Annotated in this window: 42 protein-coding genes, 1 tRNA gene and 2 pseudogenes; 34 read left to right on the forward strand and 11 right to left on the reverse strand. The window is 70.5% G+C overall.

The window, feature by feature from the left end; translation table 11 throughout:
- Nucleotides 1-335 precede the first annotated feature (335 nt).
- Nucleotides 336-1,649 (forward strand): lytic transglycosylase domain-containing protein, encoded by a 1,314-nt coding sequence (locus RT91_RS13220; RefSeq protein WP_240314293.1) that lies wholly within the window; start codon nucleotides 336-338, stop codon nucleotides 1,647-1,649.
- Between the two features lie 174 nt (nucleotides 1,650-1,823).
- Here the strand turns inward: RT91_RS13220 and folD are convergent, their stop codons facing one another.
- Entirely contained in the window at nucleotides 1,824-2,663 is an 840-nt protein-coding gene (gene folD / locus RT91_RS13225) for a bifunctional methylenetetrahydrofolate dehydrogenase/methenyltetrahydrofolate cyclohydrolase FolD (protein WP_035187661.1), read from the reverse strand.
- Between the two features lie 8 nt (nucleotides 2,664-2,671).
- Nucleotides 2,672-2,977 (reverse strand): YggT family protein, encoded by a 306-nt coding sequence (locus RT91_RS13230; RefSeq protein WP_007423795.1) that lies wholly within the window; start codon nucleotides 2,975-2,977, stop codon nucleotides 2,672-2,674.
- Nucleotides 2,978-3,094: 117 nt separating this feature from the next.
- Between RT91_RS13230 and RT91_RS13235 the strand changes: the two genes are divergently transcribed.
- The 12 genes from RT91_RS13235 (at nucleotide 3,095) to RT91_RS13290 (ending at nucleotide 19,322) form a co-directional block, all read left to right on the forward strand.
- Nucleotides 3,095-3,170 (forward strand) — tRNA-Ala (locus RT91_RS13235).
- A 32-nt stretch (nucleotides 3,171-3,202) separates the two neighbouring features.
- The gene (locus RT91_RS13240; protein ID WP_035187676.1) at nucleotides 3,203-4,450 is read left to right on the forward strand and encodes a transcription antitermination factor NusB; all 1,248 of its coding nucleotides are present in this window, start codon (nucleotides 3,203-3,205) and stop codon (nucleotides 4,448-4,450) included.
- 279 nt (nucleotides 4,451-4,729) lie between these two features.
- Nucleotides 4,730-5,062: a helix-turn-helix domain-containing protein gene (locus RT91_RS13245; RefSeq protein ID WP_012040210.1), complete on the forward strand. Its 333-nt coding sequence runs from the start codon at nucleotides 4,730-4,732 to the stop codon at nucleotides 5,060-5,062.
- Between the two features lie 7 nt (nucleotides 5,063-5,069).
- On the forward strand, nucleotides 5,070-5,813 hold the full coding sequence (locus RT91_RS13250) for a TlyA family RNA methyltransferase (RefSeq protein WP_035187662.1): 744 nt from the start codon (nucleotides 5,070-5,072) through the stop codon (nucleotides 5,811-5,813).
- Between the two features lie 104 nt (nucleotides 5,814-5,917).
- A complete protein-coding gene (locus RT91_RS13255; protein WP_035187663.1) occupies nucleotides 5,918-7,108 on the forward strand; it encodes a phosphoserine transaminase in 1,191 nt (396 codons plus the stop codon).
- Between the two features lie 3 nt (nucleotides 7,109-7,111).
- Nucleotides 7,112-8,698: a phosphoglycerate dehydrogenase gene (gene serA, locus RT91_RS13260; protein WP_012040207.1), complete on the forward strand. Its 1,587-nt coding sequence runs from the start codon at nucleotides 7,112-7,114 to the stop codon at nucleotides 8,696-8,698.
- A 213-nt stretch (nucleotides 8,699-8,911) separates the two neighbouring features.
- The gene (locus tag RT91_RS13265; RefSeq protein WP_035187664.1) at nucleotides 8,912-10,075 is read left to right on the forward strand and encodes an efflux RND transporter periplasmic adaptor subunit; all 1,164 of its coding nucleotides are present in this window, start codon (nucleotides 8,912-8,914) and stop codon (nucleotides 10,073-10,075) included.
- 4 nt (nucleotides 10,076-10,079) lie between these two features.
- On the forward strand, nucleotides 10,080-13,229 hold the full coding sequence (locus tag RT91_RS13270; protein ID WP_035187665.1) for an efflux RND transporter permease subunit: 3,150 nt from the start codon (nucleotides 10,080-10,082) through the stop codon (nucleotides 13,227-13,229).
- Nucleotides 13,230-13,327: 98 nt separating this feature from the next.
- The gene (locus RT91_RS13275; protein ID WP_035187666.1) at nucleotides 13,328-14,764 is read left to right on the forward strand and encodes a pyridoxal-dependent decarboxylase; all 1,437 of its coding nucleotides are present in this window, start codon (nucleotides 13,328-13,330) and stop codon (nucleotides 14,762-14,764) included.
- A 75-nt stretch (nucleotides 14,765-14,839) separates the two neighbouring features.
- Nucleotides 14,840-17,647, forward strand: a complete 2,808-nt coding sequence (locus tag RT91_RS13280; RefSeq protein WP_035187667.1) for a molybdopterin oxidoreductase family protein — start codon at nucleotides 14,840-14,842, stop codon at nucleotides 17,645-17,647.
- Nucleotides 17,644-18,387, forward strand: coding sequence for a 4Fe-4S dicluster domain-containing protein (locus RT91_RS13285; RefSeq protein ID WP_007423415.1), 744 nt, complete (start codon nucleotides 17,644-17,646; stop codon nucleotides 18,385-18,387). Before RT91_RS13280 ends, RT91_RS13285 begins: the two co-directional genes overlap by 4 nt.
- On the forward strand, nucleotides 18,384-19,322 hold the full coding sequence (locus tag RT91_RS13290; protein WP_035187668.1) for a DmsC/YnfH family molybdoenzyme membrane anchor subunit: 939 nt from the start codon (nucleotides 18,384-18,386) through the stop codon (nucleotides 19,320-19,322). The genes RT91_RS13285 and RT91_RS13290 overlap by 4 nt, the downstream gene beginning before the upstream one ends.
- On the opposite strand, the gene RT91_RS13295 is transcribed toward RT91_RS13290, so the two are convergent.
- From RT91_RS13295 to RT91_RS13305, 3 genes are read right to left on the reverse strand one after another with little or no spacing between them, the layout of a single operon-like run.
- Nucleotides 19,304-20,080 (reverse strand): metal-sulfur cluster assembly factor, encoded by a 777-nt coding sequence (locus tag RT91_RS13295; protein ID WP_240314294.1) that lies wholly within the window; start codon nucleotides 20,078-20,080, stop codon nucleotides 19,304-19,306. The genes RT91_RS13290 and RT91_RS13295 overlap by 19 nt on opposite strands.
- Complete coding sequence (locus tag RT91_RS13300; protein WP_007422390.1) at nucleotides 20,080-21,096, reverse strand: amidohydrolase family protein; 1,017 nt, start codon at nucleotides 21,094-21,096, stop codon at nucleotides 20,080-20,082. Before RT91_RS13300 ends, RT91_RS13295 begins: the two co-directional genes overlap by 1 nt.
- A 60-nt stretch (nucleotides 21,097-21,156) precedes the next feature.
- Entirely contained in the window at nucleotides 21,157-22,200 is a 1,044-nt protein-coding gene (locus RT91_RS13305; RefSeq protein WP_012040201.1) for an NAD(P)-dependent alcohol dehydrogenase, read from the reverse strand.
- Nucleotides 22,201-22,694: 494 nt separating this feature from the next.
- Here RT91_RS13305 and RT91_RS22570 point away from each other — a divergent pair.
- The 3 genes and pseudogenes from RT91_RS22570 to RT91_RS22575 form a co-directional block, all read left to right on the forward strand.
- Nucleotides 22,695-23,714 (forward strand): annotated as a pseudogene (locus RT91_RS22570) (sigma-54-dependent Fis family transcriptional regulator); the annotation flags it as partial.
- A gap of 79 nt (nucleotides 23,715-23,793) precedes the next feature.
- Nucleotides 23,794-23,850 (forward strand): annotated as a pseudogene (locus RT91_RS22815) (hypothetical protein); the annotation flags it as partial.
- A 3-nt stretch (nucleotides 23,851-23,853) separates the two neighbouring features.
- Nucleotides 23,854-24,312: a helix-turn-helix domain-containing protein gene (locus tag RT91_RS22575; RefSeq protein ID WP_240314295.1), complete on the forward strand. Its 459-nt coding sequence runs from the start codon at nucleotides 23,854-23,856 to the stop codon at nucleotides 24,310-24,312.
- On the opposite strand, the gene RT91_RS13315 is transcribed toward RT91_RS22575, so the two are convergent.
- A complete protein-coding gene (locus RT91_RS13315) occupies nucleotides 24,256-25,668 on the reverse strand; it encodes a DEAD/DEAH box helicase (RefSeq protein WP_013640925.1) in 1,413 nt (470 codons plus the stop codon). The two genes, RT91_RS22575 and RT91_RS13315, sit on opposite strands and share 57 nt — an antisense overlap.
- 236 nt (nucleotides 25,669-25,904) lie before the next feature.
- Complete coding sequence (locus RT91_RS13320) at nucleotides 25,905-26,132, reverse strand: hypothetical protein (protein ID WP_012040198.1); 228 nt, start codon at nucleotides 26,130-26,132, stop codon at nucleotides 25,905-25,907.
- A 193-nt stretch (nucleotides 26,133-26,325) separates the two neighbouring features.
- Here RT91_RS13320 and RT91_RS22925 point away from each other — a divergent pair, with 193 nt between their 5' ends.
- The 4 genes from RT91_RS22925 to RT91_RS13335 are packed head-to-tail and all read left to right on the forward strand — an operon-like array spanning nucleotide 26,326 to nucleotide 29,563.
- Nucleotides 26,326-27,048: a hypothetical protein gene (locus tag RT91_RS22925; protein WP_343205819.1), complete on the forward strand. Its 723-nt coding sequence runs from the start codon at nucleotides 26,326-26,328 to the stop codon at nucleotides 27,046-27,048.
- Entirely contained in the window at nucleotides 27,005-28,291 is a 1,287-nt protein-coding gene (locus RT91_RS13325; RefSeq protein WP_343205820.1) for a DUF6600 domain-containing protein, read from the forward strand. Before RT91_RS22925 ends, RT91_RS13325 begins: the two co-directional genes overlap by 44 nt.
- Before the next feature lie 41 nt (nucleotides 28,292-28,332).
- Complete coding sequence (locus RT91_RS13330) at nucleotides 28,333-28,923, forward strand: hypothetical protein (protein WP_007423419.1); 591 nt, start codon at nucleotides 28,333-28,335, stop codon at nucleotides 28,921-28,923.
- Between the two features lie 10 nt (nucleotides 28,924-28,933).
- Nucleotides 28,934-29,563: a DNA-3-methyladenine glycosylase gene (locus tag RT91_RS13335; RefSeq protein ID WP_013640922.1), complete on the forward strand. Its 630-nt coding sequence runs from the start codon at nucleotides 28,934-28,936 to the stop codon at nucleotides 29,561-29,563.
- Here RT91_RS13335 and RT91_RS13340 read toward each other — a convergent pair.
- On the reverse strand, nucleotides 29,547-30,182 hold the full coding sequence (locus RT91_RS13340; protein WP_007422772.1) for a bifunctional 2-polyprenyl-6-hydroxyphenol methylase/3-demethylubiquinol 3-O-methyltransferase UbiG: 636 nt from the start codon (nucleotides 30,180-30,182) through the stop codon (nucleotides 29,547-29,549). The genes RT91_RS13335 and RT91_RS13340 overlap by 17 nt on opposite strands.
- 110 nt (nucleotides 30,183-30,292) lie before the next feature.
- Between RT91_RS13340 and rpmE the strand changes: the two genes are divergently transcribed.
- The 10 genes from rpmE to rsmA all read left to right on the forward strand — a co-directional run bounded on the left by rpmE (nucleotide 30,293) and on the right by rsmA (nucleotide 40,251).
- On the forward strand, nucleotides 30,293-30,520 hold the full coding sequence (gene rpmE, locus RT91_RS13345; protein WP_007422773.1) for a 50S ribosomal protein L31: 228 nt from the start codon (nucleotides 30,293-30,295) through the stop codon (nucleotides 30,518-30,520).
- Nucleotides 30,521-30,722: 202 nt separating this feature from the next.
- Nucleotides 30,723-31,184, forward strand: a complete 462-nt coding sequence (locus RT91_RS13350; protein ID WP_007422774.1) for an Hsp20 family protein — start codon at nucleotides 30,723-30,725, stop codon at nucleotides 31,182-31,184.
- Nucleotides 31,185-31,289: 105 nt separating this feature from the next.
- Nucleotides 31,290-31,919: a flavin reductase family protein gene (locus RT91_RS13355; protein ID WP_007422775.1), complete on the forward strand. Its 630-nt coding sequence runs from the start codon at nucleotides 31,290-31,292 to the stop codon at nucleotides 31,917-31,919.
- Between the two features lie 4 nt (nucleotides 31,920-31,923).
- Nucleotides 31,924-32,901 (forward strand): 4-hydroxythreonine-4-phosphate dehydrogenase PdxA, encoded by a 978-nt coding sequence (gene pdxA, locus RT91_RS13360; protein WP_035187669.1) that lies wholly within the window; start codon nucleotides 31,924-31,926, stop codon nucleotides 32,899-32,901.
- Complete coding sequence (locus RT91_RS13365; protein ID WP_013640919.1) at nucleotides 32,898-33,623, forward strand: pyridoxine 5'-phosphate synthase; 726 nt, start codon at nucleotides 32,898-32,900, stop codon at nucleotides 33,621-33,623. The genes pdxA and RT91_RS13365 overlap by 4 nt, the downstream gene beginning before the upstream one ends.
- A 37-nt stretch (nucleotides 33,624-33,660) precedes the next feature.
- Entirely contained in the window at nucleotides 33,661-34,785 is a 1,125-nt protein-coding gene (gene lptF / locus RT91_RS13370) for an LPS export ABC transporter permease LptF (protein WP_007422778.1), read from the forward strand.
- Nucleotides 34,782-35,912: an LPS export ABC transporter permease LptG gene (gene lptG, locus RT91_RS13375; protein WP_012040191.1), complete on the forward strand. Its 1,131-nt coding sequence runs from the start codon at nucleotides 34,782-34,784 to the stop codon at nucleotides 35,910-35,912. The genes lptF and lptG overlap by 4 nt, the downstream gene beginning before the upstream one ends.
- 3 nt (nucleotides 35,913-35,915) lie before the next feature.
- Nucleotides 35,916-38,156, forward strand: a complete 2,241-nt coding sequence (locus RT91_RS13380; RefSeq protein ID WP_035187670.1) for an LPS-assembly protein LptD — start codon at nucleotides 35,916-35,918, stop codon at nucleotides 38,154-38,156.
- Entirely contained in the window at nucleotides 38,153-39,436 is a 1,284-nt protein-coding gene (locus RT91_RS13385; protein ID WP_012040189.1) for a peptidylprolyl isomerase, read from the forward strand. The genes RT91_RS13380 and RT91_RS13385 overlap by 4 nt, the downstream gene beginning before the upstream one ends.
- Nucleotides 39,433-40,251: a 16S rRNA (adenine(1518)-N(6)/adenine(1519)-N(6))-dimethyltransferase RsmA gene (gene rsmA / locus RT91_RS13390; RefSeq protein ID WP_035187671.1), complete on the forward strand. Its 819-nt coding sequence runs from the start codon at nucleotides 39,433-39,435 to the stop codon at nucleotides 40,249-40,251. Before RT91_RS13385 ends, rsmA begins: the two co-directional genes overlap by 4 nt.
- Before the next feature lie 12 nt (nucleotides 40,252-40,263).
- Here the strand turns inward: rsmA and RT91_RS22580 are convergent, their stop codons facing one another.
- The gene (locus RT91_RS22580; RefSeq protein WP_231844433.1) at nucleotides 40,264-40,821 is read right to left on the reverse strand and encodes a CHAP domain-containing protein; all 558 of its coding nucleotides are present in this window, start codon (nucleotides 40,819-40,821) and stop codon (nucleotides 40,264-40,266) included.
- Here RT91_RS22580 and RT91_RS22585 point away from each other — a divergent pair.
- Complete coding sequence (locus RT91_RS22585; RefSeq protein WP_231844432.1) at nucleotides 40,795-41,118, forward strand: hypothetical protein; 324 nt, start codon at nucleotides 40,795-40,797, stop codon at nucleotides 41,116-41,118. The genes RT91_RS22580 and RT91_RS22585 overlap by 27 nt on opposite strands.
- Before the next feature lie 366 nt (nucleotides 41,119-41,484).
- On the opposite strand, the gene RT91_RS13400 is transcribed toward RT91_RS22585, so the two are convergent.
- Nucleotides 41,485-41,835, reverse strand: a complete 351-nt coding sequence (locus RT91_RS13400) for a RidA family protein (protein WP_007422784.1) — start codon at nucleotides 41,833-41,835, stop codon at nucleotides 41,485-41,487.
- A gap of 246 nt (nucleotides 41,836-42,081) precedes the next feature.
- Between RT91_RS13400 and radC the strand changes: the two genes are divergently transcribed.
- The 3 genes from radC to RT91_RS13415 all read left to right on the forward strand — a co-directional run bounded on the left by radC (nucleotide 42,082) and on the right by RT91_RS13415 (nucleotide 46,017).
- Nucleotides 42,082-42,822, forward strand: coding sequence for a DNA repair protein RadC (radC, locus tag RT91_RS13405; RefSeq protein ID WP_138919177.1), 741 nt, complete (start codon nucleotides 42,082-42,084; stop codon nucleotides 42,820-42,822).
- Nucleotides 42,819-44,351, forward strand: coding sequence for a YifB family Mg chelatase-like AAA ATPase (locus tag RT91_RS13410; protein WP_012040185.1), 1,533 nt, complete (start codon nucleotides 42,819-42,821; stop codon nucleotides 44,349-44,351). The genes radC and RT91_RS13410 overlap by 4 nt, the downstream gene beginning before the upstream one ends.
- Before the next feature lie 283 nt (nucleotides 44,352-44,634).
- On the forward strand, nucleotides 44,635-46,017 hold the full coding sequence (locus RT91_RS13415; RefSeq protein ID WP_035187673.1) for a Hint domain-containing protein: 1,383 nt from the start codon (nucleotides 44,635-44,637) through the stop codon (nucleotides 46,015-46,017).
- A gap of 75 nt (nucleotides 46,018-46,092) precedes the next feature.
- On the opposite strand, the gene RT91_RS13420 is transcribed toward RT91_RS13415, so the two are convergent.
- Nucleotides 46,093-47,660 (reverse strand): putative PEP-binding protein (locus tag RT91_RS13420; RefSeq protein WP_035187674.1); only part of this gene is annotated, 1,568 nt, incomplete at its 5' end.

Below are 47,660 nucleotides of genomic sequence, written 5' to 3' on the forward strand. Positions count from 1 at the left end.
GGCGGCGCGCGGCGGCGCGGGCGGCGGCGGCGCGGCGCAGCCGGCGAGCAGGAGAAAAAGGCCGATCGCACGGGCGGGTGGCGGGAGACGGGTCATCGCGGGATCTCCGATGCGCGGATGCGCGGTGATTTGCAGAATCATGTTGCCTTGAAATCGCCGATAAGTTAAGCGGTTATGAGACGAATTTCATGTGCCGGGCGAGGCTGCCGGCGCAACGGAGCGGCTGGCCGCCCCAACCCCCCCGGGCGGATGCCACGCGCCGCGCCGAACTGCGATGGGAGACACGTGTTGAACGCTGCGTTCCACCCCGCCCCGCTCCGCGCGAGCCGTCCGCGATGACCGCGAAGCTGCGACACGCCTGGCGATTCGCCGGACTCTCCGCCCTCGCCCTGCTGGCCGCCTGTTCGACCCGGCAGGCCAATCTGAGCCCGAGCCAGCTCGCGGCGCGCTACGCCGCCAACGCGCCGGCCGATTACCGCCCGCCGGGACCGCCCGGCGACCCGTGGGGGCCGTATATCGAGCAGGCCTCGGCGCGGTTCGACGTGCCGGCGAAATGGATCCGCGCGGTGATGCATGTCGAGTCGGGCGGGCACGAATACATGAACGGGCATCTCACCGTCTCCAGCGCCGGGGCGATGGGGCTGATGCAGCTGGAGCCCGAGACCTACCAGGAGATGGCGGCGCGCTACGGGCTGGGGCCGGACCCGTTCAACCCGCTCGACAACATCATGGCGGGGACGGCGTATATCCACCAGATGTACGAGATCTACGGCTCGCCGGGCTTCCTCGCCGCGTATAACGCGGGGCCGGGGCGGCTCGACGACTATCTCGACTACCGCCAGCCGCTGCCGGCGCAGACGCGGCACTATGTGGCGATGATCGCGCCGCAGATCGCCGGCGTGTATCCGGCCGGGCCGTCCGAGGCGGAGGCGGTGGCGATGAACCAGCTGCCGACGCGGATTCCGGCGGGCATCCGCCCGGCGGACGATGGCGGCGAGACCTCGCGGCTGAACCAGGCGCAGATCGCGATGCGGCAGACGGCGCCGACGCTGCCCGCGCCATCGCCCTCGCCGGCGCCGGCGCCGGTGCGCGTGGCCGCGCTCGCGCCGCCCGCCGCGGTGGAGCCGCAGGCCGTGCCGGTGGCGGTGGCCACGCGGTCCATGCCGCCGGTGCGCCGGCCGCACGGGTTCGGCGGGTTCTCGCTGATTCCCTCGGCCGAGGCGGCGACGCCGGTGATGGACGGGCCGCCGGTGACCCGGCAGGCGACGCCTTCCATCCGCACCGCGAGCGCGCTGGCGCCGCGCGCGGTGGCGGCGCCGCGCCCGGCGACGATGCGCCTCGCGGCGGCGCGGGCGCCGGTTGCCGCAGCACCGCAGCCGACGCGGCAGCTCGGCGGCGGGCGCTGGAGCATCCAGGTCGGCGCCTACGACACCCCGGCGCACGCCAAGGCGGCGCTCGGCATCGCCGAGCTGAGCGCGGTGGCCATGCTGATGAAGGGGCAGCCGGTGGTCGAGCCGATCTCGACCGCGCGGGGCCGGTTCTACCGGGCGCGGTTCGTCAACCTGCCGCACAGCGCCGCGGTGAGCGCCTGCCGGCAGTTGCAGGGCGGGCCGACCGGCTGCGCGGTGCTGTCGCCCGACGCGGGATAACCGCGTCCGACAGATCGAGGGTTAACCGCGTCCGACAGATCGAGGGATAACCGCGTCCGGCAAGACGCGGAATAACCGCGTCCGACAGATCGAGGGGTAACCGCGTCCGGCACGACGCGGGGTGAGGCGCCCTCACCCGTTCGCGGGTGGCCGCGCCGGCGCCGGAGCAAAAACTCAGCGGCGGGCGGCGGCGGCGATCAGGGTGTTTTCGAGCAGGCAGGCGATGGTCATCGGCCCGACGCCGCCGGGGACCGGGGTGATCGCGCCGGCGACGGCGGCGGCCTCCGCGTAGGCGACGTCGCCGACCAGCCCGCCCGCCGCCGTGCGGTTGATGCCGACATCGATGACCGTGGCGCCGGGGGAGACCCAGTCGCCCCTCACCATTTCGGCGCGGCCGACCGCGGCGATCAGGATTTCGGCGCGGCGGCATTCGGCGGCGAGGTCGCGCGTGCGGGAATGGGCGATGGTGACGGTGGCGTCGGCGGCGAGCAGCAGGGCGGCCATCGGGCGGCCGACGATGTTGGAGCGGCCGAGCACGAGGGCGCGGGCGCCGCGCGGGGCGATGCCGGCGGCGGCGAGCAGCTTCATCACGCCGCGCGGGGTGCAGGGCACGAGGAAGGGCGTGCCCAGCGCGAGGGCGGCGACATTGTCGGGGTGGAAGCCGTCGACATCCTTGGCCGGGTCGATCGCGCGGATCACCGCCTGCGGGTCGATGCCGGCCGGCAGGGGCAGCTGGACGAGGATGCCGTCGACCGCGGGATCGCGGTTGAGGCGGGCGATCAGGGCGAGCAGCTCGGCCTGGCTCGCGCTCGCGGGCAGGCGGATGGTCTCGCTGGCGAAGCCGGCCGCCTTCGCGGCGCGCTCCTTGTTGCGGACATAGACCTGGCTCGCCGGGTCCTCGCCGACGAGGACGACGGCGAGGCCGGGCGCGTAGGGCAAGGTGGCGGCGCGGGCGGCCACCTCGGCGCGCAGGGCGGCGGCGACCGCCTTGCCGTCGATGACGCGGGCCGCCATCGGGGCGCTCACTGGTAGCCCATCGCGGCGAGGTGGCCGTAGAGCCCGCCGAGGAAGATCTGCAGCGCGCGCAGCAGCAGGAAGCCGACGATGAAGGAAATGTCGATGCCGCCGATCGCGGGGATGAAGCGGCGAAACGGCGCGAGGAAGGGCTCGGTGGCGCGGAAGAGGAAATCCTCGATCCGGTAGACGATGTGGTTGCGGGTGTCGAGCACGCCGAACGCCATGAGCCAGCTGAAGATCGCCGCCGCGATCATGATGTAGATGTAGATCTGGATGGCCTCGTCGAGGAACCAGAAAACCGCTCCGAGCATCGTAACCCTCCTTGGCTGGTGCCCGGGTTAGCGAAGCACGGCGTTTCGCGCAACGTGACAAGGCGGACGAGGTGGCTTGACTTCCGGCTCAGGGTGCGCGATTGGCCGCGCAGGGATGGGGCTGTAGCTCAGTTGGGAGAGCGCCTCGTTCGCAATGAGGAGGTCAGGGGTTCGATTCCCCTCAGCTCCACCATCCCGCTTCTTTCCCCAGGTTGAATGGTGCGCATGACGAAGACAGGGGGCGATCCGACCCGCGATGCGGCGTTCGCGCTGCTGTCCGCCGTGCTGGACCGGCGCGCGCCGCTGGACGCGGCGCTGGCCGGGCTCGCGGACATCGCACCGCGCGACCGGGCGGCGGCGCACCGGATCGCGGCCGCGGTGCTGCGGCGGCTCGGCAGCCTCGACGCCATTCTCGAACCCCATCTGCGGCGCGCGCCGCCGGCGCCGGTGCGGCACATCCTGCGGATCGGCGCGGCACAGCTCGCGTTGCTCGGCGCGCCGGCGCACGCGGCGGTGAGCACGGCGGTGGGGCTCGCGCATGCGCGCGGGCTCGGCAAGTTCGCGGGGCTGGTGAACGCGGTGCTGCGCAAGGTGAGCGCCGAGGGGGCGGCGGCGCTGGAGGCGCTCGATTCGCCGCGGCTGGACACGCCGGCCTGGCTCTGGGCCTCGTGGGGGGCGGCGGCGCGGGCGATCGCCACCACGCACCAGGGCGAGGCGCCGCTCGATCTCACGCTGAAGGACGGGGCGGCGGTGCCGGAGGGCGGCGAGCGGCTGCCGACCGGATCGGTGCGGCTGCCGGCGGGCACCGACGTGACCCAGCTTTACGGCTATGCCGCCGGCACGCTCTGGGTGCAGGACGCGGCGGCCGCCCTGCCCGCGCGGCTGCTCGGCGACGTGGCCGGGCGGCGGGTGCTCGATCTCTGCGCGGCGCCGGGCGGCAAGACCGCGCAGCTCGCCGCCGCCGGCGCGGCGGTGACCGCGCTCGACCGCGACGCGCGCCGGCTGGTGCGGCTGCGGGAGAATCTCGACCGGCTCGGCCTCGCGGCGGAGACGGTGGCGGCGGACGCGCTGGACTGGCGGCCGGCGCAACGCTTCGACGCGATCCTGCTGGATGCGCCGTGCTCGGCGACCGGGACGATCCGCCGGCACCCGGAGATCCTGCATCTGCGGCGGCCGCGCGACATCGAGACCTGCGCCACATTGCAGGACCGGCTGCTCGACGCCGCGGCGGCGATGCTCGCGCCGGGCGGGACGCTGGTCTACGCCGTCTGCTCGCTGCAGCCGGAGGAAGGCGCCCGGCGCATCGAGGCGGCGTGCGGGCGGCTCGGGCTGCGGCGCGCGCCGCTCGGCGCGGCGGAATTGCCGGGGCTGGCCGAGGCGGTGACGCCGGCGGGCGACCTTGCCACCCATCCCGGAATGTGGGCGGAGCGCGGCGGCATGGACGGGTTTTTCGCGGCAAGGTTGCAAGGCTGAGTCTGTCAGCCTGACTACCAGCGCAGGTTGCTTTTTCGCCCGACGAAGTTTCTTCATTTGTTAACGCGGCGGCCAGACGCGCGTCATGATCCGGCATGTGTTGCGGAGCAACATGTCGTTGCCTCGGAAAATCTCAATTTTTGATTTTTGAGACAGATGAGACATGATAACGGACCCATCAGGAGGCCTGACAAAAAAAGTTATTATTCGTCACGTTTTTTTTGTCAAATCCCTTAACGGCGGCTGGCGCGACTCCCGGCACGTCTTTATGTTGACACCATGGCACCGAAGAAACAGACGCCCCCGGAATCGGTCGGGCAACGAATCCGCGCCTTGCGCCTTGCGAACAATCTCACCCAGGACGAGTTTGCCGCGCAGCTCGGCGTGTCGCGCTCGGCGATCGCGCAGTGGGAAACCGACCGGGCCGGGCAGGTCCGGGAAAATCTCGAACGGATTTCGAAGGTGCTCGGCACCTCGATCGCCTATCTGGTCTCGGGGGAGACCGGGTCGCTGCAGGGCGACGAGCTGGCGCTGATGCGGCTGTACCGCGCCTGCGCTGCGGAGGACCGGCAGATCCTGCTGCGCACCGCGAAGCGGCTCGCCCGCGGCTGAGACCGGCGTGGCGCGCGGCCGGGCCGATCTCGCCCTCGTCGCGCGCGGGCATTTCGCGAGCCGGGCGCGGGCGCAGGAGGCGATCCGGCGCGGCCTGGTGAGCGCGGGCGGACGGACGATCGGCAAGCCGGGCGAGATGGTGGGCGACGACGAGGCGCTGAGCGTGGCCGATGCCGGCGCCGCCTGGGTCTCGCGCGGGGCGCTGAAGCTGATCGCCGCCCTCGATCATTTCGGATTGTCACCGGAAAACCGGACCTGCCTCGATATCGGCGCCTCGACCGGCGGGTTCACCGAGGTGCTGCTCGCGCGCGGCGCGGCGCTGGTGCACGCGGTGGATGTGGGCCACGGGCAGATGGCCCCTGCCCTGCGCGACGATGCGCGGGTGCGTCTGCATGAGGGGGTGAACGCGCGCGACCTGTCGGCCACGGGGATACCGGGCGGACTCGGTGCGGTTGTGTGCGACGCGAGTTTCATCGGGCTGCGCAAGGTGCTGCCGGCGGGCCTCGCGCTGTGCGGGAAGGACGCCTTCGCGGTGGCGCTGATCAAGCCGCAATTCGAGGCGGGGCCGGAGGCGGTCGGCAAGGGCGGGATCGTGCGCGACCCTGCCGTGCATGAACGGGTGTGCGGCGAGATCGGCGACTGGTTCGCGCAGATTCCCGGCTGGCGGGGGCTCGGCATCATCCCCAGCCCGATCGAGGGCGGGGATGGCAACCGTGAATTCCTGATTGCAGCCATGAAGGACGCGCGCTGAAGCGGCGCACGGTTTTGCTTGCGGCGGCGCGAAAAGCCGGATACATGCCGCGGCGGGTCACGCCCCCCCACCGGGGCGCTTATCTTCTGCAAGGGAGACCATCGATGGCAGACGCCGCCGCGGCCGCGCACGCGAAGCCGCAACACCGCCCCCACAATCCGAATTTTTCCTCCGGCCCCTGCGCCAAGCGGCCCGGCTTCACGCTCGAGGCGCTTTCCGGCGCGATGCTCGGCCGCAGCCACCGCGCCAAGGAGCCGAAGGCGAAGCTCGCCGAGGTGATCACCCGCTCGCGCGACATTCTCGGCCTGCCGTCCGACTGGCGGCTCGGCATCGTTCCCGCCTCGGACACCGGCGCCGTCGAGATGGCGCTGTGGTCGATGCTCGGCGCCCGGCCGGTCGACGTGCTGGCGTTCGAGAGTTTTTCCGAAGCCTGGGCGACCGATGTGCTCAAGCAGCTCAAGCTCGCCGACGCGCGGGTGCTGAGCGCGCCCTATGGACAGATTCCCGATCTTGCCGCCGTCGATTTCAGCCATGACGTGGTGCTGGCCTGGAACGGCACGACCTCGGGCGCGCGGATGCCGAACGGCGACTGGATTCCGGCGGATCGTGAAGGGCTGGTGATCGCGGACGCGACCTCGGCCGCGTTCGCGATGGAACTGCCCTTTGAAAAACTCGATGTGGTGACCTGGTCCTGGCAGAAGGCGCTGGGCGGCGAGGCGGCGCACGGGATGCTGGCGCTTTCGCCGCGCGCGGTGGAGCGGCTGCTGACCTACAAGCCGGAGCGGCCGCTGCCGAAGATTTTCCGCCTGACCTCGGGCGGCAAGCTGATCGAGGGGATTTTCGCCGGCGAGACGATCAACACCCCGTCGATGCTGGCGGTGGAGGACGCGCTGGACGGGCTGCGCTGGGCCGAGGGCATCGGCGGGCTCAAGGCCATGATTGCGCGTTCGGAACGGAATCTCGCGGCGATCGCGCGCTGGGCCGAGGGCAATGCGCGGGTGGAGTTCCTCGCCGCCGATCCGGCGATCCGCTCCTGCACGTCGATCTGCCTCGTCATCGCAGCGCCGTGGTTCGCCGCCCTCGATGCCGAGGCGCAGGCGAAGGCGGCGAAGCGGGTCGCCGCGCTGCTGGAGGCCGAAGGTGTCGCCCATGACATCGGCGCCTATCGCGACGCGCCGCCGGGGCTGCGGATCTGGGGCGGTGCGACCGTCGAGACCGCCGACATCGAGGCGCTGCTGCCCTGGATCGACTGGGCGATCGACGCCGTTCATTCCGACATTTCCGCGAAGGCCTGAGACATGCCCAAGGTTCTGATCAGCGACAAGCTTTCTCCCGCCGCCATCGACATCTTCAAGCGGCGCGGCATCGACGTGACGGTGAAGACCGGGCTCGCCCCGGCGGAACTGCGCGAGATCATCGGCGAATTCGACGGGCTCGCCATCCGCTCGGCGACCAAGGTGACGCGCGAGTTGCTGGACGCGGCGACCAACCTGAAGGTGATCGGCCGCGCGGGCATCGGCGTCGACAACGTGGACGTGAAATCGGCCACCGCGCGCGGCGTGGTGGTGATGAACACGCCCTATGGCAACGCCATCACCACCGCCGAGCACGCGATCGGCCTGATGTTCGCGCTGGCGCGGGAACTGCCGGAGGCCTCGGCCTCGACCAAGGCGGGGAAGTGGGAGAAGAACCGGTTCATGGGCGTCGAGCTGACCGGCAAGACGCTCGGCCTGATCGGGGCGGGGAATATCGGCTCGATCGTCGCCGACCGCGCGCTCGGGCTGAAGATGCGCGTGCTGGCCTATGACCCCTACCTGACCGAGGCGCGGGCGACGACGCTCGGCGTCGAGAAGGCGGATCTGGACACGGTGCTGGCGCGGGCGGATTTCATCACCCTGCACACGCCGCTGACCGAGCAGACGCGCAACATCCTCTCGCGCGAAAGCATCGCCAGGACCAAGCCGGGTGTGCGCATCATCAACTGCGCGCGCGGCGGGCTGGTGGACGAGGCGGCGCTGTACGACGCGCTGAAATCGGGCCATGTGGCGGGCGCCGCACTCGACGTGTTCGAGGTCGAGCCGGCGAAGGAAAGCCCGCTCTTCGCGCTGCCGAACGTGGTCTGCACCCCGCATCTGGGGGCCGCGACGACCGAGGCGCAGGAGAACGTGGCGTTGCAGGTGGCCGAGCAGATCAGCGATTTCCTGCTGACCGGGGCGGTGACGAACGCGATCAACATGGCCTCGGTCTCGGCCGAGGACGCGCCGAGGCTGAAGCCCTACATGGAGCTTTGCCAGCTGCTCGGCAGTTTCGCGGGGCAGCTCACCGAGGCGCGGCAGGGCGTGATCCGCAAGGTCGGCATCGAATACGAGGGCGCGGCCGCGCATGTGAACCAGCGCCCGCTCTCGGCGGCGCTGTTCGCCGGGCTGCTCGCGCCGATGATGGAAGGTGTCAACATGGTCAACGCGCCGGTCTTCGCGCGGGACCACGGGATCGAGCTGGCGGAGACGGTGTTCGACCGCGACTGCGAATACCAGACGCTGATCCGCGTTTCGGTGACGACGGACGAGCAGACGCGCACCGTGTCGGGCACGCTGTTCGGCGGGGCGAAGCCGCGGCTGGTCGAGGTGAAGGGCATCAAGGTCGAGGCGGATTTCGGCCGGCACATGCTCTATGTGACCAACCGCGACAAGCCGGGATTCATCGCCCAGTGCAGCGCCATTCTCGCCGAGAAGGGCATCAACATCGCCACCTTCCATCTCGGCCGGACCGAGAAGGGCGGCGATGCGGTGTGCCTGATCTCGATCGACGAGACCCTGCCGGACGACGCGCTCGCCGCGATCCGCGCGCTGCCGCAGGTGATGCAGGCGACGCAGATTTCGTTCTGATACCGATATATTAACAACGCCGGAGGCTCCCGCAAAACCGGCTGGCGGAACGGGGTCGCGCAATTGACGGCGCGGCCCCGTCTCCATTATTGAGAGGCAGGACAGGAGTCTTGCCGTTCCTGCGCGAAGCGGGGTTGCGGCGGCGGCGTCCGCGCCGATCTCTCTCCTGTCGTCCGCGCCCGAATCCATCCGCGCCACACAAAGAGGAACCGCATGCGCCGATCGCTTCATGCCACGGCCTGCCGCGCCGCCGGCTTCGTGACCGTCCTTGCCCTCGGCATCGCCGGGGCGCGGGCCGCTGCGCCGCCGCCGCCGGTGGTCAGCGTCGTCGTCGTGAAGCCGCAGAAGGTCTACCAGCAGGACAGCTTCATCGGGCGGATCCAGGCGGCGCATATCGTCAATCTCGTGCCGCGGGTGACCGGGTATCTGGAGAAGCGCCTGTTCCGCCAGGGGGCGGAGGTGAAGAAGGGGCAGCTGCTCTACGTGATCGAGCCGCGGCCGTACCAGGCGGCGTTCGACCAGGCGAAGGCGAATGTCGCCGACGCGCAGGCGACGCTCGACAACGCGGAGCTGACGCTGGAGCGCGCGGCGCGGCTGCTGCACACGCCGGCCGGACAGCAATCGACCTACGACGACGACAAGGCGGCGGCGGAAAGTGCGGCGGCGAAGCTGCAGGCCGCCGAGGCGGCGCGCGAGACCGCGGCGATCAACCTCGCCTATACCCAGATCCGCGCGCCGCTCGACGGGCGGATCGGCGCGAGCGCGGTGAATATCGGCAATGTCGTCGGGCCGAATACGGGAACGCTCTCCACCGTGGTGAGCCAGAACCCGATGAACATCGTCTTCTCGATGCCGACGCGCGATGCGATCCGGCTGCGCCAGCGGCTGGCGACGCAGGGCGGGCTCGCCGGCGTGGTGCTGCGGGTGAAGCTGCCGGACGGGCGGATGGACCGGCAGGAGGGCACGCTGGACTTCACCAGCAACCAGATCAGCCAGTCGACCGACAGCCTCGCGATGCAGGGGACGATTCCGAACCCGGTGATCAAGGGGCTCGGCAATGCGCGCACCAGCGACCGCGAGCTGACCAGCGGCGAGTTCGTCACCGTGATCGTGCGCAGCCGCACGCCGGAGGACAAGATCGTGCTGCCGCGCGACGCGGTGCTGGCCGACCAGGTGGGCGACTATGTGCTGACCGTCGGCAAGGACGGCAAGGTGGCGCGCGCCGACGTCAAGCTCGCCTCGACCACGCCGGCGACCGCGACGATCGCGAGCGGGCTGGCCATCGGGACGAAGGTGATCGTCGATGGCGTGGAGAAGGTGCATCCCGGGGTGAAGGCGAATGCGAAGGTGATTGCCTCGCCGGTCGCACAGGGCTGAGGCCGTGATCCCCTCCTTCTTCATCGACCGGCCGCGCTTCGCGATGGTGATCGCGATCGTGATCACCATCGCCGGCATCATCGCGATGACGCGGATTCCGGTGGCGCAGTTCCCCTCGATCGTGCCGCCGGCGGTGCAGGTGACCGCGACCTATCCGGGCGCCTCGGCGCAGGTGGTGAACGACACCGTGGCCGAGCCGATCGAGCAGCAGATCAACGGGCTGAGCGACGAGATCTATTACGCCTCGACCACGGCGAATGACGGCTCCTACAACCTGACCGTCACCTTCAAGCTCGGCAGCAACCCGGACATCGACACCGTCAATGTCACCAACGCGGTGCAGCAGGCGCTGACCCAGCTGCCGGCCGAGGTGCAGAAGGAAGGGCTGACGGTGCGCAAGCGCTCCGCCTCGGTGCTGGAGTTCATGTTCTTCTACAGCCCGGACAACAAGCTCACGCCGCTGCAGATCTCGAACTACGTGAAGATCAACGTGCTCAACCCGCTCGGCCGCGTGCCGGGGGTGGGCCAGGCGTTCATGTTCGGCGAGCAGGACTATTCGATGCGGGTGATCTTCAGCACCGCCCGCCTCGCCCAGCTCGGGCTGACGCCGGCGGACCTGATCAGCGCGATCCAGGACCAGAACACCCAGGCGCCGGTCGGCACGATCGGGCTGATGCCGATCGCCGGCAAGCAGCAATACCAGCTCTCGGTGCAGACCGAGGGGCGGCTGACATCGGCCCGGCAGTTCGGCAACATCGTCATCCGCGGCAACAGGGACGGCTCGCTGCTGCGGCTGAAGGACGTGGCGAAGATCCGCCTCGGGCCGCAGAGCGAGAACCAGGTCGACCGGATCAACGGGCATCCCGGTGTCGCCATCGGCGTGTTCCTCTCGCCGGGGGCGAACGCGGTGGCGACCTCGGGGCGGGTGTCGGCGGAGATCGCCCGGCTCTCGAAGCGGTTTCCGGCGAGCCTCGCGAGCAAGACGGTCTACAATTCCAGCAGCTTCGTTTCGGACACGATCAGCGAGGTGATCAAGACGCTGGCCGAGGCGTTCGCGCTGGTCGTGCTCGTGGTGTTCTTCTTCCTCGGCTCGTGGCGGGCGGCGCTGGTGCCGACGATCGTCGTGCCGATCGCGCTGCTCGGCAGCTTCGCGTGCATGCTCGCCCTCGGCTATTCGGCGAACACGGTGACGCTGCTGGCGCTGGTGGTGGCGACCGGGCTGGTGGTGGATGACGCCATCGTCGTCGTCGAGAATATCGAGCGGGTGATGGCGGAGCGGCCGGAGCTGTCGCCGCGCGAGGCGGCGAAGGTGGCGATGGCGCAGATCCAGGCGCCGATCATCGCGATCATGCTGGTGCTGCTCTCGGTGTTCGTGCCGACGGCGTTCATCCCCGGCCTGTCGGGCCTGCTGTTCACCCAGTTCGCGGTGGCGATCAGCACGGCGATGCTGATCTCGGCGCTGAACGCGCTCACACTGTCGCCGGCACTCTGCGCCATCCTGCTGCGCCGGGGCGAGCACGGGCACGGCATCATGGCGCGCGTCCTCGATTTCATCGAACGGACGCGGGCGGGCTACAGCCGGCTGATCGGCCGGCTCATCGCGCGCTCGGTGCTGGGGCTGATGGTGATCGTCGCCTTCGGGGTGGCGGCGTTCCTGCTCGCGCGGATCACGCCGGGCGGGTTCCTGCCGGACGAGGACCAGGGCGCGCTGTTCATCCAGGCGACGCTGCCGCCCGGCGCCTCGCTGCAGCGGACCGACGCGATGGGGCAGAAGCTGGCGAAGATGATCCACACCCTGCCGCAGGTGCAGGACGTGATCGCCATCAACGGCTACTCGATCCTCGACTCGGCGACCGAGCCGAACGCGCTGTTCATGGTGGCGCACCTGAAGCCGTTCGCGCAGCGGCCGGGGCCGAAGAATTCGGTGCAGGCGGTGATCCGCAAGATCTTCGCGATGGGCTCGCAGGTGCAGGGAGCGAACATCGTCGCCTTCAACCTGCCGCCGATCATCGGGCTGTCGACCAATGGCGGCTTCACCTACGAGCTTGAGAACGTCGCCGGCGCGAGCCAGCAGAAATTCAATTCGGTGCTCAAGGGGCTGATCGTCGCGGCGAATTCGGACCCGAAGCTCGCGCATGTGTTCAGCACCTACGCGGCGAACAACCCCTCGGTCTATCTCGATATCGACCGCGCCAAGGCGCAGGCGCTCGGCGTGCCGATCTCCTCGATCTTCCAGGCGCTGCAGGCCTCGCTGGGCGGGTTCTACGTCAACCAGTTCAACATGTTCGGCCAGGTCTGGCAGGTGAACATCCAGGCCGCCTCGGCCGACCGCGACACGCGCGCCGCGATCTGGCGGATCTATGTGCGCAGCGATTCCGGCAAGATGGTTTCGCTCCGCTCGCTGGCGACGGCGCACACGCGGCTCGGCCCGCAGATCGTCAGCCGCTACAACGACTCGCTGGCCGCACCGGTGTTCGGCTCGCCGGCGCCGGGCGTGTCGTCCGGGGCGGCGCTGGCGGCGATGGACCGGATTTCCGCCCGCGTGCTGCCGGCCGGCTTCTCGTATGACTGGACCAGCACCGCCTATCTGCAGCAGCAGGCCAAGGGCCAGGCGGCCTATGTGTTCATCCTGTCGCTGATCTTCGCCTATCTGTTCCTGGTGGCGCTGTACGAGAGCTGGATCATTCCGGTGCCGGTGCTGCTCTCGGTCGTGGTCGGCGTGTTCGGGGCGATGCTCGGCATCGTGCTCGGCGGGCTGACGATCGACCTCTATGCCGAGATCGGGCTCGTCGTGCTGATCGCGCTGGCGGCGAAGAACGGCATCCTCATCGTCGAGTTCGCCAAGGAGCGGCGCGAGGAGGGCATGGGCATCCGCGAGGCGGCGGTGCTGGGTGCGAGGATGCGGTTCCGCGCGGTGATGATGACCTCGATCGCCTTCATCTTCGGGCTGCTGCCGCTGGTGGTGGCGACCGGGGCGGCGCAGATCACCAGGCGGTCGCTGGGCACGCCGGTCTTCGCCGGGATGATCTTCGCCAGCGGCATCGGCATTTTCGTGATCCCGCTGCTGTATGTGACGTTCGAGACGCTGCGGATGCGCGTCTCGCGCCGGGCGCGCGAGCGGCAGAAGGAAATCGCCGTCACCGGGGACGACTAGGCGGCGCGGGCGGGCTTTGCCGGGTCACATCTGGCGGGCTTTACCGGGTTATGTCTGGCGGGCTTTACCGCCCGCGCCGGCGCGCATAAGCAGCGTCCATGGCAACGCTTGATCCCGAGGACTGGTCCGAGCTCCGCGCGCTGGGGCACCGGATGATGGACGACATGTTCGACCGGCTGGAAGGGCTTGGCGCGGCGCCGGTCTGGCAACCGATGCCGGACGCGGTGCGCGCGGGGTTCCGCGCCCCGGTGCCGCGCGAGGGGATCGGGGCCGCCGCCGCCTATGACGCCTTCGCCACACGGATCGCGCCCTATGCCTCGGGCAACGCGAACCCGCGCTTCATGGGCTGGGTGCAGGGCGGCGGCAACGCGGTGGGGATGCTGGCGGAACTGCTGGCCGGCGGGCTCAACGAGAATTGCGGCGGGCGGGATCATGTCGGGCTCGAAGTCGAACGGCAGGTGGTGGCCTGGGCGGCGGAGCTGCTCGGCCTGCCGGCGGCGACCGGCGGGCTGATGGTGACCGGATCGTCGATCGCGAATTTCATCGCCCTGCTCTGCGCGCGGCGGGCGCATTGCGGCGCGGCGGTGCGGCAGGACGGGCTCGGCGGGCGGCGCCTTACCGGCTACGCGCAGGCGGGGGTGCATCGGTGCGTGCCGGGCGCGTTCGACATGGCCGGGCTCGGCGGCGCGGCGCTGCGGCGGGTGGCGCTCGGCGCCGACCGACGGATCGACCTCGCGGCGCTGGAGGCGGCGATCGCCGCCGATCGGGCGGCGGGGGCGGAGCCGTTCATGATCGTCGGCACCGCGGGATCGGTCGATGTGGGGGCGATCGATGATCTGGCCGCCCTCGCCGCGATCGCCCGGCGGGAGGGGATGTGGTTTCACGTCGACGCCGCGTTCGGGGCGCTGGCGGCGGCCTCGCCGGCGAGGCGGGAGCTGGTCGCGGGGATCGGCGAGGCGGATTCGGTGGCGTTCGACTTCCACAAATGGGCGCAGGTGCAATACGATTCCGGTTGCATCCTGGTGCGCGACCGGCAGCTGATGCTGGATGCCTTCGCGCAGGATGCCTCGTATCTGACGACGACGGCGCGGGGGCTTTCGGGCGGCGCGCCCTGGCCGTGCGACATGGGGCCGGATCTCTCGCGCGGGTTCCGGGCGCTGAAGGTGTGGATGACGATCGAGGCCTATGGCACCGCGGCGCTGGGCGGCATCGTCGATGATTGCTGCGCGCTGGCGGCGCGGCTCGCGGCCTCGGTGGATGCGGCGCCGCTTCTCGCGCGGCTCGCGCCGGTGCCGCTCAACATCGTGTGTTTCCGCTACGATGACGGCGGCGACGGGCTGGACGCGCTGAACGCCGCGATCGCCGCCGATATCCAGGAGAGCGGGCGCTACGTGATCTCGACCACGACGATCGACGGGGTGCGGGCGCTGCGGGCGGCGATCGTCAATCACCGGACGAGGGCGGCGGATATCGACGGGCTGGCGGCGGCGGTGAGTGCCGCGGGGGACGCCCGCAGGCGCGAACCGATCGGTTGAACCGATCAAACGGATCGGTCAGGGACGATGGCCTGAAGCGGTGCGGGGCGTCATAAATCCGGGCGGAGAACTGCCATGCCCGAAGACAGGATTGCCTATCACGCGCCGGTCGGCGACGAGGTCGCCCACACCACCTGTTACATGTGCGCCTGCCGCTGCGGCATCAAGGTGCATCTCAGGGACGGGAAGCTGCGCTACATCGAGGGCAACCGCGACCATCCGATCAATCGCGGCGTGCTGTGCGCGAAGGGATCGGCGGGGATCATGTCGGTCACCTCGCCGGCGCGGCTGCGCTCGCCGCTGAAGCGGGTCGGCCCGCGCGGGGCGGGCGAATTCGAGGCCATCGGCTGGGACGAGGCGATGGCGATCGTGACGGCGCGGCTCGCGGGCATCCGCGCCAGCGATCCGCACCGCCTCGCCTTCTTCACCGGGCGCGACCAGTCGCAATCGCTGACCGGGCATTTCGCGCGGATGTTCGGCACGATGAATTTCGCCGCCCATGGCGGGTTCTGCTCGGTCAACATGGCGGCCGCCGGACTCTATTCGGTGGGCGGCGCGTTCTGGGAATTCGGCGAGCCGGACTGGAACCATGCGAAGCTGTTCCTGCTGTTCGGCGTGGCGGAGGACCACGATTCCAACCCGATCAAGCTCGGCCTCGCCAAGCTGAAGGAGCGGGGGGCGAAGATCGTTTCGGTCAACCCGGTGCGGACCGGGTATTCGGCGATCGCCGACGAGTTCGTCGGCATCACGCCGGGGACCGACGGGCTGTTCATCATGGCGCTGATCCACTGCCTGCTGGCGGAGGGGGCGGTCGATACCGAATTCCTGGTCCGCTACACCAACGCGCATCACCTGGTGATCGACGCGCCGGGCGCGGCCGATCACGGGCTGTTCGCGCGCGGCGCGGATGGCGCGGCGCTGGCCTTCGACCGCAAGGCGGGCGCGCTGGCGCGGGCGGATGCGACCGGCACCGACCCCGCGCTGCTCGGGACGTTCACGCTGCCCGACGGGCGGCGGGCGCGGCCGTCGTTTGCGATTCTGGCGGAGCGTTATGCGGCGGCGGAGTACGCACCGGAGGCGGTGGAAGCGCGCTGCGGCATCGCCGCGGCGACGATCCGCCGGCTGGCCGCCGAGATCGCCGAGATCGCCTTCCGCCAGCCGGTCGTCATCGAGCAGGCCTGGACCGACACCGACGGGCGGCGGCACGAGACGATGACCGGGCGGCCGGTGGCGATGCACGCGATGCGCGGGATTTCGGCGCATTCCAACGGGTTTCACACCTGCCGGGCGCTGCATGTGCTGCAGATGCTGATCGGCGCCGTCGATACGCCGGGGTCGTGGCGCTACAAGTCGCCGCACCCGAAGCCGATTCCGCCCGGACCGGGCCCGGCGGGACGGGCGCATGACGGGCGCGGCGCGCTGACCGGCAACGTGCTCGGCTTTCCGACCTCGCCAGACGACCTGCTGGTGGATGACGCGGGCGAGCCGCTGCGGCTCGACCGGGCGTTCTCGTGGGAGGCGCCGCTCGGCATTCACGGCATGATGCACATGGCGATCGCCGAGGCGCATGCGGCCGGGCGGGCGCGGGTGGACACGCTGTTCCTCTACATGGCGAACATGGCGTGGAACTCGGCGATGAATCCCGGCGAGACGACGCGGATGCTGACCGACCGCGACGAGGACGGCGAGTATCGGATTCCGTTCGTGATCGTCGCGGATGCGTTCGAATCCGAAACGGTCGCCTATGCCGACCTGGTGCTGCCGGACACGACCTATCTCGAACGCTATGACTGCATTTCGCTGCTCGACCGGCCGATCGGCTCGGCGCACGGGCCGGCGGATGCGATCCGCGTGCCGGTGCTGAAGCCGGACCGCGACGTGCGGCCGTTCCAGGACGTGCTGATCGACCTTGCCGGACGGCTCGGCCTGCCGGATTTCGCCGAGGCGCCGGGCAAGCCGCTCTACGGTTCCTATGCCGATTACATGGTGCGCCACCAGCGCAAGCCGGGCGTGGGGCCGCTGGCCGGATTCCGCGGGGCGGACGGCAACGCCTTCGGCCGGGGCGAGCCGAACCCCGAGCAGATTTCCCGCTACATCGCCAACAAGGGGTTTGCGCGTTACGACCTGCCGCTGGAGCAGCTTTACTACAAGCACGCGAACCGGGCCTATCTGACGGGTGCCAAGGACATGGGGCTGATCGACGACGACAGCCAGATCGTTCTCAATCTCTATAGCGAGCATTTGCAGAAATTCCGCCTCGCCGCCGAGGGGCACGGGGCGGTGCAGCCGCCGGAGCGGCTGCGCGCGCGCATCGCCCGGTTCATGGACCCGCTGCCGATCTGGTACGAGCCGATCGAGCAGACCATGACGGATATGAAACAGTTTCCGATCCACGCGATCACGCAGCGGCCGATGTCGATGTATCATTCGTGGGGATCGCACAATGCGTGGCTGCGGCAGATCCATTCGGAAAACCGGCTCTACGTGCATCGCGACCTCGCCGCCGCACAAGGGCTGGAGGATGACGACTGGGTCGAGGTGGTTTCGCGCACCGGGCGGCTGAAATGCCAGATCCGCATCATGGACGGGGTGAACCCGCACACGGTGTGGACGTGGAACGCGATCGGCCGGCGGAGCGGGGCGGTGGCGCTGGCGCAGGACGCGCCGGAGGCGGTGCGCGGCTTCCTGCTCAACCACGTGATCTCGGAATATCTGCCGGCGGGGGATGACGGGGCGCGGCTGTCGAATTCCGACCCGGTGACCGGGCAGGCGGCGTGGTTCGACCTTACCGTGAGGCTTGAGAAATGCGAGCCGGAGACGATCGCGGAAACCCAGCCGCGGATGGCGCCGGTGGCGTTGACGACGAAGGGAGCCGCGCGATGACATCGCTGCCGCAGAGTCAGCCGGGCGCCAGGCGGCTCGGCCTCGTGATCGATCTCGACACCTGTGTCGGCTGCCACGCCTGCGCGGTGAACTGCAAGGAATGGAACACCGAGGGGCACCACGCGCCGCTGCCGGATTACGATCCGCATGGCGCGGACCCGGACGGGGTGTGGTTCAACCGCATCCATTCCTACGAGGCGAAGGGCAGCGGCGGGTGCGGCAAGACGGTGAATTTCCCGCGCTCGTGCCTGCATTGCGAAAATCCGCTCTGCGTCACCGTCTGCCCGACCGGCGCCTCGTACAAGCGGGCCGAGGACGGGATCGTGCTGGTGAACACGGATATCTGCATCGGCTGCAAGCTTTGTTCCTGGGCCTGCCCCTATGGCGCGCGGGAATTCGACGAGCATGACGGGGTGATGAAGAAATGCACGCTCTGCATCGACCGGATCTATAACGAGTCGCTGCCCGAGGCGGAGCGCGAGCCGGCCTGTGTGGCGACCTGCCCGTCGCGGGCGCGGCATTTCGGCGATCTCGCCGATCCCGGGAGCCGGGTGTCGAAACTGGTGGCGGAGCGCGGCGGCGTCGACCTGATGGCGGAGCTGGGCTACCGGCCGACCAACAAGTATCTGCCGCCGCGGCAGACGCGCATCGAGACGCGGCCGGTGGAGATGCCGGCATCGGCGCCGGGCGGGCTGGGCGGCGCGCTGCTCGCCCTCGTGGACAAGGTGCTTTCGCGATGACCCCGGCAAGTTCGGTCCTGCTGCTGACCACCCTCACCGGCTTCGGCTACGGGCTGCTGGCCTGGCTCGGGATTTTCTGCGCCGCCGGGGCGCTGCCGGAGAGCCCGTGGTTCGGGCCGGTGGCGGTGGTGATCGCGCTCGGCTTCGCCGGCGCGGGGCTGGTCGCCTCGACGCTGCATCTCGGGCGGAAGGAACGCGCCTGGCGGGCGTTCAGCCAGTGGCGGTCGTCCTGGCTGTCGCGCGAGGGGGTGGCGGCGGTGGCGACCAACGCGCCGGCGCTGGGCTTCGCGGCGTCATGGGCGGCGCTGGGCGCGGCCGCGCCGCTGACGATCGCCCTCGGGCTGGTGGCGGCGGCGATGGCGCTGGGGACGGTGTTCTGCACCGCGATGATCTATGCCTGCCTGAAGCCGATCCGCCAGTGGCACAACCGCTTCACCGCACCGCTCTACCTGCTGTTCGCCGCGTTCTCCGGCGCGCTGCTGCTGGCGGCCCTGCTCGGGGTGTGGACCGGGACGGCTACGGCCGCCGCGGCGCTGGCGGTGGTGTTCGCGATCGGCGCGGGCGTGGCGAAGGCGGCCTACTGGCGCTTCATCGACGCGCAGGGGCCGCTCACGACGCTCGCCTCGGCGACCGGGCTCGCCGAACTCGGCACGGTGCGCGCCCTCGACCGGCCGCATTTCACCGAGAACTACGTGCTGCGGGAGATGGGCTACCAGATCGCCCGGCGGCACGCCGCACGGCTGCGGCGGATCGTGCTGGTCCTCGCCTTCGCCGCACCCGCGCTGCTGGCCGCCCTCGCGCTGGCGGGCGCGATGCCGGCGGTGGCGGCGCCGCTGGCCGCCCTGCTCGCCGGCATCGGCCTGTTCGCCGAGCGCTGGCTGTTCTTCGCCGAGGCCACGCATGTCTCGGCCATCTATTACGGCCGCGCCGTCTGATCGCTGCTGGCGACGCCCTGGCGGATGAAGTCAGCGAGGCCCGGCTCTTCCGGCAGGGTTGACGGCGCCTCGCCATAGCGGGCGGCAAGCAGGCCGCGGCAGAGCGCGCCGTTGAACTCGGCGTTCAGCCCGACGCGGCGGATGTGGCGCAGATAGACGCTCAGCGTTTCATGCATGATCCGCTCGCCGGCGCTGGTGACGAAGGCGAGATCCTCGCCGCCGGCGAGCGGGCGGCGGGCGAGGTAGCGGGCGCGCAGGGCAGGCCCCTCCCCGTCCAGCGCCAGGCGTTCGAGACCCTCTACCGTGAGGTCGAGGAAGGCTTGCGCATCGTGGCCGGCGGCGAGCAGGTGGCGGAGCAGCGCCTCCTGCCGGCGCTCGAAGGATTTCAGGCCGAAATGCCGGCGGATGCCGGCGAGGTTCTCGCCCGCCTCCTGCGGGAAGGCATCGGCGAAATCCTTGCCCTCGGCGACGCCGTTGTTGATCTCGTCGATGAACATGTGCTCGTCGAGCCGGACATCGGCGCGCGTGACCCAGGGCAGGGCGGCGACGGCATCGCGCATGTCGGCGGCCATGAGATAGGAGAAATTGGCGGCGCACCAGTAGGTGGGCAGGCGGAAGCCGACGCTGACGGCGCCGTCCTCGGCGATGTCGATGCCGGTGACGAAGCCGAGCTCGACCACGCTCTCGTCAAGTTCCGGATCGGTCACCTGATCGAGAGCGGCGCGCACCTCGTCGGTGCGCGCCTTGAGCATGGACATCACGCGGCCACCGGCGCCATCCGGCCGAGCTTGGCCTTCTGGGCGGCGATGTCGACCCCGTAGAGCCGGGCGGCGTTTTCGCCGAGGATCTTCTTCTTGCCCTCGAGCGTGAGCTGCTTGCCGGTCTCCTTCACCAGCTCGTCGGGGATCTCGAAGCTCATGAAGCGCTCGACCAGCCAGCGCGGCGTCCAGATTCCGTAGTCGGAGCCGAAGAGGATCTTGTCCTCGCCGAGCCAGAACAGCAGTTCGGACATCACCTTGGCGAAATAGCCGGGGCGCGAGTGGATGAAGGGCAGCACCACGGCGAGGCCGCCATAGACGTTGCTCTCCTGCACCGCGATCCAGCAGAAATCGTCGAGGCGCGGCAGGCCGCAATGCTCGACGATGAAGTTGAGGTTGGGGAAGTCGGTGGCGCAATGGTCGATGTCGGCGACGTCGAAGGCGTCGCGGTCGAGCGGGATGATGGTCGGGCCCTTGTGGACGTGGATGTTCTTGATCCCGAGCTTCTCGCAGCGTTCGAGATACTTGTAGGCGGCGGGATCGGAGAGCTTGTAGCCGCGGCTGTCGCCCTTCCATTCGGCGGTGTAGAGCTTCACCCCCTTGATCTTGTGGATCTCGGCCATGGCTTCGAGGGCTTCGAGCCCGCCCTCGCCGTCGCGCGGGTCGAAGGCGCCGTTGAGGATGAAGCGGTCGGGGTAGCGGGTTTTCAGCGCCGCGTTCTGTTCGAGCGTGTTGAAGCCGGTCTTGTAGAAATCCTTGAGGTAGGTGGGCTGGAAGATCGCCATGTCGTCCGGCCCGTCGATGAACAGGTCCTGCACCATCTGCTCGGCGCCGTATTTGGCGAATTTCTCCGGCGTCCAGAGCTGCTCCGGCGGGGAGAGCGAGGCGTGGTAGCCATAAAAGCAGTCGATGAATTGCTTGCCGTGAATGTTCCTGATGTTCTCGGGGCTGGCATCCCAGAGATGGACGTGGCCGTCGATGATGAAGATCTCTTCGCCGTCTTTCGTGGTGTACACTGGATCCGTTTCCTTCCTTCGGATTTGACGTGGTGAGCGGTGGTTTTTTTTTCGCTTCGTTCAGGGAATCAGCACGGCGCGGCCGCGGACCTTGCCGTGATGCAGGTCGTGCAGGGCGGCATTGGCCTCGTCCAGCCGGTATTCGCGGGTGGCGAGGGTGACCTTGCCCTGGTCGGCCAGCGCCATCAGCTCGATCAGCTCGGGATAGGTGCCGACGAGATTGCCGACGATGGTCTTTTCCGAGGTGATCATGTCGATGGTGGGGATGTCGATCTTCCCGCCATAGCCGACGATGTAATAGTAGCCGCCGTCGCGCGTCATCGCGAGGCCTTTCGCCACGGCGTCGCCCTCGCCGACGAAGTCGATCACCGCCTCGGCGCCCTTGCCGCCGGTCAGGCGCATCACCTCGTCGAGCTCGGAGCCGTCCGCCTTCACCGCGAAATCGGCGCCGCATTCCTGGGCGAGCTGCAGCGCCATGTCGGCGCGGTCGACGATGATGATCCGGGCGGCGCACATCGCGCGCAGCACCTGGATGCCGATATGGCCGAGGCCGCCGGCGCCGATCACCACCGCGAACTGGCCGGGCAGCAGGTGGCGCGAGGCCTTCTTGGCGGCGCGGTAGGCGGTGAGCCCGGCATCGGTATGCGGGGCGACGTCCTTCGGCGCGAGCGATTTCGGCAGCTTGATGATCGAGCGCGCGCCGGTGCGCAGCAGCTCGGCATAGCCGCCATTGCAGTTGATGCCGGGGAATTCGCTTTCCTCGGCGTGCATGTCGTCGCCGCGGCGGCAGGCGAGGCAGTGGCCGGAGGTGATCAGCGGATGGCAGATCACCGGGTCGCCCTTCTTCAGGTGGGTGACGGCGGAACCGACCTCCTCGATCCAGCCGGCGTTCTCGTGGCCCATGATGTGCGGGAACTTGAGATCGACCTTCGAGCGCCAGACGCCCTCGATGATGTGCAGGTCGGTCCGGCAGACGCCGGCGCCGCCGATGCGGACGATCACGTCGGTCGGGTTGCGGATCTGCGGTTCGGGCACGTCCTCGTAGGTGACGAAGTCGGGTGCGGTGAGCTTTTCGTCGTATCCGTGCAGCACGGCGGCTTTCATGGCGCGGTTCCCCCTGGTTCCTTGGTGAGGGGGATGCTGCATCGATCGTGCCAGCGCGCGGAGCGGCGGGATTCCGCGGGCTTCGCCAAAGGGACGAGGCCGTTCATGTTCCATTCCGCAACAGCGACGGAAAACAAGTGTTCCGTTGCGGCCCGTGCCCGTATAACCTCCATATTGGAAAAGGGTCCGCTGAAGACCAGTTGAAGCACCTGGCGGGTTGCCCGACGCGGCCCGGATGGCAAAAGGCTATCGGAGGAAACATGCTGGCGCATCGTGCCACCGACTCCCGTCTTGCGCAGGCGCGCTCGCTGCTCGAGCTGGGGCGCGCCATTCCGGCAGGGTTGCTGGCCGCGCCCATCGCCGCGAGCTGGCGGCGCTGCCTCGATGCCGGGCTGGACCCGCATCATCCGCCGAATGTCGGGCGGATCGAGCAGCACGAGCTCGAACGCCACCGCGCGGCGCACGAAACCGCAAGGCGCCTCGCCCGCGCCGAGATGCAGGCGCTGCACCGCCAGCTCGGGCGGGACAGTTTCGTGCTCGCCTTCGCCGACCCGGACGGGGTGCTGATCGACTCGCTGGTGAGCGAGGGGCGGCGCGGCGACATCGAGGCCTTCGGCATCGTGCCGGGGACGGTGTGGGAGGAATCGCTGGTCGGCACCAACGCGCTGGGGACGGCGAGCGCCTCGCGGCAGCGGATCGCGGTGCGCGGGGCGGAACATTTCTTCACCCATCACCAGCGGCTGAGCTGCATCGCCGCACCCATCTTCCTGCCCGACCGCACGCTCGCGGGCGTGCTGGACGCGACCTGCTTCAGCGAGGCCTATGCGCCGAACGCGCGCGCCATCGTCGCCCTCGCCGCGGCGGAGATCGAGGCGCGGCTGTTCCGCGCCCGCCTCGCCGGCAAGCGGCTGCTCGCCATCCACGGAAGGGCCGAGTTTCTCGACACCGCCTATGCCGGGCTGCTCGCGCTCGACGCGGCCGACCGGGTGGTGGCGGCGAACGACCAGGCGCGGTTCATCCTCGCCGGGCTGCCGGAGCCGATCGGCGCGACCTTCGGCGCGCTGTTCGCGCCGGCCGAGCTGCGGCCGGGGGCGGCGGGCACGCTGACCGACCGCGCCGGGCGGCTGTTCCACGCCAGGCTCGACCAGCCGGAGACGGCGCGGCCGCGCAAGATCGCCCCCGCGCAGGGCGTGCCGGCGGCGGACGCGCCGGTGGCCGAGGACCCGGCGGCGCGGGCGGCGCTCGACATGGCGGCGCGGGCGGCGGCGCGCGGCATGCCGGTGCTGATCCGCGGGGCGACCGGCACGGGCAAGGAGGTGGCGGCGCGCTACGCGCATCGCGCCTCGGGGCGGAGCGGGCGGTTCGTCGCGGTGAACTGCGCGGCGATTCCGCCGGACCTGATCGCCGCCGAGCTGTTCGGCCATGTCGAGGGCGCGTTCACCGGCGCGCGGCGCGGCGGGGCGGCGGGCCTCGCGGTGGAGGCGGATGGGGGGACGCTGTTCCTTGACGAGATCGGCGACCTGCCGCTGCCGCTGCAGGCCGCGCTGCTGCGCTTCCTCGACGATTTCTCGGTGCGGCCCGGTGGGCGGCGGGATGCCGCGCCTGGTCGACGTGCTGCTGCTGACGGCGACCAATGTCGATCTCGGCGAGGCGGTGGCCGCGGGACGGTTCCGGGCGGACCTGTATTACCGGCTGGCGATCGCCGAGATCACCCTGCCGGCGCTGCGCGAGCGCAGCGACATCCGCCCGCTCGCGGCGCACCTGCTCGAACAGGTGGCGCCGGGCACGCGGCTTGAGCCGGCGGCGGCGTCACGCCTCGCGCGGCACGATTTTCCCGGCAATGTCAGGGAGTTGCGCAACGTGCTGGCGCGCGCCGCGCTGACCGGCGAGAAGGTGATCGGCGAGGAGACGATCGCCGCCCTGCTGCCGGCGGAGACGGCCGCGCCGGCCGCCGCCGGACAGTCGGTGCTGCGCGACGTTCAGGCGAGGCGGATCGAGGCGGCGCTGCGCGCGGCCGGCGGCAATATCAGCCGCGCGGCGCGCGCGCTCGGCGTGTCACGCAACACGATTTACCGCGCGATCGGACGAACGCCCCCGACCGCCGCCGGCTGAGCGGCCGCGGCCCTGCGGCTTGCCGCCGGCCTTGGCGTGGGCGGGCTTGCCGTGATGGGCGTTGCCGCCGCCATGACCGTGGCCCTGACCGTGGTGGCCGCCGCCGTGACCGCCGCCATGGCCGTGGCCGGCATGCGCGGCCTTGGGCGGGCCGTTGCGCTTGGGCATCTGGCCCTGGCGGGCGACCTGGTTGCGGGCGCGGAGGAGATGCGGCGGCGCGAGGCCGCGCACCGGCTGGGCGCCGCCGGGGACGAGGTGACGGCCGATCAGCGTCTCGATATCGCGCAGATAGGGCAGCTCGGAGGGCTCGACCAGCGAGATCGCCACACCCTCGGCGCCGGCGCGGGCGGTGCGGCCGATGCGGTGGACGTAGGATTCCGGCACGTTCGGCAGCTCGAAATTCACCACATGCGAGACGTTGTCGACATCGATGCCGCGGGCGGCGATGTCGGTCGCGACGAGCACGCGGATGCGGCCGGAGCGGAACTGGTCGAGCGCGCGCTCGCGCTGGCCCTGGCTCTTGTTGCCGTGGATCGCGGCGGCGCCGATGCCGGCATCCTCGAGATGGCGGGTGACCTTGTCGGCGCCGTGCTTGGTGCGGGTGAAGACGATGGCGCGCTCGACCGCGACGTCGGCCAGCAGCCAGGCGAGCTTGTCCTTCTTCTCCTCGGGGGCGAGGAGGAGCACCTGCTGGTCGATCCGGTCGACCGGCTTCGATTCGACGCTGACCGCGACCTCGCGCGGGTCGCGCAGGAATTCGCCGGCCAGCGCGCGGATCGGCTTCGGCATGGTGGCCGAGAACATCACCGCCTGGCGCTGGCGGGGCAGCTTCGCCATGATCTGGCGGATCGCCGGGATGAAGCCGAGATCGAGCATCTGGTCGGCCTCGTCGAGCACCACGGTTTCCACCGCATCGAGGCGGATGACGCCGGCGGCGACATGGTCGAGCAGGCGGCCGGGGGTGGCGACCAGCAGGTCGACCCCGGATTCCATGCGGCGGGCCTGCGGGCCGGGCTTGGCGCCGCCGATGACGACGGCGACCGAGGGACGGGTGAACTTGCCGTAGGTGCGGGCGGCATCGGCGATCTGGGTGGCGAGTTCGCGGGTGGGGGCGAGGACCAGGGCGCGGCAGGCGCGCGGCGCCGGGCGGGCGCGGTTCGCCGCGATCCGGTGCAGGATCGGCAGCACGAAGGCGGCCGTCTTGCCGGTGCCGGTCTGGGCGATGCCGACGAGGTCGTGGCCTTCGAGCATCACCGGGATCGAACGGGCCTGGATCGGGGTGGGGGTTTCATAGGACTGCTCGCTGATGGCGCGCAGCAGGGGCTCGGCGAGGCCGAGGGTGGTAAAATCGGTCAAGACAGCGCTTTCGTCGCGGCTCCTTCGGTGCGAGGGAGCGGCACAAGGGTGGCAGGAAGCTTCGTAGACGAGCCGCCCAGAGGGTGCGCGCCCCGCATGGAACGCGCCTGCCGGCGGATGGCGGCGCCAGGGCGCGGCCGGCCGGTGAACAGAGCCGGCGGCCATCGGGCCGCATCTACGAGCGCTGTTCGTCAGCGCGGGATATAGGCGCTCAGCCGCCGGGTTGGCAAGGGCGGTCAGTGATGCCAGCCGCCATGCCAGCCTTCGTCGTCATCGCCATGCCACCAGCCGCCGCCGATCGTGACGCCGCCATAGACCACCGGCGGTGGGGCATAGGGATAGGTGTAGTAGCCGCCGCCATAGCCGGCGCCGTAGCTCGACGGATAATAGACGCATCCGCCGAGGGCGAGCGCCGCGCCGGCCGCCACGGCCGCGAGCAGCATCCTGCGCAAATTCGGTCTCATCGTCGTTCCTTGCATCGTCTTTCGCATATTGTGCCGATCGGTATGGCGGCCATGGGGCCAATTCGTGCCAAAATTGTAACTTGATGAGGAACCGCTTTTTTCCGGGCACGATCGGACCAAACTTGCGCCACAGGGGTCCGCGACCGGCGGGATGCGACTTCGGACCGGCGGGATGCGACTTCAGGAGGTCATGATGCGCAGGCAGTTCGCGACGTTGTTTCATATTGCATGGCTGCTCGCCGCCCTGCTCGCCGGGACGACGGCGACGGCGCGGGCCCAGGCGAACGGCGCGCCGCCCGCCCGCGTCGGCCAGATCGCGCGGATCGAGGGGGCGGTGTCGTTCGCCCGGGCCGGCGGCGAATGGGAGCCGGCGACGCCGAACTATCCGCTGATCGGCGGCGATACGCTCTATGCGGAGCCGGGGGCGGAAGCGGCGCTGACCTTCGGCTGGAGCCGGATCACCCTGGCGGGCGGGACCGAATTCGGGATCGCGGCGCTCGGCGAGGACAGCGCGACACTGGATGTGCCACGCGGCGAGGCGTTTCTCTATCTGCGCTACCTGGCGCCGGGCGAGACCTGGCGCATCCGCACGCCGCGCGGGGTGGTGACGATCAGCCAGGACGGGCGCTACGCGATCAGCGCCGGGGACGCGGCGGCGCCGACGCGGATCGGCGTGATCGACGGCGCGGCGGAGGTGACGGGCGATGGGCCGGGTCGCGTCCGGCGTCGGGCCGGGGGAGACGGCGCGCCTCGCCGGCGCGACACCGGGGCGGGCGATGCGCGGACCGCTCGAGACCGACCCGTTCATCGAGCGGATGCTGGCGGAAGCCGCGCCGCCCGCCCCGCCCGGCGCGCCGGCGGTGGTGACCGGCATGACCGGGGCGGGCCTGCTCGCCGCCTATGGCAGCTGGGGTGACGTGCCGGATTATGGCGCGATCTGGTATCCGCGGGTCGGGCCCGGCTGGGCGCCGTACCGGCACGGGCACTGGGCCTATGTGCCGCCCTGGGGCTGGACCTGGATCGACGACGCGCCCTGGGGCTTCGCGCCGTTCCATTACGGACGCTGGCTGCACAGGCATGGACGCTGGGGCTGGCTGCCCGCGCCGGTGCCGGTGCCGCCGCGCGCCCCGCCGGTCTACGCGCCGGCGCTGGTCGCGTTCTTCAACGTGGCGCCGGGGATTTCGGTGGGGGTGGGGCTGAACGGCGGCGCGGTCGGCTGGGTGCCGCTGGCGCCGGGCGAGCCCTTTCTGCCGTGGTACAGCTGCCCGCCCGCCTATGTGGAACGGCTGAACCGGTTCGACGTGCGGGACCCGGCGCGGTATCGCGACCCGCGCGCGCCGGGCTTCGCGGCGGAGCGCCATCCGGCGCGGCTGGCGAACCGGATGGCGGCGACGCTGATCGGGCCCGAGGCGCTGCGGCGGGGCGACGCGGTGGGGCGGTTCGGACATCCGGCGCCGGAACGCGCGCTGGCGGCGGCGCGGCCGATGCTGCCGGGCCGCACGGCGCCGGCCTATGGCGGTTTCCTGCGGATGCCGCTGGAGCCGGCGCGGCCGGCGCCTGCCCCCGCGCGGCCGGCGATGGCGCCGGCACCGGGACGGCCGGGCGTGCCGGCGGCGCCGGGGGTGCCGGGCTCGCCGCCCCGGGCGATGCCGGCGCCGGGCATCGCCGTGCCGAGCTACAGGCCGGCGCCGCGCGCGCCGGAGCAAAACCGGTTCCAGCCGCAGCGCCCGCAGATGCAACCGCGCCCACCCGCGCCCGCCGCGCCGCAGCGCCGGGCGCCCGAGCAAAACCGGTTCCAGCAGCAGCGACCGCAGATGCAGCCGCGTCCGCCCGCGCCAGCCGCGCCGCAGCGCCGGGCGCCGGAGCAAAACCGGTTCCAGCCGCAGCGACCGCAGATGCAGCCGCGACCGCCCGCGCCAGCCGCGCCGCAGCGCCGGGCGCCGGAGCAAAACCGGTTCCAGCCGCAGCAGCCCCAGACGCGCCCGCAGACGCCGCCGCGACCGCCCGCCGCGCCGCCGCGCCGGATGCCCGAGCAAAACCGGTTCCAGCCGCAGCGCCCGCAAGCACGCCCGCAGCCGCAGTCGCGCCCGCCCTCGCCCACCGCGCCGCAGCGCCGGGCGCCGGAGCAAAACCGGAACCGGCAGGAGGGCGCGTCATGATGCGCTATCGGGTGCCGGGCCGGTTGTGGTAGGGTCGGATCATGGCCAGCCGGATCGATGACAGGACTGCCTGGGCCGCGCGCCGCCGCCGGCGGCTGCGGATGGCGGAGGACGTGCTGCTGCTGCCGCTGGCGCTGCTGGTCGAGTTTCTCGATCGGGTGGTGTGGAAGGGCACGAAGGCGCTGCTCGACCTGATCTCGCGGGCGCCGCCGATCGCCCGGCTGCGGCGGTTCCTGCAGGACCTGCCGCCGGTGATCGTGCTGTTCCTGTTCCTGATCCCGGAGGCGATCGACCATCTGAGCGGCTTGTGGGCGACGGTGCTGCTGGTGAAGGGCAACTGGCTGGCAGCGACGGTCGTTGCCGTGTTCATCAAGGGATTCGCGCTGCTGCTGGCCATCTGGATCTATCAGGCCTGCGAGCAGAGCCTGCTGTCGGTGCGCTGGTTCGCGCGGTTCCATCATGCCGTGCTGGAGGCGAAGGCCTGGGTGCTGCGGCGGACCGAGCCGGTGCGGCTGCGGCTGCGGCAGGCGTTGCGCAGCGTGCTGGCGCGGACGGGCAACCGGCGCCTGGCCCGGCGGTTTTCCGCCTGGCGCTGGCGCCTCGCGCGGATGGCGGGGCTGGCCCGCCGATGACGCAAGCCGGATGAGCCGCCTCGCCCGCGCCCATCTTGCCGCCGCCGATCCGGTGCTCGGCGCGCTGATCCGCGAGGTCGGGCGCTGCACGCTGGCGCCGGAGCGGGCGCGCGAGCCCTATGAGGCGCTGATTTCGGCGGTGGCGCACCAGCAGCTGCACGCCCGCGCCGCCGAGGCGATGCTGGGGCGGCTGCGCGCGCTGACCGAGGCGCCGGTGCCGGCGCCGGGGCACCTGCTCTCGCTGTCGGACGAGGCGCTGCGGGGCTGCGGGTTCTCGGCCGCGAAGGCGGCGGCGCTGCGCGACATCGCGCGGCGGACGCTGGACGGCACGGTGCCGACCAGGCGGGCCGCGGCGCGGATGAGCGATGCCGCGCTGATCGAGCGGCTCTGCACCCTGCGCGGGATCGGCCGCTGGACGGTGGAGATGCTGCTGATCTTCACGCTCGGCCGGCCGGACGTGTTTCCGGTGGACGATTTCGGCGTGCGCGAGGGCTACCGGCTGATCCACGGGCTGGAGGCGCAGCCGAAGCCGCGCGCCTTCGCCGCGATCGGCGAGGCCTATGCGCCGTATCGCAGCACGGCGGCCTGGTATCTCTGGCGGGCCGCCGACCGGGCGAAGACGATCAAGTACCAGGCCTGACCTTCACCCGCGCCACGAGGTCGATCAGCGCGGAGGGGCCGGAATGGCCGGGGCCTTCGTCGAGCACCGCGTCGTAGCTGTCGAGCCGCTCGATCTCGAGGCCGGCGAAGGCCTCGCGGAGCATCGCCTCGGTGTAGCAATGCGCGGGGTCGGACGGGCCGCCGGTGCGGTTGGCGACCTGTTCGGGCCGGTAGCCCTCGAGCAGCAGCAGGCCGCCGGGGCGCAGGGCGCGGACGAGCCGGCCGAAAAACGCCGGACGCTCGGCCGGGGGGACGAACTGCACGAAGATCGCCACCACCGCGTCGTAGGCGTGCTCGGGCCAGGACCAGCGCAGCAGGTCGGCCTGTTCGAAGGCGATGGCGACGCCGCGTTCGGCGGCGAGCTTGCGGGCGCGGGAAAGCGCGGTGGGCGAGACCTCGACGGCATGGACATCGGCGCCGTTGCCGGCGAGGAAGACGCTGTTGCGGCCCTCGCCGTCGGCCACCGAGAGCACCTTCGCGCCCGGCGCGATCAGCCCGGCATTGGCGGCGAGGAAGGCGTTCGGCGCGGTGCCGAAGATGTAGCCGCCCGCGGCGGCGTAGCGGGCTTCCCATTTCTGCTCGGGGGTCGGTTCGCTCATGCGGTGGTTTCCCTTGCGTGGTGTGGACGGTGCTTGCCACGGACGGCGCAAACCGCTAAGCGGGCCCGTCACGCGGCCGGTCGGCATCGGCCAGGATCAGGAGAGTTGCGATGAAAGCCGATATCCATCCGGATTATCACGAGATCAACATCATCATGACCGATGGCACCGAGTACAAGACCCGCTCGTGCTACGGCAAGCCCGGCGACACGCTGCGGCTCGATATCGACCCGAAGTCGCACCCGGCCTGGACCGGACAGCAGCGCGTGCTCGACACCGGGGGCCAGGTGGCGAAGTTCAACAAGCGCTTCGCCGGGATCGGCGCCCGCAAGAAGTAAGCGTCCCCGCCGCGGCAGACCTGCAACGCGCCCCGCCGCCTTCGGCCGGGCGCGTTTTCGCATGCGCGCGGGTCTTGAAGCGGCGGCGGCGAATACCTTTATCCTCGGACAGGAAGGATGCCTTCGGGGTTCTTCCGGCACTGCGGGCTGGTCCGTCGGACAGCCCGGTTCACTGGACCTTGCTTGACCGAGGAGGTTACTCATGACTCTCGATTTTTCGCCGCTTTTCCGCACCGCCATCGGCTTCGACCGGCTGCAGCAGCTGCTCGACAGCGTGCCTGACGGCAACGCCACCGCCTATCCGCCCTACAATATCGAGAAACTCGGCCCCGAGGACTACCGCCTGACCATGGCGGTGGCCGGATTCCGCGCCGAGGACCTGGACATGACGGTGAAGGACAACACGCTCATCATCACCGGACGGATCGCCGAGGGGGCGAGCAAGGGCGAGGTGCTCTATCGCGGCATCGCCTCGCGCGCCTTCGAACGCCGTTTCGTGCTGGCCGACCACATGGTGGTCGATGGCGCGGCGCTGGAGAACGGGCTGCTGCACGTGGCGCTGAAGCGGGTGATTCCCGAGGCGCTGAAGCCCCGGAAGATCGCCATCGGCACCGGCGCGCCGGCGGCCACTCCCGTGATCGAACAGGACAAGGCGGCCGCCTGACCCGGCCGTTTCCCGAACGCCCCGCGCCGCAAGGCGCGGGGTTTTTCATGGGCACCGCCGGCGGCGCGCATGGACAGGAACGGCGGAAGCGGCGATGATCGGGCCATGCTGTTCGACCTCACCAAACTGAAACCGGAGGACCAGTACAAGCTGCTGGCCTCGACCGTGGTGCCGCGGCCGATCGCCTGGGTGGTGACGCTGAATCCCGAGGGCCGGCTGAACGCCGCGCCGTTCTCGTTCTTCAACGTCTTCGGCGCCGGGCCGCCGATCCTGTGCCTCGGCATCGGCGCGCGGCGGCCGGGCGACCCCAAGGATACCGGCGAGAACATCCGCCTGACCGGGGAATTCGTGGTCAATCTCGTCGCGCACGAGAACGCCGAGGCGATGAACGTGACCGCGATCGAGTTCGGCCCGGAGGTGGACGAGCTGGCCGAGGCGCGGCTGACCACCCTGCCCTCGGAGAAGATCCGCCCGCCGCGCATCGCCGAGAGCCCGGTGGCGATGGAGTGCACGCTGCATTCGATGATCGAGTTCGGGCCGGACCGCGCGCTGGTGATCGGCCAGGTGCAGGCGATGCATGTGCGCGACGACGCCGTGCTGAACCCGGAGCGCTGCCATATCGACACGCCGAAGCTCGACCTGATCGGCCGGATGCATGGCGGCGGCTGGTACGCGCGGACCACGGAACGGTTCGACATGCCGCGGATTCCGGTCGGGAACTGGCCGCGCGACTGACCGGATGGCGATGAGCGACGCCCCGATCGCGCTGACCATGGGCGACCCGGCCGGGATCGGCGGGGAGATCGCCGCCGCCGCCTGGCGCGACGCGCGGGAGCGGCTGCTTCCGTTCGCGCTCATCGGCGATGCGGACTGGGCGGCGGGATTCGGCGTGCCGGTGGCGCGGATCGGGCGGATCGGCGAGGCCGCTTCCCGGTTCGGCGTTGCGCTGCCGGTGCTGGACGTGAAGCTCGCGGTGCCGGCGATTCCGGGGCGGCCCGACCCGCGCAACGCCGCCGCGGTGACCGGGGCGATCGAGACCGCGACGCGGCTGGCGCTGGCCGGCGAGGCGGCGGCGGTGGTGACCTGCCCGATCGCCAAGTCGGTTCTGTATCAGGCGGGATTTCCGCATCCCGGCCATACCGAGTTCCTCGGCGCGCTGACCGGCGTGGCAGCTCCGGTGATGATGCTGGCCTGCCCCGGCCTGCGGGTGGTGCCGGTGACGGTGCATGTGTCGCTGCGGCGGGCGATCGAGACGCTGGAGACCGGCGCCATCGTCGCCGCCGGGCGGAGGCTGGCGGCGGCGCTGACGCGGGATTTCGGGGTGGCGGCGCCGCGCATCGCGGTGGCGGGGCTCAACCCGCATGCCGGCGAGGCGGGGGCGATGGGCGACGAGGAGCTGACCATCATCGCGCCGGCGATCGCGGCATTGCGGCAGGCGGGCATCGACGCGTTCGGGCCGCTGCCGCCGGACACGATGTTCACCCCGGCGGCGCGGGCGGGTTACGACGCGGCGCTTTGCATGTATCATGACCAGGCCCTGATCCCGCTCAAGACGATCGACATGGAGAACGGCGTGAACGTCACCCTCGGCCTGCCCATCATCCGCACCTCGCCCGACCACGGCACCGCCTTCGACATCGCGGGGACGGGGAAAGCGCGGGCGGAAAGCCTGGTCGCGGCGCTGCGGCTGGCCGGCGAGATGGCGGGGCGGCGATGAGCGCGCTGCGGCTCGGCGTCAATCTCGACCATGTGGCGACGCTGCGGAACGCCCGCGGCATCGCCACGCCCGACCCGATCCGCGCCGCGCGGATCGCCATCGAGGCGGGGGCGGACGGGATCACGCTGCATCTGCGCGAGGACCGGCGGCATATCCGCGACGCCGATATCCGCGCCGCGCGGGCGCTTTCGGTGCCGCTCAACATGGAGATGGCGGCGACCGACGAGATGGTCGGCATCGCCTGCGGGCTGAAACCGCATGCGAGCTGCCTGGTGCCGGAGCGGCGGCAGGAGGTGACGACCGAGGGCGGGCTGGACGCCGCCGGAACCGCCGAGTCGCTGGCCCCGCGCATCGCGGCGCTGCGGGCGGCGGGAATCCGCGTCTCGCTCTTCGTCGATCCCGATCCGGTGCAGCTGGAAGCCGCGGCACGGTTGGGCGCGCCGGTGGTCGAGCTGCATACCGGCGCCTATGCCGAGGGGCGGGCGGGCGAGCTCGACCGGCTGCGCGCCGCGGCGGCGCGGGCGGCGGCGCTCGGGCTGGAAGTGCATGCCGGGCACGGGCTGAACTATGACAATGTCGGCCCGATCGCGGCGCTGCCGGAGGTGCGGGAGCTGAATATCGGCCACTTCATCGTCGGCGAGGCGGTGTTCGTCGGCCTGGCCGAGGCGATCCGCCGGATGCGCGCGATCATGGACGCGGCGCGACGGCGTACGCAGCGTTAACTTGCCATTGACCCGGCGCGCCGCCAAAAGACCGGCGATGCTTTCCTTGCTGACCCCGACCCGGCTGGACCGCTACGTGTTCCGCCAGCTCCTCATCGGGCTGGCGGTTTCCACGCTCGGGCTCGTCGCGCTGGTGTGGCTGACGCAGTCGCTGCGCTTCATCCAGCTGATCATCCAGCACGGGCTGTCGCCGGTGGTGTTCCTGCACCTGACCGGGCTGCTGGTGCCGAGCTTCGTCGCGGTGATCCTGCCGATCACCTGCTTCATCGTGATCCTGTTCGTCTATGCGCGGCTCGCCGCCGACCGGGAGCTGACGGTGATGCGGGCGAGCGGCATGTCGGACGCCGCGATCGCGCGGCCGGCGCTGGCGCTGGCGATGCTGACGATGCTGGCCTGCTGGGGGCTGAACGTGTGGCTGGTGCCCTCGACCCTGGCGCGGTTCACCCATTTCGAGTCGATCATCCGCAACCAGGTCGCCGCCTTCCTGCTCGAACCCGGGGTGTTCACGCCGATTCCCGGGCATATCACCGTTTACGTGCAGCGGCGGGACCACGACCAGGTGCTGCACGGCATCGTCATCCAGGACGCGCGGCAGAAGGGCGAGCCGGCGACGATCCTCGCGCGGAGCGGGCGGCTGATCGACGGGCCGGACGGACCCGAGGTGCTGCTGCTCGACGGCTCGCGCGAGCAGGTGGACCCGAAGACCGGGCGCCTCAATATCCTGAGTTTCCGGCGCAATCTCATCAGCCTCGCCAAGCCGACCGGGGTGACGCGGAAGCTCGCGCCGAAGACCTCGGAGGCGACGATGACGCAGCTGTTCCACGCCGGCGCCGCGCATGTTCCCCCGCCGGTGCAGCGGCGCTGGCGCGAGGAGGCGTGGCGCCGGATCGCCTCGCCCTTCGCCGTGCTGTCCTATGCGGTGATCGCGCTGCTCAGCGTGCTGCGCAGCCCGTTCCGCCGGCAGGGCGGGGCGGCGGCGCTGGTGGCGGCGGTGTTCATCGTGATGGGGCTGGTGGCGCTGGAACTCGGCACCGAGAACCTGGCGGCCCGGCAGAACGGGCTGATCCCGCTGATCTTCGCGGTGACGCTGGGGCCGGCGCTGGTCGGGCTCGCGCTGCTGCTGCGCGGGCGGCGGCGGCGGGCGCGGACGGTGCCGGCATGATCCGCCTGCGGGCCTGGCGGCCGCCGCTGACCCTTTCGCTCTATATCGGCCGGCGCTTCCTCGGCGCGGTGGTGGCGATGCAGGCCGGGCTGACCGCGATCGGCGCGCTGTTCGACTTCCTCGACCTGCTGCGCCAGTCGGCCGACAAGCCGCAGGCGACGTTCTGGCGGATGCTGGCGCTGGAGGTGCTGCGGGTGCCCTGGCTCGGCATGCAGATCCTGCCCTTCGCCGTGCTGCTCGGCGGGATCTTCGCGTTCTGGCGGCTGACCCGGAGCTCGGAACTCGTGGTGGCGCGGGCGACCGGCACCTCGGTCTGGCAGTTCCTCGCCGTGCCGGTGGCGGGGGCCGCGCTGATCGGCGTGCTCGCCACCACGGCGGGCAGCCCGATCTCGGCGATCATGTTCGCCCGGGCGGAGGTGCTGTATTCGACCTATCTCGGCGTGGATTCGGGGCCGCTCTCGCTACAGGGCGGGCAGCTCTGGCTGCGCCAGGCGGACGATGCGGGGGGCAAGGGCGGCATCGCGATCCTGCACGCCGACGCGGTTCACCTGCACGGCAAGGTGCTGACGACGGGGCATATCACCGTGTTGCGGCTGACCGCGCAGACCACGCTGCAGGAACGCATCGAGGCCGCGCGGGGCCAGCTGGAGCCGGGCGGCTGGCGGCTGGAGAGCGCGCGCATCCTGACGCCGGACGGAGAGCCGCGGGCGGTGAGCGCGCTGCGGATTCCGACGACGCTGACGGTGGGCCGCGTGCAGGAGAGTTTCGCGAGCCCCAGCGCGCTGTCGTTCTGGGCGCTGCCGGGCTTCATCCGGCTGCTGCGGCGCTCGGGCTTTTCGGCGACCCAGCACGAGCTGGCGTTCCAGAGCCTGCTCGCCCTGCCGCTGCTCTGCGCGACGATGGTGCTGGTGGCGGCGGGATTCTCGATGCGGCCGTCGCGCCGGGGCGGGGCGATCCAGATGATCGGGGCTGGCGTCGGCTGCGGGTTCCTGCTGTTCATGCTTTCTGAGGTGGCGGCACAGCTCGGCAAGTCGGGCGCGCTGCCGGTGGGGCTCGCGGCCTGGGCGCCGGCCGCGGCCGGGCTGATGCTGGCGCTTGCCTTGTTGCTTCATCTGGAGGATGGCTGAAGCATGAACGACGCCCAGCAACGCCGCCACGCGCGGCTCCGCCGACGGATCGGGATCGGGATCGCCGGCGCGATGCTGGCGGCCCCGCTGGCGCGCGCGCAGATGGGCGCGCTGGTCGCCGGACCGGAAACGCCGGTCTCGAATTCCGCGCCGGTCACCTTCCTGGCCGACCGCGTTTCGTACGATCACGGCACCGGCGTGGTCACCGCGAGCGGCCATGTCGAGGCCTGGCAGAACGGCCATCTGCTGCAGGCGGACCGCATCGTCATCGACCGGCGCAACGACACGGCGGTGGCCAGCGGGCATGTCGTGATGATCGAGCCGGACGGCGCGGTGGTCTTCGCGCGGCACGCCACCCTCTCGCAGGGGATGAAGAACGCCGTGCTGCACGACGTGGCCACGATTCTCGCCGAGAACGGGCGGATGGTGGCGAACGGCGCGCGGCGCTATGGCGGGGTGATCGAGGAGCTCTCGAAGCCGATCTATTCCACCTGCAATCTCTGCAAGAGCAACCCGAAGGCGGCGCCGCTGTGGCAGATCCGCGCGCGCCAGGCGGTGGAGGACCTGCAGCACCGGGTGATCGAGTATCACGACGCGCAGCTCGAGATCTACGGCGTGCCGGTGTTCTGGCTGCCCTATCTCTCGCAGCCCGATCCCTCGGTGAAGCGGCAGAGCGGCCTGCTGATTCCCGGCTTCGGCGGCTCGACCCATATCGGCAGCTTCGTCGCGATTCCGTATTTCTGGGACATCAGCAAGAGCCAGGACCTGACGATCGTCCCGATCATCGCGACCAAGGCGGGACCGGTGCTCGACCTGAAATACCGCCAGGCGTTCAACGACGGCAAGCTGAACATCAACGTCTCGGGCGGGCGCGACCGCTATGCCGACAAGGGCGGGATTTCGGATTCGATCTTCTCCTCGGGCACGTTCGACCTCAATCGCAACTGGCGCGCCGGGTTCAGCTACAACCACACCTCGACCGCGCAGTATCTGAACGATTTCCGCTACCTGCCGAACGAGGCGTTTCTCGCCTCGAACGCCTGGCTCGAAGGGTTCGGGCGCGGCTCCTATGCGAAGATCGAGGCGGAGACCTATCAGGGCCTGGTCGCCTCGATCAGCCAGAACCGGCTGCCGATCGTGCTGCCCTATGCCCGCTACAGCTATGCCGGCGCGGCGGATTCCTGGGGCGGGCGGTTCTCGCTGACGGCGAACGCGTTCAACATCTTCCGCCAGTCCGGCACGCAGACGCGGCGGGTCGCGGTGATCGCGAATTACGACCTGCCGCGGCAGGGGCCGGACGGGCTGCTGGTGGATGCGCGGCTGCGGCTGATCACCGCCGGATATTCGGCCGACAAGCTCAACCAGCAGCCGAACTATTCGCCGATCACCACGTCGCAGACGGCGCGGGCGATCCCGATCGGCGCGGTGTCCTTCGCCTGGCCGCTGGAGCGCGACGCCGGACGCTGGGGCACGCAGGTGATCGAGCCGCGGGTGCAGCTCGTGGCGGCGCCGGTCTACGGGCTCGGGCAGACCCGCACGATTCCGAACGAGGACAGTCTCGACTTCCAGTTCTCCGACGCGAACCTGTTCAGCCTGCAACGCTTCGGCGGCATCGACCGCTTCGCCGGCGGCGCGCGGGTGGACTATGCGCTGCAGGGCGCGTGGTACCTGCCGGGCGGCGCCTATGCGAGCGGGCTGGTCGGCCAGTCCTATTCCTTCGAGACCTCGAAGCTCTACCCGCCGGACAGCGGGCTGGGCGGGCATGAATCGGACGTGGTGGGCCGGGCGACCGTCGCGCCGGCGCCCTGGTTCAGCCTGACCTATCGCACGCGGCTGTCGCACCGGGACCTGTCGACCCAGATGATCGACAGCTACGCGACCTTCGGGCCGAAGAGCTTCAACGTCTCGGCCGGGTATTTCTACAGCACCACCAACTCCTATTACCTGTTCACCCAGCCCGGCCCGCCGCCGCCGCAATATTTCCAGGCCCAGCGCGAGGTGACGCTCGGCGTGTCGACCACGCTGGTGCCGCACTGGTCGCTCACGGCGGGGGTGCAGCGCAACCTCGCCACCGGGCAGTTCGACAACGCCTCCATCGGGGCGGTATGGCAGAACGAATGCACCGCGGTGAACATCGACCTCTACCGCAACTTCACCTCCTACAATTACGATCACGGCACGACGACGCTGCTGATCACCGTCACGCTCAAGACACTCGGGAACATCGGATTCAGCGCCCTATGAAATCGTTCGTCTCTTACGCGGCCCTGATCGGCCTTGCCGCGGGCCTGCTCGCACCCGGCGCGCCGGCGCGCGCGCAGACGGCCAGCATCGCCGCCGTGGTGAATGGCACGGTGATCACCAATGCCGATGTCGCGGCGCGCACCCGGCTGTTCGCGCTCTCCGCCGGGCTGCCGACCACATCGGCGACGCTGCAGCGGCTGAAACCGCAGATCACCCGCGAGCTGATCGACCAGTCGCTGCAGCTGCAGGCGATCGAGCGGAACAAGGTGGTGGTGCCGGAGGCGAAGATCGCCGCCGCGCTGAAGCGGGTGAACGAGGCCAATCACCTGCCGCCCGGCTCGCTGCAGAAGAAACTCGCCGCCGCCGGCATTCCGCTCTCGACGCTGGTGAGCCAGTTCCGCACCCAGATCGGCTGGACCGACGTGCTGCGCAAGAAGCTCGGCCCCGACCTGCGCCCGACCGCGGCCGACATCGCCGCCGAGGAGGCGGCGATGAAGAAGGAGATCGGCAAGACGCAGTACCACATCGCCGAAATCTTCATCCCCGTCGAAAATCCGGCGGATGTGGCGAATGCCCGGCGTTTCGCGGATGTGGTGATCAGGCAGCTGCGCGCGGGCGCGCCCTTCCCGGTGGTGGCGGCCCAGTTCAGCCAGAGCCAGAGCGCGCTGACCGGCGGCGACCGCGGATGGGTGCAGCCCGACCTGCTCGACCCCGCGGTGCGCCGCATCGTCGAGAAGATGCCGGTCGGGGCGATCAGCGACCCGGTGCGGGTGGCGGGCGGTTTCGAGATCGTCAACCAGCTCGGCATCCGCCAGTTCGGCGTCGGGCAGCGGACGACGCTGTCGATCCGCCAGGTGTTCCTGCCCTTCACGAAGCCCTTCGCCGGCGGCCAGCCGGATGCGCAGCAGCTTGGCGTGCTGCAGCATGCCAACGCGCTGCGCGGCACGCTGCATTCCTGCGCCGAGGTGGAGGCCGCGAACGCGGCGGCGGGCAGCGTGCAGAAGTCCAATCCGGGGCCGGTCGACCTGACCACCGTGCGGCCGGCGGCGTTCCGCAAGCTGCTGTCCTCGCTGCCGCTCGGCCAGCCGAGCGAGCCGCTGGTGTCGAGCAGCGGCATCGCCATCGTCATGGTCTGCAAGCGGGAGACCAGCAAGATCGGCCTGCCGGGGAAGAAGGCGATCGAGGAGATGCTGATCAACCGCCGGGTGTCGCTGGAGGCGCAGCGGCTGATGGACACGCTGCACCGCGACGCCGAGATCCGGATTTTCGCCACCCCGTGACACAGGGAGCGCCGCCGCTGCGCGAGGTGATCGCGCGGCACGGGCTGTCGGCGAAGCGCGCGCTGGGGCAGCATTTCCTGCTCGACCCCGACCTGCTCGCGCGGATCGCGCGGCTGGCCGGGCCGCTGGACGGTGTCAACGTTATTGAGGTGGGGCCGGGGCCGGGCGGGCTGACGCGCGCGCTGCTGGCGAGCGACGCGGCGGGGGTGACCGCCATCGAACTCGATCCGCGGGCGGTCGGCGCGGTTGCGGAACTCGCGGCGGCGGACCCGGGGCGGCTGCGGGTGGTGGAGGGCGATGCGCTCGATCTCGACCTTGCGGCGCTGGTGCCGGCGCCGCGCGCGATCGTCGCCAACCTGCCCTACAATGCCGGCACCGCGATGCTGCTGCGCTGGCTGCACCAGGCGGCGAGCTTCCGCTCGATGACGCTGATGTTCCAGCGTGAGGTGGCGGAGCGGATCGTCGCGGCCCCTGGCAGCCCGGCCTATGGACGGCTGGCGGTGCTCGCGGCGCTCACCGTGCGCGGCGCGATCGTGCTGACGCTGCCGCCCGGCGCGTTTTCACCACCGCCCAAGGTGGACTCGGCCGTGGTCAGGCTGGTGCCGCACGAGGACCAGCTCCAGCCGGCGCTGCTCGCGAAGGTGGGGCGGGTGACGGCGGCGGCGTTCGGGCAGCGGCGGAAGATGCTGCGGGGGTCGCTGAAGGCGCTGGGCGGCGCGACGCTGGCCGAAGCGGCGGGGATCGACCCGTCGCGCCGGGCGGAGACGCTCGCGCCCGCGGAATTTCTCTCGCTCGCCCGGCTGCTGCCGGACTGACGCCGGGACGGCTCAGCGCAGGGTGCGGTTCGGCGCGGTCAAGCGGATCTTGTGGACCACCGGCGCCTCGGCCACCTCGGTCCCGCCATTGCTGGCGTAGACGACATTGGACGGCGCCTGGTTGTAGATGAAGCCGTAGGTCGGATAGACCGTGCCGAACGAGCCGTTGCCGAGCGCGACCTTGACCTCGGACCAGTTGTTGTTCGGCGATACGTCGATGACCGGGACGTTGCGGCTCACGGTATCGGGGATCCAGTTGGCCTGGTCGACCAGGATTTCGCGGCTGTTGATCACCTTGGCAACGACGGCGACATGGCCGAGCGGCATGCGGCCGGTCGGGCGGAAGTTGAGCACGGCGCCATCCTCGGGGCGGTAGCCGCGGGCGTAGCGGCCGGCCGCCTCGGCCCACCAGAGGAAGGCATCGCCCTTGATGTCGATATGCGAGACTTCGCGCGCATAGGGCACGCACCAGAGATAGCTGGTGCGGCGGACGAGATGGCGCGGATAGCGATAACGCCGGACGGCCGGGCGGCGCTCGACGACGTGGCGGACGACGACGTGATGTTCCACGCGCGGATGCTCGACGTGACGGTAGACCACATGGCGCACCGGGGCGCGGTGCTCGACGATGTGGCGCGCGACGACGTGATGATCGACGACATGGCGGACGGGGGCGCGGTGGACCGGCTCATGCCGGTAGACGACATGGTGGATGGGGGCGTGGCGCACCGGTTCGTGGTGGTAGACGACGTGGCGCACGGGCGATTTCACTCGGTGGACGACGCGCGCGGGAGCGGTATGTTCCGTCTTTGCATGGCCGACATGCGCGAGAAGGAAGGCAACGAAAACGCCGCCGCAAAACCGTGATGTTTCCTTCAATCGCGTAACGCCTGCCCACATGCCCCGTTCGCCTTCTTGTTCCGCGCGCCCCTTCCGGACACAAAAAAACCACAATCCAATCAAGCCAATGCCGGATTTTGCTCAGTCAGCGCAGTAACCGGACCGAGCTTTTTGCCGACTCGGGTCTTTGTTTCAAGCCACGAATGGCTTGCATTCCTGTTACGGGGGGACTGCGGTGAACGCAACCCTCGGACTGGGCAAAAATGTCACGCGCGAGGAAAATTTAATGTTTCGCGGCGACATGGGGCGGACGTTACGACGAACTTCCTAACGCCGGATGAAGATCGAGATTTCATCCGGCGCGAATGGCGGAAAATGTTTACGCGGCCGGGGTCAGCGGCAGGCGACGACCATGATCTCGACCAGGTAGCGCGGATCGGCGAGCTTCGCCTCGACGCAGGCGCGGACCGGCGCGCCGCCTTCCGGCAGCCAGGCCGACCAGACGGCGTTCATCGCGCCGCGGTCGTCGATCGATTTCAGCCAGATCTGCGCCTGCAGAAGGCGCGTGTTGTCGGTCCCGTGCTGTTCGAGCAGCGCGTCGATCTGGGCGAGAACATCGCGGGTCTGGGCGGTGATGTCGCCGGCCGGATCCGCCGCGACCACGCCCTGGGTGTAGACGAAGCCATGATATTCGACGGCTTTCGAGAGGATTTCGTTCGCTTCGGTGCGGATGATGCGGCTCATGAGGGTCTCCGGGACGGAATGGCGGCAGCCGGCGGCGGCCGTGCGCTGTTCTATCTGCGCGGCCGCGTGGGGCGCAAGCCACGGCGATGACGCTGGACAAGCCGGCGGGTGGATCGGTAGTATTCAACCTTGGCGAGTATCTGAGATGGAGTTTTTCTCCTTTTGCTTGAAAAACTATTCCGCGCGATGCGCCGGCACGGCGGCGAGCCATTCCCGGAAGCGGCCCCGCTTCCGGGGCGGCGCGGGATGGCGGAGCGCGGCGGGTTCGACCACGCGCCGGCGGCCGATGCGCCCTTCTCCAGCACCGGGCCGCAGGGCCATCGCGGCCGGATGCGCGAGAAGCTGCTCGGCCGCGGCGCCGAGGCGCTGGCCGATTACGAGCTGCTGGAAATGCTGCTCTTCCTCGCCTTCAAGAAGGGCGACACCAAGCCGCTCGCCAAGGCGCTGATCAACCGGTTCGGCTCCTATGCCGCCGTGCTCGCCGCCGAGCCGGACGCGCTGTTCGCGACACCGGGGCTCGGGCAGCACAGCGTGGCGGCGATCAAGCTCGTGCAGGCCTCGGCCATCCGCCTTGCCCGCGCGGAGCTGGCGGACGCGCCGGTGCTGAACAACTGGGAGCGGCTGATCGATTACCTCACCATCGCGATGGCGCGCGAGCCGGTGGAGCAGTTCCGCGTGATCTATCTCGACAACCGCAACCGGCTGCTCGCCGACGAGGTGGCCTCGCGCGGGACGGTGAACCATACCCAGGTCTATGTGCGCGAGGTGGTGCGGCGGGCGATCGAGACACGGGCGACGGCGCTCATCCTCGTTCACAACCACCCGAGCGGCGACCCCTCCCCCTCGCGCGACGACGTCGAGATGACGCGGGAGGTGCAGCGCGCCGTCGCCCTGCTCGACATCACGCTGCATGACCATGTCATCATCGGCAAGGCGGGGTGGCTGAGCTTCCGCCGCGAGGGATTCCTCTCCGGGGCGGCGGCGTGAGCATCACCCGCATCCAGAGCTTCGCCTTTGCCGGGATCGAGGCGCAGCCGGTCGAGGTGCAGGTGCAGATCGCCGCCGGGCTGCCGGTCTTTCTCGTCGTCGGGCTGGCCGACAAGGCGGTGGCGGAATCGCGGGAGCGGGTGCGCGCGGCGCTGACCGCGATGGGCCTCGCGCTGCCGGCGAAGCGCATCCTCGTGAACCTGGCCCCGGCGGACCTGCAGAAGGAGGGCAGCCATTTCGACCTGCCGATCGCGCTCGGCGTGCTGACCGCGATGGACGTGCTGCCGGCGGAGGAGATGGCGCGGTTCGCGGCGATCGGCGAGCTGTCGCTCGACGGGCGGCTGGCGCCGGTGGCCGGGGTGTTGCCGGCGGCGATTGCCGCGGGGGCGCGCGATCTCGGCCTGATCTGCCCCGCGGCGCAGGGGCCGGAAGCGGGCTGGGCCGGCGAGATCGGCGTGCTGGCGCCGGCCGACCTGCTCGCGCTGATCAACCATTTCCGCGGCGAGGCGCTGCTGGAGCCGCCGCCGCGCGGGCGGTTCCAGGCACCTTCGCGCCAGCCGGACCTCGCCGATGTGCGGGGGATGGACGGGGCGCGGCGCGCCCTCGAGATCGCCGCGGCGGGGCAGCACAACCTGCTGATGATCGGCGCGCCGGGGGGCGGAAAGTCGATGCTGGCGGCGCGGCTGCCTGGGCTGCTGCCCGATCTGACGCCGCGCGAGGCGCTGGAGGTCAGCATGGTTCACTCGGTCGCCGGGCTGCTGAGCGAGGGGCGGCTGGTGACGCGGCCGCCGTTTCGCGAGCCGCACCACTCGGCGAGCATGGCGGCGATCGCCGGCGGCGGCAACCGGGCGCGGCCGGGCGAGATTTCGCTGGCGCATCGGGGCGTGCTGTTCCTCGACGAGTTTCCGGAATTTCCGCGCGCGGCACTGGAGGCGCTGCGCCAGCCGCTGGAGACCGGGCGGACCACGGTGGCGCGGGCGGCGGCGCATGTCACCTATCCGGCGCGGTTCCAGCTGGTCGCGGCGATGAATCCGTGCCGCTGCGGCCACCTGTTCGATGCCGCCCGCGCCTGCGGCCGCGCGCCGCGCTGCGGGGAGGACTATCAGGGGCGGATCAGCGGACCGCTGCTCGACCGCATCGATCTCGTGGTGGAGATCGCGCCGGCGAGTCCGGCGGAGCTGATGCGCGCACCGCCGGGCGAGCGGAGCGAGACCGTGGCCGCGCGGGTGGCGGCATGCCGGGCGATCCAGCGCGCGCGGCAGGGCGAGGGCGTGGGCAACGCGGACCTCGCCGGCGACGCGATCGCGCTCGATGAAGGGGCGCGGGCGCTGGCGGAACAGGCGGCGGACCGGCTGCACCTCTCGGCGCGGGGGCTGACGCGCATCCTGCGGGTGGCCCGGACCATCGCGGACCTGGCCGGCGTGGACGTGGTGCGGCGGGAGCATGTCGCCGAGGCGATCGCCTATCGGCATCGCCAGCCCGGCCGGGCGGCGCCGGCACGGCGGCTGGCGGCGCAGGCGGGGGACTGAGCATTTTTCCGATCCGGACGGATCGGATGAATGATCCTCTCCGATGACTAACCAAGCATCCTCATCCGAACGGATGTTTTCGTCTGACCGGATGGTGCTCTAACGACGATGGACAGGGCCGGGCCGACGCATCGCACGGTCCGGGGGACTGCGTTACCCGAGTGTATGAGCTGGCACCAACAATAAACTTGCACCGGCAACATTCTATGGATTAAAGAAGGGTAACTTCGCTGATTTACTGTATTTATCTTTAGATATAATATAATTTTTGAGGTGTTTCATCATGTCCGGACAGGAAACTTTCACATATACCTTTACCGACGGTTCATACACAGACACGGTCAACGTGACGATCTCGACAACGATCGCCACGATCACCAACCCCGTGAATATCGGTGTCGTTAGCGGCGAGGGGTATCCCGTCTTGTCGATCAGCGGGACCTGGGAAGGCAACACAATCACCGGGATGGTCGGAAACAGCGGGCAAGTTCAGTTGCTCCACGGCGTACTTTTCGACAACGCGATTTTCCCGGGCACGACGTCCGGCGGCGGCTACGGCCCCGGCGGAGGTAATGGCAATACGCAGGGACTCGATGTACACGGGCTGGAATTCAGTGTTTCCGGCATTACCGGACAGACTGACGTAAATGTCTTTACGCAGCAGGGTGTATTCTATGACATACAAGATCCGAATGATAACCAAATCCAAATTACGTTCGATGGCGTGACGCCCTCCTTGTCGTCGCTTGGTTCGAATGCCTGTTTTGCCGAGGGTACCCGGATTGCGACGACGCGCGGTGACGTCCCGGTGGAGGAACTGGCGAAGGGAGACGCCGTCCTCCTGCATGGCGGCGAGACGGCCCCCGTGGTGTGGATCGGACATCGCACGATCGAACCGGGTCGCCATGCGAGGCCCGACGCGGTGCAGCCGGTGCTGATCGGCGCTCATGCGATTGCGGATAACGTGCCGGCGCGCGACCTCGTCGTTTCGCCGGATCACGCCTTCTATTTCAACGGCGCGCTCATCCCGGCGAAAGCGCTCGTCAACGGCATGACGATCCGGCAGGTCGAGCGGCGCAGCGTCACCTATTACCATGTCGAACTGCCGGCGCATGCGATCCTGCTGGCCGAGAACATGCCGGCGGAAAGCTACCTTGAGACCGGCAACCGCCAGGCCTTCGAAAATGGTGGTGCCGCCATCGCCCTGCATCCGGAGTTTGCCCAGCCGCTGCGCGAGGCGGCAAGCTGCGCCCCCTTCGCCGAGCATGGCGCGATCGTCGAGCAGGTCCGGACGCAGATCCTCGAGCGCGCGGGACTCGAGACGACGGACGACGCGCAGCTTCGCGTCGAATACCGCGCCGACGGCGCCGCGATCATCACGTCGCGCAGCGCGGTTCCCGCCGAGGTCACGCCCGATCCGCGCGACCGCCGCCGGCTCGGCGTCAAGATCGGCGGTTTGATGGCGGGCGACGAACCGGTGGCGCTCGATCACCCGGCACTGGCCGAAGGGTGGCACGGCGTGGAAGCCGATGGCCGCTGGACCGATGGCGCGGCGGTGGTGCCGGCGAGCTTGCTCAAGGGCCGCGTTCTGACCGTGACGCCGCTGAAAGCCGGTCTGCGCTATCCGGTGATGCAGCAGGCGGAGGAGACCAGGCTGACGGCCTGACCGCATCCCGCCCCTCGCCCGGAACGGGGTAAGGGGCGGGCTGAGCGTCGGCGCCGTGGTCCGGGTGCGCGGATGTCAGGCGCTGGCGGAAAACGCCGCGCGGAGGGTGCTAAGCCGGGCGGCGCCCATCGAGAGCTTGCGGATGCCGGCCTCGACCAGGAGGCGGGCGGTCGACGGATCGCCGGCGGCTTCGCCGCAGACGGAAACGGGGACCGCCCCGGCATCGCGGCAGACCCGGGCGCAGAGGCCGATGACCGCCGGATGGCCGGCATCGGCGAAGCCGGGGAGATCCTTGTGGCCGCGATCGGCGGCGAGGACGTATTGCGTGAGATCGTTGGTGCCGATCGAAAAGAAGTCGCTCGCCGCCAGCAGGTCCGGCACGGTGAGGGCGGCGGCGGGCACCTCGATCATCGCGCCGAGCGGCGGCGGCTCGCAGCCGACATCGCGCGCGGCGGCGGCGAGCAGGTCGCGTATAGCGCGCAACTCGGCGGCGAAGGTGACCATCGGGACCATGATCCGCAGGTCGTGCCCGGCGCCGGCGCGCAGCAGGGCGCGCAGATGGGCGGCGCAGAAATCCGGCCGGCGGAGCAGCGCGCGCACGCCGCGCACGCCGAGGGCGGGGTTTTCCTCCGACGCCAGGGCGAGGAAGGGCACCGGCTTGTCCGCCCCGGCATCGAGCAGGCGGACCACGACGGGACGGCCCTGGAACGGCGCGATCATCGCGCCGACGCGGGCTTCCTGCTCGTCCTCGCCCGGCATGTCGGCGCGGCCGAGGAAGAGCATTTCGGTGCGGGCGAGGCCGACGCCGAAGGCGCCGGCGCGGGCGGCGGCGGCGGCATCGGCGGGGCCGGCGACATTCGCCCAGAATTCGAGCGCCTCGCCGCCGGGAAGGATGACGGAGGCCGGGCCCGGCGCGAGGAGGTCGGCGGCGCGGAAGCGGGCTTCGGTCGCGGCGTCGGGCTCGGCGACGAATTCGCCGGTCGCGCCGTCGAAGGCGGCGCGGGACGGCGGCGGATCGAGCGCGACGCCGCCCAGGGCGGGAATGCCGGCGGCGCGGAGCAGGATCGCGGCGTGGCTGGTAGGGCCGCCGCGCCGGTCCAGCACGCCGAGGATGGTGGGCGGAAGGCTCGCGGCCTCGGCGGCGGTGAGTTCGTCCACCGCGATGATCGCGGGCTTGGCCGGCAGGTCGAGGCCGAAGCCGCCGAGCAGTTCGCGGAGCACGGCATCGCCGGCCTCGCGCAGGTCGCGCGCGCGGGCGCGGAGATAGGGGTCGTCGAGCGCCTCGTGGCTGGCGGCGGCGGCGGCGATGGCGTCGCGCCAGGCGGCGGCCTCGTGGCGGCCATCCGCCTCGATCGCGGCGCGGGCGGGGCCGATCAGCGCCGGGTCGGCGAGCAGGGCGGCCTGGGCGGCGAGGATCGGGTTGCCGGCCAGCGCGGCGCGGGCGGCGGCCAGCGCTTCATCGAGCCGGGCCAGCGCCGCCACGCGGTCCGCCACCGTGGTTTCGGGCACCGCCGGCCGGGCGCGGCCGACGGCGACGACCGGGCCGGCGGCGCGGCCGGGGGACATCGGCACGAATCCGCCGGATGACGCTTTCGACGGGGTTTCGGCGTGGGGTTCCGCCGGGCGCTCGGCGAGGATGGCGG

This window comes from Acidiphilium sp. JA12-A1 (assembly GCF_000724705.2).
GTDB lineage: Bacteria > Pseudomonadota > Alphaproteobacteria > Acetobacterales > Acetobacteraceae > Acidiphilium > Acidiphilium multivorum.

Bases quoted from the DNA above. Each gene is read 5' to 3' on its own strand.
- RT91_RS13400 (WP_007422784.1), bottom strand. From the start codon at position 41,835: ATGAGCCGCATCATCCGCACCGAAGCGAACGAAATCCTCTCGAAAGCC.
- serA (WP_012040207.1), top strand. From the start codon at position 7,112: ATGCCCAAGGTTCTGATCAGCGACAAGCTTTCTCCCGCCGCCATCGAC.
- RT91_RS22925 (WP_343205819.1), top strand. From the start codon at position 26,326: ATGCGCAGGCAGTTCGCGACGTTGTTTCATATTGCATGGCTGCTCGCC.
- RT91_RS13240 (WP_035187676.1), top strand. From the start codon at position 3,203: ATGACGAAGACAGGGGGCGATCCGACCCGCGATGCGGCGTTCGCGCTG.
- lptG (WP_012040191.1), top strand. From the start codon at position 34,782: ATGATCCGCCTGCGGGCCTGGCGGCCGCCGCTGACCCTTTCGCTCTAT.
- RT91_RS13330 (WP_007423419.1), top strand. From the start codon at position 28,333: ATGGCCAGCCGGATCGATGACAGGACTGCCTGGGCCGCGCGCCGCCGC.
- RT91_RS13380 (WP_035187670.1), top strand. From the start codon at position 35,916: ATGAACGACGCCCAGCAACGCCGCCACGCGCGGCTCCGCCGACGGATC.
- RT91_RS13255 (WP_035187663.1), top strand. From the start codon at position 5,918: ATGGCAGACGCCGCCGCGGCCGCGCACGCGAAGCCGCAACACCGCCCC.
- RT91_RS13230 (WP_007423795.1), bottom strand. From the start codon at position 2,977: ATGCTCGGAGCGGTTTTCTGGTTCCTCGACGAGGCCATCCAGATCTAC.
- RT91_RS13340 (WP_007422772.1), bottom strand. From the start codon at position 30,182: ATGAGCGAACCGACCCCCGAGCAGAAATGGGAAGCCCGCTACGCCGCC.
- radC (WP_138919177.1), top strand. From the start codon at position 42,082: ATGGCGGAGCGCGGCGGGTTCGACCACGCGCCGGCGGCCGATGCGCCC.
- RT91_RS13245 (WP_012040210.1), top strand. From the start codon at position 4,730: ATGGCACCGAAGAAACAGACGCCCCCGGAATCGGTCGGGCAACGAATC.
- RT91_RS13325 (WP_343205820.1), top strand. From the start codon at position 27,005: ATGACCGGGGCGGGCCTGCTCGCCGCCTATGGCAGCTGGGGTGACGTG.
- pdxA (WP_035187669.1), top strand. From the start codon at position 31,924: ATGGCGATGAGCGACGCCCCGATCGCGCTGACCATGGGCGACCCGGCC.
- RT91_RS13415 (WP_035187673.1), top strand. From the start codon at position 44,635: ATGTCCGGACAGGAAACTTTCACATATACCTTTACCGACGGTTCATAC.
- RT91_RS13295 (WP_240314294.1), bottom strand. From the start codon at position 20,080: ATGTCCATGCTCAAGGCGCGCACCGACGAGGTGCGCGCCGCTCTCGAT.
- RT91_RS13280 (WP_035187667.1), top strand. From the start codon at position 14,840: ATGCCCGAAGACAGGATTGCCTATCACGCGCCGGTCGGCGACGAGGTC.
- RT91_RS13285 (WP_007423415.1), top strand. From the start codon at position 17,644: ATGACATCGCTGCCGCAGAGTCAGCCGGGCGCCAGGCGGCTCGGCCTC.
- RT91_RS13265 (WP_035187664.1), top strand. From the start codon at position 8,912: ATGCGCCGATCGCTTCATGCCACGGCCTGCCGCGCCGCCGGCTTCGTG.
- RT91_RS13305 (WP_012040201.1), bottom strand. From the start codon at position 22,200: ATGAAAGCCGCCGTGCTGCACGGATACGACGAAAAGCTCACCGCACCC.
- RT91_RS13220 (WP_240314293.1), top strand. From the start codon at position 336: ATGACCGCGAAGCTGCGACACGCCTGGCGATTCGCCGGACTCTCCGCC.
- lptF (WP_007422778.1), top strand. From the start codon at position 33,661: ATGCTTTCCTTGCTGACCCCGACCCGGCTGGACCGCTACGTGTTCCGC.
- RT91_RS13335 (WP_013640922.1), top strand. From the start codon at position 28,934: ATGAGCCGCCTCGCCCGCGCCCATCTTGCCGCCGCCGATCCGGTGCTC.
- rpmE (WP_007422773.1), top strand. From the start codon at position 30,293: ATGAAAGCCGATATCCATCCGGATTATCACGAGATCAACATCATCATG.
- RT91_RS13350 (WP_007422774.1), top strand. From the start codon at position 30,723: ATGACTCTCGATTTTTCGCCGCTTTTCCGCACCGCCATCGGCTTCGAC.
- RT91_RS13320 (WP_012040198.1), bottom strand. From the start codon at position 26,132: ATGAGACCGAATTTGCGCAGGATGCTGCTCGCGGCCGTGGCGGCCGGC.
- folD (WP_035187661.1), bottom strand. From the start codon at position 2,663: ATGGCGGCCCGCGTCATCGACGGCAAGGCGGTCGCCGCCGCCCTGCGC.
- RT91_RS13290 (WP_035187668.1), top strand. From the start codon at position 18,384: ATGACCCCGGCAAGTTCGGTCCTGCTGCTGACCACCCTCACCGGCTTC.
- RT91_RS13385 (WP_012040189.1), top strand. From the start codon at position 38,153: ATGAAATCGTTCGTCTCTTACGCGGCCCTGATCGGCCTTGCCGCGGGC.
- RT91_RS13355 (WP_007422775.1), top strand. From the start codon at position 31,290: ATGCTGTTCGACCTCACCAAACTGAAACCGGAGGACCAGTACAAGCTG.
- RT91_RS13275 (WP_035187666.1), top strand. From the start codon at position 13,328: ATGGCAACGCTTGATCCCGAGGACTGGTCCGAGCTCCGCGCGCTGGGG.
- RT91_RS13365 (WP_013640919.1), top strand. From the start codon at position 32,898: ATGAGCGCGCTGCGGCTCGGCGTCAATCTCGACCATGTGGCGACGCTG.